The 57671-nt window shown below is 42.9% G+C and carries 54 protein-coding genes, 1 tRNA gene and 1 pseudogene (2 of these 56 cut by a window edge); 45 read left to right on the top strand and 11 right to left on the bottom strand.

What is annotated here, in order from left to right; translation table 11 throughout:
- Positions 1-868: the start of a DUF3656 domain-containing U32 family peptidase gene (locus tag MSTHT_RS11000; protein ID WP_048167821.1), read on the bottom strand. 1673 nt of this gene lie to the left of the window's left edge; the window shows 868 of its 2541 coding nt (coding positions 1-868); its start codon is at positions 866-868; the stop codon falls past the left edge of the window.
- A 3-nt stretch (positions 869-871) separates the two neighbouring features.
- On the opposite strand from MSTHT_RS11000, the gene MSTHT_RS11005 reads away from it, so the two are divergent.
- On the top strand, positions 872-1225 hold the full coding sequence (locus MSTHT_RS11005) for a hypothetical protein (RefSeq protein ID WP_048167822.1): 354 nt from the start codon (positions 872-874) through the stop codon (positions 1223-1225).
- 72 nt (positions 1226-1297) lie between these two features.
- On the opposite strand, the gene MSTHT_RS11010 is transcribed toward MSTHT_RS11005, so the two are convergent.
- The 6 genes and pseudogenes from MSTHT_RS11010 to MSTHT_RS11035 form a co-directional block, all read right to left on the bottom strand.
- Positions 1298-1699, bottom strand: a complete 402-nt coding sequence (locus MSTHT_RS11010; RefSeq protein WP_048167823.1) for a hypothetical protein — start codon at positions 1697-1699, stop codon at positions 1298-1300.
- Positions 1700-1906: 207 nt separating this feature from the next.
- A complete protein-coding gene (locus MSTHT_RS11015) occupies positions 1907-2194 on the bottom strand; it encodes a MazG nucleotide pyrophosphohydrolase domain-containing protein (RefSeq protein WP_048167824.1) in 288 nt (95 codons plus the stop codon).
- Positions 2195-2293: 99 nt separating this feature from the next.
- Positions 2294-3115, bottom strand: coding sequence for an imidazole glycerol phosphate synthase subunit HisF (gene hisF / locus MSTHT_RS11020; RefSeq protein WP_048167825.1), 822 nt, complete (start codon positions 3113-3115; stop codon positions 2294-2296).
- Positions 3116-3344: 229 nt separating this feature from the next.
- Positions 3345-3815, bottom strand: coding sequence for a bifunctional nuclease family protein (locus tag MSTHT_RS11025; protein WP_231588082.1), 471 nt, complete (start codon positions 3813-3815; stop codon positions 3345-3347).
- Between the two features lie 96 nt (positions 3816-3911).
- Positions 3912-4556 (bottom strand): annotated as a pseudogene (locus tag MSTHT_RS11030) (protein-L-isoaspartate O-methyltransferase).
- Positions 4557-4593: 37 nt separating this feature from the next.
- Entirely contained in the window at positions 4594-5229 is a 636-nt protein-coding gene (locus MSTHT_RS11035; protein WP_048167827.1) for an HVO_0476 family zinc finger protein, read from the bottom strand.
- A gap of 170 nt (positions 5230-5399) precedes the next feature.
- Here MSTHT_RS11035 and MSTHT_RS11040 point away from each other — a divergent pair, with 170 nt between their 5' ends.
- From MSTHT_RS11040 to MSTHT_RS11150, 24 genes are all read left to right on the top strand, one after another.
- The gene (locus MSTHT_RS11040; protein ID WP_048167828.1) at positions 5400-6077 is read left to right on the top strand and encodes a winged helix-turn-helix domain-containing protein/riboflavin kinase; all 678 of its coding nucleotides are present in this window, start codon (positions 5400-5402) and stop codon (positions 6075-6077) included.
- Positions 6074-6814, top strand: a complete 741-nt coding sequence (gene ribB, locus MSTHT_RS11045; protein WP_048167829.1) for a 3,4-dihydroxy-2-butanone-4-phosphate synthase — start codon at positions 6074-6076, stop codon at positions 6812-6814. Before MSTHT_RS11040 ends, ribB begins: the two co-directional genes overlap by 4 nt.
- A 197-nt stretch (positions 6815-7011) precedes the next feature.
- The gene (locus MSTHT_RS11050; protein ID WP_048167830.1) at positions 7012-7908 is read left to right on the top strand and encodes a cation diffusion facilitator family transporter; all 897 of its coding nucleotides are present in this window, start codon (positions 7012-7014) and stop codon (positions 7906-7908) included.
- 5 nt (positions 7909-7913) lie between these two features.
- Positions 7914-9011 (top strand): chorismate synthase, encoded by a 1098-nt coding sequence (gene aroC / locus MSTHT_RS11055; RefSeq protein WP_048167831.1) that lies wholly within the window; start codon positions 7914-7916, stop codon positions 9009-9011.
- Between the two features lie 276 nt (positions 9012-9287).
- Positions 9288-12308, top strand: a complete 3021-nt coding sequence (locus MSTHT_RS11060) for a PAS domain S-box protein (protein WP_052721882.1) — start codon at positions 9288-9290, stop codon at positions 12306-12308.
- 1 nt (position 12309) lies between these two features.
- Positions 12310-12663 (top strand): sensor histidine kinase, encoded by a 354-nt coding sequence (locus MSTHT_RS15220; protein ID WP_052721883.1) that lies wholly within the window; start codon positions 12310-12312, stop codon positions 12661-12663.
- Positions 12664-13036: 373 nt separating this feature from the next.
- Entirely contained in the window at positions 13037-14086 is a 1050-nt protein-coding gene (gene ahbD / locus MSTHT_RS11065) for a heme b synthase (RefSeq protein WP_048167832.1), read from the top strand.
- Between the two features lie 11 nt (positions 14087-14097).
- The gene (gene ahbA / locus MSTHT_RS11070; RefSeq protein ID WP_048168548.1) at positions 14098-14646 is read left to right on the top strand and encodes a siroheme decarboxylase subunit alpha; all 549 of its coding nucleotides are present in this window, start codon (positions 14098-14100) and stop codon (positions 14644-14646) included.
- 4 nt (positions 14647-14650) lie between these two features.
- A complete protein-coding gene (gene ahbB, locus MSTHT_RS11075; protein ID WP_048167833.1) occupies positions 14651-15109 on the top strand; it encodes a siroheme decarboxylase subunit beta in 459 nt (152 codons plus the stop codon).
- Between the two features lie 35 nt (positions 15110-15144).
- Positions 15145-15819 (top strand): precorrin-2 dehydrogenase/sirohydrochlorin ferrochelatase family protein, encoded by a 675-nt coding sequence (locus MSTHT_RS11080; RefSeq protein ID WP_048167834.1) that lies wholly within the window; start codon positions 15145-15147, stop codon positions 15817-15819.
- 233 nt (positions 15820-16052) lie between these two features.
- The gene (hemA, locus tag MSTHT_RS11085; protein ID WP_048168549.1) at positions 16053-17381 is read left to right on the top strand and encodes a glutamyl-tRNA reductase; all 1329 of its coding nucleotides are present in this window, start codon (positions 16053-16055) and stop codon (positions 17379-17381) included.
- 39 nt (positions 17382-17420) lie between these two features.
- Complete coding sequence (gene hemB / locus MSTHT_RS11090; RefSeq protein ID WP_048167835.1) at positions 17421-18395, top strand: porphobilinogen synthase; 975 nt, start codon at positions 17421-17423, stop codon at positions 18393-18395.
- Between the two features lie 361 nt (positions 18396-18756).
- Positions 18757-20031 (top strand): glutamate-1-semialdehyde 2,1-aminomutase, encoded by a 1275-nt coding sequence (hemL, locus tag MSTHT_RS11095; protein ID WP_048167836.1) that lies wholly within the window; start codon positions 18757-18759, stop codon positions 20029-20031.
- 32 nt (positions 20032-20063) lie between these two features.
- Positions 20064-21014, top strand: a complete 951-nt coding sequence (gene hemC, locus MSTHT_RS11100; RefSeq protein ID WP_048167837.1) for a hydroxymethylbilane synthase — start codon at positions 20064-20066, stop codon at positions 21012-21014.
- Between the two features lie 27 nt (positions 21015-21041).
- Complete coding sequence (locus MSTHT_RS11105) at positions 21042-21947, top strand: dihydroorotate dehydrogenase (RefSeq protein WP_048167838.1); 906 nt, start codon at positions 21042-21044, stop codon at positions 21945-21947.
- A complete protein-coding gene (locus MSTHT_RS11110) occupies positions 21947-22726 on the top strand; it encodes a dihydroorotate dehydrogenase electron transfer subunit (RefSeq protein ID WP_048167839.1) in 780 nt (259 codons plus the stop codon). The genes MSTHT_RS11105 and MSTHT_RS11110 overlap by 1 nt, the downstream gene beginning before the upstream one ends.
- A gap of 73 nt (positions 22727-22799) precedes the next feature.
- Positions 22800-23534 (top strand): fumarylacetoacetate hydrolase family protein, encoded by a 735-nt coding sequence (locus MSTHT_RS11115; protein ID WP_048167840.1) that lies wholly within the window; start codon positions 22800-22802, stop codon positions 23532-23534.
- On the top strand, positions 23534-23839 hold the full coding sequence (locus tag MSTHT_RS11120) for a hypothetical protein (protein ID WP_048167841.1): 306 nt from the start codon (positions 23534-23536) through the stop codon (positions 23837-23839). The genes MSTHT_RS11115 and MSTHT_RS11120 overlap by 1 nt, the downstream gene beginning before the upstream one ends.
- A gap of 392 nt (positions 23840-24231) precedes the next feature.
- Positions 24232-25947: a glutamate--tRNA ligase gene (locus MSTHT_RS11125; protein WP_048167842.1), complete on the top strand. Its 1716-nt coding sequence runs from the start codon at positions 24232-24234 to the stop codon at positions 25945-25947.
- A 1305-nt stretch (positions 25948-27252) separates the two neighbouring features.
- Positions 27253-28218 (top strand): right-handed parallel beta-helix repeat-containing protein, encoded by a 966-nt coding sequence (locus MSTHT_RS11130; RefSeq protein WP_082086830.1) that lies wholly within the window; start codon positions 27253-27255, stop codon positions 28216-28218.
- A gap of 534 nt (positions 28219-28752) precedes the next feature.
- Complete coding sequence (locus MSTHT_RS11135) at positions 28753-28980, top strand: hypothetical protein (protein ID WP_048167843.1); 228 nt, start codon at positions 28753-28755, stop codon at positions 28978-28980.
- A 176-nt stretch (positions 28981-29156) separates the two neighbouring features.
- Complete coding sequence (locus tag MSTHT_RS11140) at positions 29157-30290, top strand: alpha-L-rhamnosidase-related protein (RefSeq protein WP_048167844.1); 1134 nt, start codon at positions 29157-29159, stop codon at positions 30288-30290.
- Between the two features lie 159 nt (positions 30291-30449).
- Positions 30450-30785: a hypothetical protein gene (locus MSTHT_RS11145; protein ID WP_048167845.1), complete on the top strand. Its 336-nt coding sequence runs from the start codon at positions 30450-30452 to the stop codon at positions 30783-30785.
- A gap of 469 nt (positions 30786-31254) precedes the next feature.
- Positions 31255-33201, top strand: coding sequence for a PD40 domain-containing protein (locus MSTHT_RS11150; protein ID WP_181952200.1), 1947 nt, complete (start codon positions 31255-31257; stop codon positions 33199-33201).
- Between the two features lie 400 nt (positions 33202-33601).
- Here the strand turns inward: MSTHT_RS11150 and MSTHT_RS11155 are convergent, their stop codons facing one another.
- The gene (locus MSTHT_RS11155) at positions 33602-34699 is read right to left on the bottom strand and encodes a right-handed parallel beta-helix repeat-containing protein (protein WP_048167847.1); all 1098 of its coding nucleotides are present in this window, start codon (positions 34697-34699) and stop codon (positions 33602-33604) included.
- Between the two features lie 315 nt (positions 34700-35014).
- Between MSTHT_RS11155 and MSTHT_RS11160 the strand changes: the two genes are divergently transcribed.
- The 4 genes from MSTHT_RS11160 to MSTHT_RS11175 all read left to right on the top strand — a co-directional run bounded on the left by MSTHT_RS11160 (position 35015) and on the right by MSTHT_RS11175 (position 39627).
- Complete coding sequence (locus MSTHT_RS11160) at positions 35015-36379, top strand: Single-stranded DNA binding protein (RefSeq protein ID WP_048167848.1); 1365 nt, start codon at positions 35015-35017, stop codon at positions 36377-36379.
- Positions 36372-37232 carry an RPA family protein gene (locus MSTHT_RS11165; protein ID WP_048168550.1) on the top strand — a complete coding sequence of 287 codons (861 nt, stop codon included), beginning with the start codon at positions 36372-36374 and terminating at the stop codon, positions 37230-37232. The genes MSTHT_RS11160 and MSTHT_RS11165 overlap by 8 nt, the downstream gene beginning before the upstream one ends.
- A 147-nt stretch (positions 37233-37379) precedes the next feature.
- A complete protein-coding gene (gene serA / locus MSTHT_RS11170) occupies positions 37380-38951 on the top strand; it encodes a phosphoglycerate dehydrogenase (protein WP_048167849.1) in 1572 nt (523 codons plus the stop codon).
- A gap of 172 nt (positions 38952-39123) precedes the next feature.
- On the top strand, positions 39124-39627 hold the full coding sequence (locus tag MSTHT_RS11175; RefSeq protein ID WP_048167850.1) for a DUF2240 family protein: 504 nt from the start codon (positions 39124-39126) through the stop codon (positions 39625-39627).
- A 106-nt stretch (positions 39628-39733) separates the two neighbouring features.
- Here MSTHT_RS11175 and MSTHT_RS11180 read toward each other — a convergent pair whose 3' ends face one another.
- Both MSTHT_RS11180 and MSTHT_RS11185 read right to left on the bottom strand, forming a co-directional pair.
- A complete protein-coding gene (locus MSTHT_RS11180) occupies positions 39734-41362 on the bottom strand; it encodes an alpha-keto acid decarboxylase family protein (protein WP_048167851.1) in 1629 nt (542 codons plus the stop codon).
- Positions 41362-41583 (bottom strand): hypothetical protein, encoded by a 222-nt coding sequence (locus MSTHT_RS11185; protein ID WP_048167852.1) that lies wholly within the window; start codon positions 41581-41583, stop codon positions 41362-41364. Before MSTHT_RS11185 ends, MSTHT_RS11180 begins: the two co-directional genes overlap by 1 nt.
- Before the next feature lie 670 nt (positions 41584-42253).
- Between MSTHT_RS11185 and MSTHT_RS11190 the strand changes: the two genes are divergently transcribed.
- The 13 genes from MSTHT_RS11190 to MSTHT_RS11245 all read left to right on the top strand — a co-directional run bounded on the left by MSTHT_RS11190 (position 42254) and on the right by MSTHT_RS11245 (position 52416).
- The gene (locus tag MSTHT_RS11190) at positions 42254-42634 is read left to right on the top strand and encodes a 50S ribosomal protein L18e (protein ID WP_048168551.1); all 381 of its coding nucleotides are present in this window, start codon (positions 42254-42256) and stop codon (positions 42632-42634) included.
- A gap of 10 nt (positions 42635-42644) precedes the next feature.
- The gene (locus tag MSTHT_RS11195) at positions 42645-43067 is read left to right on the top strand and encodes a 50S ribosomal protein L13 (protein WP_048167853.1); all 423 of its coding nucleotides are present in this window, start codon (positions 42645-42647) and stop codon (positions 43065-43067) included.
- A 13-nt stretch (positions 43068-43080) separates the two neighbouring features.
- The gene (locus MSTHT_RS11200) at positions 43081-43485 is read left to right on the top strand and encodes a 30S ribosomal protein S9 (RefSeq protein WP_048167854.1); all 405 of its coding nucleotides are present in this window, start codon (positions 43081-43083) and stop codon (positions 43483-43485) included.
- Between the two features lie 4 nt (positions 43486-43489).
- Positions 43490-43678, top strand: coding sequence for a DNA-directed RNA polymerase subunit N (locus MSTHT_RS14125; protein WP_082086831.1), 189 nt, complete (start codon positions 43490-43492; stop codon positions 43676-43678).
- A tRNA-Pro gene (locus MSTHT_RS11205) sits at positions 43679-43753 on the top strand.
- Between the two features lie 113 nt (positions 43754-43866).
- On the top strand, positions 43867-44049 hold the full coding sequence (locus MSTHT_RS11210; protein WP_048167855.1) for a DNA-directed RNA polymerase subunit K: 183 nt from the start codon (positions 43867-43869) through the stop codon (positions 44047-44049).
- A gap of 70 nt (positions 44050-44119) precedes the next feature.
- A complete protein-coding gene (gene rpsB, locus MSTHT_RS11215) occupies positions 44120-44863 on the top strand; it encodes a 30S ribosomal protein S2 (protein ID WP_082086832.1) in 744 nt (247 codons plus the stop codon).
- 69 nt (positions 44864-44932) lie between these two features.
- On the top strand, positions 44933-45730 hold the full coding sequence (locus MSTHT_RS11220; RefSeq protein WP_048167856.1) for an MEMO1 family protein: 798 nt from the start codon (positions 44933-44935) through the stop codon (positions 45728-45730).
- Between the two features lie 361 nt (positions 45731-46091).
- On the top strand, positions 46092-46997 hold the full coding sequence (locus tag MSTHT_RS11225) for a mevalonate kinase (protein WP_048167857.1): 906 nt from the start codon (positions 46092-46094) through the stop codon (positions 46995-46997).
- 96 nt (positions 46998-47093) lie between these two features.
- Positions 47094-47882: an isopentenyl phosphate kinase gene (locus MSTHT_RS11230; protein ID WP_048167858.1), complete on the top strand. Its 789-nt coding sequence runs from the start codon at positions 47094-47096 to the stop codon at positions 47880-47882.
- Positions 47879-48976, top strand: coding sequence for a type 2 isopentenyl-diphosphate Delta-isomerase (fni, locus tag MSTHT_RS11235; RefSeq protein WP_048167859.1), 1098 nt, complete (start codon positions 47879-47881; stop codon positions 48974-48976). The genes MSTHT_RS11230 and fni overlap by 4 nt, the downstream gene beginning before the upstream one ends.
- Before the next feature lie 1095 nt (positions 48977-50071).
- Positions 50072-51415: an RNase J family beta-CASP ribonuclease gene (locus MSTHT_RS11240; RefSeq protein WP_048167860.1), complete on the top strand. Its 1344-nt coding sequence runs from the start codon at positions 50072-50074 to the stop codon at positions 51413-51415.
- Between the two features lie 35 nt (positions 51416-51450).
- The gene (locus tag MSTHT_RS11245) at positions 51451-52416 is read left to right on the top strand and encodes a polyprenyl synthetase family protein (RefSeq protein ID WP_048167861.1); all 966 of its coding nucleotides are present in this window, start codon (positions 51451-51453) and stop codon (positions 52414-52416) included.
- Between the two features lie 363 nt (positions 52417-52779).
- On the opposite strand, the gene ppdK is transcribed toward MSTHT_RS11245, so the two are convergent.
- Positions 52780-55431: a pyruvate, phosphate dikinase gene (ppdK, locus tag MSTHT_RS11250; protein WP_048167862.1), complete on the bottom strand. Its 2652-nt coding sequence runs from the start codon at positions 55429-55431 to the stop codon at positions 52780-52782.
- Positions 55432-55757: 326 nt separating this feature from the next.
- Here ppdK and MSTHT_RS11255 point away from each other — a divergent pair, with 326 nt between their 5' ends.
- The 3 genes from MSTHT_RS11255 to MSTHT_RS11265 all read left to right on the top strand — a co-directional run.
- Positions 55758-56018, top strand: a complete 261-nt coding sequence (locus MSTHT_RS11255; RefSeq protein WP_048167863.1) for a Gar1/Naf1 family protein — start codon at positions 55758-55760, stop codon at positions 56016-56018.
- A 188-nt stretch (positions 56019-56206) separates the two neighbouring features.
- The gene (locus MSTHT_RS11260; RefSeq protein WP_048167864.1) at positions 56207-57220 is read left to right on the top strand and encodes a transcription initiation factor IIB; all 1014 of its coding nucleotides are present in this window, start codon (positions 56207-56209) and stop codon (positions 57218-57220) included.
- A 167-nt stretch (positions 57221-57387) separates the two neighbouring features.
- Positions 57388-57671: the beginning of a LysE family transporter gene (locus MSTHT_RS11265; protein ID WP_048167865.1), read on the top strand. It continues 373 nt past the right edge of the window; the window shows 284 of its 657 coding nt (coding positions 1-284); it begins with the start codon at positions 57388-57390; the stop codon falls past the right edge of the window.

The raw sequence follows: 57671 nt of genomic DNA on the forward strand, positions 1-57671 counted from the left end.
TGTTAAAAAGCTGGGTGAGTGTTTCCTGTTCTTCTTCGGAAACAAAATACTTTGCAGGATTTTCAATGTACCTGTCAATCAGGCGGCGGTAAATCCTGACAACGCCTGCTACATATTCCGGTCTTTTCATGCGCCCTTCAATTTTGAAGGACTCGATCCCGGCTTCTATAAGGGCTCCCAGGCCTGAGGTCGTGTTAAGGTCTTTCGGGCTCAGGAGATAGCTGCCTGTTGTTTTGATCGGTTTTCCTTCACAGTAAAGCCTGTACTTTTTGCGGCAGGGTTGGGCACAGAATCCTCGATTTCCGCTCCTTCCCCCAATAAGGCTGCTAAGAAGACACTGGCCGGAATAGGAAATGCAGAGAGCTCCATGTATGAAAACTTCAATTTCAGCCCCGGTTTTCTCTTTTATCCGTTTTATCTCTTCAAGTGAAGACTCTCGTGAGAGTACAGTCCTTTCTATACCCAGTTTTTTCACAAACTCGATCCCTTCGCTGTTGTGAAGGGTCATTTGTGTGCTCGCATGCAGCGGAAGGTCAGGGAGATATTTTCTTGCAAGTGAGATTAGTCCGAGATCCTGGACTATGACCGCGTCTGTTCCTATTTCTCTCAAGTAAGAAAGCAGTTTAAGGGCATCTTCCACCTCTCCTTCCTTAAGCAGCGTGTTTACGGTTACGTAGACTTTCACGCCTCTGAGATGAGCATAGTCAATAGCCTCTTCAAGTTCTTTCTCTGAGAAATTCGAGGCATACCCCCGGGCACTGAAAGCCCTGGCTCCAATGTACACAGCATCCGCCCCGTTTTCTACGGCTGCAACAAAAGCTTCCATGCCACCTGCCGGGGCAAGCAGTTCCGGTTTTTTAGGCTTCATCAGATGGGATTACAGAGCCTGCCCTTAATTAAGCTTTGGCATTCCTTTCCGGGAAACCTGGAACTGAATTATAAGAAAAAACTACGGCATTCGAAAGACGGCGCAAAAAATCTTGCACTTATGACAAAAACAGTTATCGAAGGAAAAACAAAAAATGAACCGGCTAATCCGATCCGTTTTCCTACAGACTTCAAAAACTATTTGAAAAATCAAAAGCTATTTGAAAAATATTATAAAATCCGTTTTATTGACAAACAATTACAGATTACCTGGTGTAATAGACAGGCATTATTAATTAAATTAGCAGAGCTTTTTACTCGCTCTGCTATAAGTATTAAATTGCAACCAGGGTTGTAGCGTAGCCAAAATAACAAAGAAGCTATGGATTAAACATTATCGGACAAAGTCCAGTGAGCATTTCTTTCGAGTTTATGCCTTTGGTCCTATTATCCAGCTCACTATTCTTCCAGTTTTCTCGTCCTTTGTGGCTTCGCAGAGCATCTTCCCATCGGGCACGTGGCATTCACAGGAGTAACCTAGCTGGTTTGTTCTCCCCATGTACCTGAAGTGTATCTTGCAATAACCTTCCGCACATTCTAGTCCGTACTTTACCCATCCCTCAATATCTGCTCCACCTTCACAGCTTCCTTCACATGCAACAAGCTCAAAGCTTTTCTCCTCATAAGATCCGATTCTAGCAGGAGCCCGCTGACCTTTCTTGAACATCCCTTTCTCAATTTTCTGCGCCTGCAGCACAAGGTCCTCGCCAGTGTTGTTAAGTACCTTAATCTGCACACCTTCAAGAGGTTCCATGGTATCGGCTTCTGACATTTGTATTCCCCCGATAAATGAGAATCCAGATAAGAATTCCATATAAGATATTGACTTTAATAAATAAAAAAGTATCTCAAAATATATGAAAGTAAATATGTAAAAAATCTCACAGATGATGATTCCACAGATGATGATTCCCGCATGGTATAAGTTCCAAAAAAGAAGCCTGGTATTCAGATTTCTCGAATAAAATATTTACCGCTTTCAATCCGTACAAATGCAAGGTTTCTGTTTGCAGGTAGGGCATATACCAGGGTACTTTTTAAGGAAAGCTTCTTCGAGGTCCACGCCGTAGAGATTGGCAAGCGCTCCTATCCAGGCGAAGCAGTCTGCAAGTTCTTCCTCTATTTTTTCTGGCTCTTCTCTGCGGATGGCTTCGGCAAGTTCTCCAACTTCCTCAACAAGCCAGAGCATTGTAGCCTTACCTCCCCTTCTCCTGTCGTTATGTGCATAGAGCTCGTACATTATTTTCTGGAATTCTGAGATTTCCATTGTTCTTCCCTATTCCCTTATTTTATTCCGGAAAAATTTTAGCCGCCCCGATTTTAGCTGCCTGCCTTATTTTTTGCCTTTACAACCTTGCCCTGAATTTTAAAGTCTGACAAGGATTCCCCGTTCCTTAAGATATTCTTTAACTTCCCTAATTGAGTATTCCCTGAAGTGGAAAATGCTTGCTGCAAGGGCGGCATCGGCTTTTCCGATTGAGAATCCCTCATAGATGTGCTGAGGGTTTCCGACTCCTCCTGAAGCTATAATAGGGATATCCAGCTCTTCTGAGAGTTTTCTTGTAATTGGCAGGTCATAACCGGCACATGTTCCGTCCCTGTCCATACTTGTAAGCAAGATTTCCCCTGAACCCAGTTCTTCTGCCTTTCTTGCCCACTCCACGGCATCGATTCCTGTAGCTTCCCTGCCTCCGTAGATTACTACTTCATACCAGGCAGGGGTTCCGTCCTCAAGTTCCAGGATAGTTTTATCCGGATTATTTTCTACATCGAGATTTCTCCTGCAATCAATCGCAGTAACAATGCACTGGGCTCCAAATATATCCGAAGCCTCTTTGATGAAATCAGGATTTTTGACCGCAGCGGTGTTAATTGATACTTTATCTGCTCCAGCTCTGAGAATTTGACGAATTGCGTCTATGGAGTTTATTCCCCCTCCAATTGTAAGAGGAATAAAAACTTCATCTGCAGTTCTTTCAATCACATCGATCATGGTTTCTCTGCCGTGAGCAGAAGCTGTAATATCCAGAAAAACAAGTTCATCTGCGCCCTCTTCATTGTAGCGCTTGGCGAGTTCTACAGGGTCTCCTGCTTCTTTCAGATTTACGAATTCAATGCCCTTAACAACGCAGCCGCCTGCTCTGTCAAGAGTCACATCAAGGCATGGTATTATTCTTTTGGTGAGCATCTATGGTATAATAAATTTAACTGTTATTAAAAGCTTGTTAAAATTAAGCTTAAGAGCCGCAGATAGTATTCTCTAAAAGGCATTTAGATCATTATATATATTGTAAAAAGGAACATCCTGCAGGTTACTAACAACGAAAATAGCTTCTCAAAAATCGAGAACATAAAAACCAGGTTGAGGTAAACTTAAGTTCTCAGGCTCAAAAAGAACTCTGAGCACCTCAATCAACCTAACCGAAAATGTTTATCACGCGGGCGCCTTCAAACCTTGACATCTCGAATTCGGAGCCCTCAAGAACCTTTTTCCTAACCCATATCGGTGCCCCAACACGCAGAGCAAGGGCAATACAATCGCTTGGTCTAGCGTCAAATTGCATAACATTATTATCCTTCTTTAGTAAGAGTCGGGCGTAATAGATTTTATCTATCTTTTCATCAATCAATACACCCTCGATTTTTACTTCAAGCCGCTCGAAAATGTTAATCATAAGGTCATGCGCCATAGGTCTGGGCAAAGAAATATTTTTAATCACATTTCCGATTGAAAGAGCCTCTAGATGCCCTATATATATAGGGAGCATTTTCCCCTGTGCACCTTCAAGAAGCACCACAGGAGTAGGGTCCGTAAAAATGTCGACTATATAGACATCCTTGACTCTAATTTCCTCAAAGTCCTCATAGATGTCAATGCCCATGCTCATTAGATGATTTTACACTTATTAATACCTTATTTAATTTTTAAAGTTTATTAAAAGGATGCTTGAACTTTGATTTGGCTTTTTTCCTTACCAGAACCTCTAGCATTCCAGACCCTTTCTAAAACCATATTTGCCTATCAGAGGTACGAAAGCAACTCCCCCTTTTCTCTTTTTATAAATTTTCCCCTCACTGTCCTTTTTGACTTTATAAAGCTCCTGGGAATCGCTCCCAACAGGAATAACCATTATGCCTCCGGGTTTCAACTGTTCCAGTAAAGGCTTAGGAATACAGGGAGCTGCGCATGTTACAGCTATTCTGTCGTAAGGGGCACACTAAGAATACCCCATTGATCCGTCACCATGTATTACTGTAATATTTTTATATCCAGTATTTTTCAGGTTTTCTCTTGCAAAATTTACAAGATCTTCAATACGCTCAACTGTATACACATGCCCGCTTAACCCCACCAGCTCTGCCATCACTGCAGCATTATATCCTGAACCTGCTCCTATTTCTAGGACCTTATGCCCTTCCGAAAGTTCCAGAAGTTTACACATAATTACAACCATATGAGGGGCAGATATCGTCTGCCCATGACCGATGCTAAGAGGTCTGTCCGTATAAGCTGCTTTTTGCTCATATTCTGGAACAAACCTATGCCTTGGAACGCGGAGTATAGCCTCGCGAATTTTTTCTTCCATCTGCACGTAAGTCCCAAGATTGTCTACGAGGCATCTGCGCATTGCTTCGAATATCTCTTCATTTTCTTTTTTCTTTCCTTCACCACGGCCCTCTTCGGAATTCACGCTGACCCGAACCTTCCCCTATCTTTCTCGCAAAAATTCTTTTTACATATTTTGCAAGCACAACATCGCCTTTCCTTGATCGGAAGCCCCCATCCCTTATTTTAATCTTCGTTATGAGAAGGCGTTTATTTCCCGCTTTTTCTTCGGCTCCTACTACAAATTCATAATCTCCAGGCACACGTTTTTCAATTACTTCGGTTATTCCAGTCCCTGATTGAGCAGAAAACTTTACAGTTACCTCATCAATGGCTCTGCCCCAGATTGTTTCAGTATCTTCTGCTCTGGCAAGCTGTACCCGCTTTCCTCCTGCATCAAGGGCGGTAATCAGGATAGGTACTACCACCCCTGTCTCTTCGTCATCCACAACCAGCTCGTCGCCTACCTGAAGAATCGTCTCGGAATCCAGTTCAGTTTTATAAGTGTTTGAGACATCCATCTTGCTAACTACCACTTTCAGAGTAACGGATTTAGGGGTTTTGATTTCAGCTACATGCACATGCCCGCACTCCAGACAGCGGACAAGCGGACTCGGTCCCTCTTTAAGAACCTCGTGCCTCACCTCTTCTTCAGGAGAACATGAGGGGCACTCAACTTCAATTTCTTTTGTCATAGTATAATCAATAGATGGATTCAGGATACTAAATACTTAACTTCTCCGGTGATGTTTTTATTGAAGAGGCATGAGATAGAACGATGCTATCAAAAGTTTTATTATAACAGAATGCATAGTCTATCATCTCATTATTGAGATGCATCTCAAAATTAAGACGGGTGGCTACAGTGCCTGACATTGAACACCTGAAAAGACTTGCACTTATAGGAGCAGTAAACAAAACTATCAAGGTCTCATCGAGCGAGTTTCAAAAACATACCGGGGCAAGCTCCAAAACCGTAGCAAGAAAGCTAAAGCAGCTGGAAGAAGAAGGGCTGATAGAAAGGAAGATAGTCCCAGGTGGCCAGTTGATAAAAATGACAGAAAAAGGGATTGAAATTCTTAAGAGCGAGTACATCCAGTACAGCAAGATCTTTTCACCGGAACCAGAGATTCTGGAGCTGGAAGGAAAGGTACTCAAAGGTCTGGGTGAGGGCCAGTATTATGTAAATATACCCGGATACAAAAAGCAGTTTGAAGAAAAATTGCATTTTTCACCTTTTCCCGGGACTCTAAATGTACAACTTACTGAAAATAGTTCAATTCTTCAGAATATTCTGTATGAAATGCCAGCTATCCAGGTAGAAGGCTTCAGTGACGGAGAACGCACCTTCGGAGGCGGGAAGTGTTATCCGGTCGTTGTTGGAGGTATCGAGGCTGCTGTAATCGCTCCTGAGAGAACACATTACCCATCGGATTTGATCGAGATTATTGCGCCTGTTAAGCTGAGGGATGCCCTGGAACTGAATGACGGAGACAGAGTTGTAATACAGGTAAAAAGACAGGGAACGGAGAGCCAAAAATGAGCGGAGATACAGTTTACAGTTGTCTTACGTATAGAAATGAGAACATCAACAGGGCGCTGAAAGCTCTGAGAGCAGGAAAAATGATCCAGATTTACGATTCGGATTCAAGGGAGGGGGAAACAGACCTTGTAATTCCTGCAAAAGCGGTCACTTTTAAGGATGTAAAAAGGATGCGAAAAGACGCAGGCGGTCTCATCTGTGTGGCAATTGACCCTGTAGCTTCAAAACAGCTCAAGCTGCCTTTTATGGCTGAACTCATCCGGGAAGCAAGTAAAACAAGTGACGTGCTTGGGGAAATCGTGGAAAAAGAAGGCGACCTTAAATATGATTCTCATTCTTCCTTTTCCCTCTGGGTGAATCACAGGAATACCAGAACCGGCATCCCTGACAATGAAAGAGCCCTGACAATCCGGAAAATCGGAGAAATTACAGAAAGAAAGCTGTCTGGAGATCCAGTCCATTTTGGAGAGGAATTCAGAACACCTGGACACGTTGCGCTACTCAGGGCTGCAGAAGGACTTCTGGATGAACGAAAAGGACAGACCGAACTCTCAGTTGCACTTGCCCGTATGGCAGGAATTACCCCTGCAATGGTAGTCTGTGAGATGCTTGACGATTATAGCGGAGAGGCACTCTCCAAAGAAGACTCGAAAGAATACGGTAAAGAACACGGACTTGTGTTTCTAGAAGGGCAGGAAATAGTGGAAGCTTATATGACGTGGACAGGTTCGGAATAAAAAATCTCTTTTCTTCCGCTTTTTTATTTTTGCTCCTTTTTCCTGTTTTTTTATTTATTTTTAAACCGCAGAATTTTATATAGAGATAAACAAGTATATCATTGATAGCTTCTTGACAGTTCTCAACGGTGCTGATTTTTCATTTGTGCGCCGCCCATTTTCGGTTTTCTATTGTTCGATGTAAGGGAGTCAGGAATATGTTACAAAAGTTTAAGAAAGTACAGCGAGTTCTTATCTATGTACTAATTCTGAACCTTACAGTTGCGTTTGCCAAAATTATTTATGGAAATCTGACCGGCACCTTAAGCATGGTTGCAGATGGCTACCACTCCCTTTTTGATGGAGTTTCCAATATTATAGGACTGGCAGGAAGTTTCATCGGAGCCCGCCCTCCTGATGAGGGGCATCCCTACGGGCACAGGAAATATGAGACTGTAGCTTCTATTTTCATCGCTTTACTACTGATCTTCGTAGGCATTGAGATTTTCAGGGACGCTCTAAACCGTTTCCTAATCCAGAGTAACCCACAGGTCACAGCTATAAGCTTTCTTGTGATCCTCGGAACAATGGGTATTAATTATCTGGTAACACGATATGAGCATAAACAGGGTGAGTTGCTCAGAAGCCAGGTACTTATAGCTGACTCAATGCACACAAAAAGTGATATTTATGTTTCCCTGTCGGTTTTAGTAAGCCTTGCTGCTATAAAACTCGGTTTTCCTTTAATGGATCCCTTAACTGCTGTAGTAATAGCTTTTCTGATCTTCAGGGCTGGATACAGGATTATTAAGGAGGGCTCTATGGCTCTTATGGATATGTCCAGAATTGAAGAAAAAGAAATTTGTGACCTTGTTTTGAGCATTGAAGGGGTAAAGGGCTGCCATAAGATCCGAACTCGCGGGAGTATGGGGGATATCAGGGTCGATATGCATCTGCTTGTACAGCCGGATCTGAAGCTTGAGGATGCACATCTTATCGCTCACAGGGTCAGTAAAAAGCTGAAGGGAGAATACAAAGATGTTTCTGATGTCGTCGTGCATCTCGAACCATTCATTGGGCAACCCCAAGAATCAAATACCAAAAAAACAAGTTAAGATGCATGGCTGGAAACGTTTTCGGGCAGATGTTTCGGATTGCAACCTGGGGTGAATCCCACGGCAGGGCTGTAGGTGTTGTAGTAGACGGATTGCCTGCAGGGCTTCCTTTCTCCGAAGCTGACATACAGAAAGAACTGGACAGGAGACGCCCTGGGCAAAGTGAGGTTTCCACTCCCCGTCATGAGGCTGACAGGGTAGAGATCCTCTCTGGAATCTTTGAAGGAATGAGCACAGGCACTCCTGTTTCCATGCTTGTCTGGAACTCGGATGTCAGATCTTCGGCTTACGATGCAATTAAAGATACTCCCAGACCTGGACACGCCGATTTTACCTATATGGCCCGCTACGGAATGAGAGATCACCGTGGAGGGGGCAGGTCTTCAGCCCGGGAAACAATAGGCAGGGTCGCCGGCGGAGCACTTGCAAAACTCCTGCTTTCCAGATTTGGAATCCAAATTGTCGGGCACGTGCTTGAACTCGGAACAATTCGGGCAAACCCTCTTCCCTTTGAAGAGATCCTGAAAAACGTAGAAAAGACTCCTGTGCGCTGTGCCGATCTTGAAGCTGCAGGAAAAATGCTTGAGAAAGTTACGGCAATTCGACAGGAAGGAGATAGCATTGGAGGCATTGTCGAACTTATTATAAAAGGCGTGCCTGCCGGTCTCGGAGAGCCTGTTTTCGACCGGCTGGATGCTGACCTTGCAAAAGCCCTTATGAGTATTCCTGCCGTCAAAGGCTTTGAAATTGGAGCCGGATTTGAGGCTGCCCGCCTGCTTGGGAGTCAAATGAATGATCCTTTCAGGGTGGTGGGAGGAAAAGTAACTTCTCCGAGCAATAACGCCGGCGGAATCCTCGGAGGAATATCAACAGGTCTGGATATTGTATGCAGGGCAGCCGTAAAACCAACCCCATCAATAGGAAAACTTCAGCAAACCATTGACCTAAAAACCCTTGAAAATACGGAAATCACAATCAAAGGTCGGCATGATCCCACAATTCTCCCTCGCATAGTACCGGTTGCGGAAGCTATGGCTGCCCTTGTGCTTGCTGATCATATGTTAAGGAGCGGCTTTATTAATCCAAGAACTTTGCTGGAATAAGAAGGATAAGGTTCAACAAAATATAAATCGGGCAGTCACTGCAGACTCAATAAAACAACATAGATAACAAAAAATGAAAAAAATTAATATTTGTCTGTCATATTGTTGACATAGTTTTGTGAGCTATTATCTCTCGCTAAATGGGTTTTTGATTTTTTCTAATAGCGCCCGGTACATGTTTTTTAAATGAAAGTATAATTGAGCACGGAAAGGCAAGAATATATACTATAAAGACAACGAAATTTTTTATATTTCCAAGTAGGAGAAAGTTTTGGGATGAGAGAAAGCCTGAGAAAATCTGGCATCGATATAATTGGAGATGTGCCCTGGGGAACGCACTTCTGCCAGTTCTACCAGACAAAAGAAGATTTGATGGACATACTGGTTCCTTACTTCAAAGCAGGGTTGGAAAGTAATGAGCTTTGTGTGTGGATAACATCAGATCCTATGGAAGTAGAAGAGGCAAAGGAAGCCATGAGAAAGGCTGTTCCTAATATCGATGTCTATCTGGAGAAAGGGCAAATGGAAATTATCCCTTACACTCAGGGGTACATAAATGGAGGGGTTTTCGATCCGGATAGCGTGATGAATAGCTGGGTTGAAAAAATCGATCAGGCTATGGCAAGCGGCTATGACGGATTAAGGGCTTCAGGGGATAATCGTTGGCTGGAAGAAGAAGGCTGGGATGATTTTGTTAAATATGAGGAAAAAGTGGATGCTTTTGTTGACAAACACCGCGTGATAGCCTTATGCCCATATTATCTCGATATGTGCAGCTCAGCCGAGATTATTGATGTAGTTTCCAACCATCAATTTGCTTTGATCAAAAGGAAAGGAAAATGGAAGCAGATAGAAAATACTGGAAGGAAGAGAGCAGAAAAAGAAGCTATTCAGGCTGCAAAAAGCTGGAAATCTACTTTTGATACTGTGCCAGACCTTATAGCCATAATAGATAATGAGTGCCGGATTGTTCGTGCAAACAGAGCCATGGCAGCAAGGCTGGGAGTGACACCGGAGGAGTGTGTAGGGTTAACCTGCCATTGTATTATCCGTGGAACAGACCATCACTCGTCTTTTTGCCCGCATCGGCAGTTGCTTAAAGACGGGGCTGAACATGCCACAGAGGTTTGCGAGGATTGCCTTGGCGGGTATTTCGCGGTAAGTATAACGCCGCTGCATGATTCAGAAGGAAAACTTATTGGAAGTGTTTATGTCGCCCGTGATATCAACGAACTCAAACAAAGAGAGCACCGGATATGCAGATACAACAGTATTCTTGAAGGAATCAACTGGATTTTCAGCAATGTAATGCAGGCAAAATCAGAAGAAGAACTGGGAAACGCATGCCTATCTGTAGCCCTGAAAATCACCGGCAGCCAGTTTGGGTTCATAAATAAGATGGGTGACGACGGGCTGCTGCACGATATTGCAAAAAGCGAGCTTGGGTGGGAACAGTGCTTTATGTATGATAAAACAGGGCATGGTCCCCCAAGAGATTATGTTGTTCGTGGTCTGTATAATAGTGTGATTAAGAGCGGGAAAAGCTTCTTTACCAACGATCCACCGTCACACCCCGACAGCATGGGTCTTCCGAATGGACATCCGCCTATCACATCGTTTCTTGGCGTGCCTCTTATCCAGAACGGGAAAATGATTGGCTTGATTGCAGTCGCAAATCGCGAAGGAGGCTACAGCCGCGAGCAACAGGAAGATCTTGAAGCTATAGCGCCAGCAGTTACACAGGCTCTCCAGAGGAAAAAGGAAGAACTGGAACGTGAACAGGCTGAGAGAGCGCTGCTGGAAAGCGATGAACGGTTTCGCTCAGTTCTTGAGAACTCGCTTGATTCAGCGTACCGCGTAAACCTTCAGAACAGACGCTTCGATTATATAAGCCCGGTGATAGAGCGGATTACAGGCTTCTCTGTTAAGGATATAAATACGATAAGTAGCAAGGGTTTTCTTGACCGCATCCATCCTGATGACCGCCCACAGGTAATTGAGGAAACTACTCGGTCACTGGAGGAAGGTTTTGGAGCACATGAATATCGCTTTAAATGCAAGGATGGAAAATATCGCTGGTTAGCTGATCACTTCTCGATTATTAAAGATAAAACAGGCATGGCATGCTTCAGAGCAGGGATCATCCGCGACATTACCGAGCGCAAAAAGGCAGAAGAAGCTCTCAGGTTATCAAATATTTACAACCGCAGCCTTATTGAAGCCAGTCTGGATCCTCTGGTAACTATTGGGCATGATGGTAAGATTACAGATGTGAATGCTGCTACAGAGCAGGTTACCGGATACTCCAGAGATGAGTTAATCGGGACTGATTTTTCCGATTACTTTACCGAGCCTGAGAAAGCCAGAAAAGGGTATCAACAGGTCTTCACATGTGGTGAAGTTCGGGATTACGCTCTTGAAATTCAGCATAAAAACGGACATGTAACACCGGTACTATATAACGCTTCAATTTACAAAGACGAGAACGGTAAAGTCATTGGGGTATTTGCTACAGCGCGTGACATCACCGAGCGCAAAAAATCGGAAGAAGCCCTGAAAAAAGCATATGATAATCTGGAATACCTGGTTAAGAAACGAACACAAGAGCTTGAGAAGGCTTATGAGTCATTGAAAGAAAGCGAAACCGGACTTGCTGAAGCTCAGAAAATGGCTCATATTGGAAATTGGGATTGGAATCTTGCAACCAATGAAGCACACTGGTCTGAAGAGCTATACCGTATTTTTGGGCTCAGTCCTCAGAAACCAACCCCATCTTATAATGAGTTTTTAAATTACGTACATCCCGACGATCGGGACTATGTAGATAGAAACTTTAAGAAAGGGTTAAACGAAGGATCTAGAACTGGCATTGATTATCGTATTATTTTAGCTAATGGAGAAGAACGTACAGTTCGTTCAAAAACTGAAGTTATCTTTGATATGCGTAATCGCCCTGTTCGGATGAGGGGAACAATTCAGGATATTACTGAGCAGAAAAAAGCCGAAGAAGCCATGGCTAAAATTGATAAAATCCGGATAAAAGAAATCCATCACAGAATAAAGAATAACTTGCAGGTAATTTCTTCCCTGCTGGACCTCCAGGCTGAAAGATTCCAGGATGAGAAGGTACTGGAGTCTTTCAGAGAAAGTCAGAACCGTGTCATTTCAATGGCACTCATCCACGAAGAGCTCTACAAAGGAAAAGGGACAGATACTCTGAATTTTTCAGCCTATCTTCAAAAGTTAGCTGAAAATCTTTTCCAGACTTACAGCCTCAGGAGTAAGGGCATTCTTTGATATGGATTTGGAGGAAAATGCATTCTTTGATATGGATGTCGCTGTCCCGTTAGGAATAATTGTTAATGAACTTGTTTCCAATTCCCTCAAACATGCTTTTACTAAGGAAGAAGGGGAAATTCGAATCAAGCTTTGCAGGGAAGAAAAGGATGATGAGACACAGGAGTCACTCTTCAGCCTGACAATTTCAGACAATGGAAAAGGAATTCCCGAAAACATAAAGCTGGAAAATTTTGAATCTCTGGGGCTGAAGTTAGTAAATATTCTTGTTGACCAGCTCGATGGAAAAATCGAGCTTGAAAGAGCAAATGGAACGGAATTCAGAATCATTTTCAATGTAACGGAAAGGGAATAAGCTCGGATAGAATTGATAGAGAGCCAACACCCGGATATCTTTATTTACTTTCCATTCATGTTTATTATTTCAACTTTGAAAGGCTTGATTCGGGAATTAATCATCATAACCCTGAAAATATAGGAACATATAATATCTTCTTCTTTTATTTTATTATAGTTTTCTTTATCTGAAATGGCAGAATATTAATATTACTTTATTAATATGACCTCTCAGGTTTCAAATCTAGATCTTTTAAATCTCAATGGATTGAATTCCGGTGAAACTAATCTGGCGGTTATCAGGTTCTGAAGTTATGATCTCAACTCCCTGATAATTGTTAATTTGTAAATCTCATTAAACTTTGACTGCCATAAATAAAAACAGCTAATTTATGATTGCCATGACAAATCCACCGCGGCTTATTGCATGGGAACTAACTGCGGGATGCAACCTGAACTGCGTGCACTGCAGGGGAGCTTCCACCTCCTCGGTTCCCGAAGGCGAACTCACAACAGAAGAAGCGAAACACTTCATTGACGAAGTTGCAGAGCTTGGAAAACCCATCCTTATCCTTAGCGGAGGCGAGCCTCTAACCAGATCTGACGTTTTTGAAATCGCACGTTACGGCACGGATGCCGGGCTTCGAGTCGTGCTTGCAACAAACGGCACACTTCTTACGCCTGAGATTGTGGAGAAATTAAAAGAGGCAGGCGTCCAGCGGCTAAGTATCAGTATTGACGGAGCGACTGCAGAGACGCATGACAATTTCAGGGGCATGCCCAGTGCTTTTGAAAGAACGCTTGCAGGCATTGAAGTCCTTAAGAAGGCAGATTTCCCCTTCCAGATCAACGCCACGGTCTCAAAACGCAACCTTGAAGAAATTCCAAAGACCTTTGAGCTTGCAAAAGAGCTAGGAGCAGTTGCATATCATGTCTTTTTCCTTGTACCCACAGGCAGGGGGGAAGAATCCGATGAGGTTTCTCCTGCAGACTACGAGCGCATTCTGCACTGGTTCTATGATATGCAGAAAGAATCGGAAATCCAGCTAAAAGCGACCTGCGCCCCCCACTATTTCAGGATAATGCGCCAGCGGGCGAAAAAAGAAGGCATTGAAATCTCGGTTAAAACCCACGGCTACGAGGCAATGACAAAAGGCTGTCTCGGAGGCACCGGTTTCTGTTTTGTGTCGAGCGTGGGTGAGGTTTACCCTTGCGGCTACCTGCCTGTGCTTGCCGGGAATATAAGGGAACAGCCTTTCAAAGATATCTGGGAGAACTCCGAAGTCTTCAGGAAATTGAGGAATCCCGAAGAACTTAAAGGAAAGTGTGGGATATGCGAATATAAAAACGTCTGTGCAGGCTGCAGAGCAAGAGCCTATGCTGCAACAGGCGACTACCTCGAAGAAGAACCTTACTGCATATACAGGCCCGGAAAGAAGTGATCGTGATCAAGATGATTGATATTGAAAATTATAAAAATAGGCTTAAGAAAGAGGCTGCCGATTTCTCCTGTGACATGGATCCTTATGAAGAGGAAGTTCCGGTAATAGAACTTGATGAGACCGACAAAAGGATCCTCAACTTTATCCAGCAGGAAGTTCCCCTCGATGTCGAGCCTTTTGCAAGGTTAGGCGAGATCTTCGGGCTTCCGGAAACTGAGGTAATTAATAGGCTGCGTGAACTCAACAGGAAAGGGGCAGTAAGAAGGATAGGTCCCGTACTCAGCATGAGAAATATGGGAGGTGTAAGTACTCTTGTAGCTCTGAAAGTGCCCGAGTCCCGCGTAGAGGAAGTTGCTATTTTTATTAACAAGTATCCCGAAGTTTCCCATAATTATCTCAGAAGTGCTGCACAATATAATCTCTGGTTTACACTTTCGGCTCCAAATAAAAACAGGCTTGAGGAGATTCTCAACGAAATTCGGGAGAAAACAGGCTGTCCTCTTCTTGATCTTCCTACAAAGCATCTGTTTAAGATTCAGGTAAGATTTGATATCAGGTGAAATTATGGATAAAACGGATGTAAAATTGCTAAAATTGATGCAGGATGGAATTCCGATCACTCACTCTCCTTTCAAAGGGTTTGCTTCTGAGCTTGGGATCAGTGAACAGGAGGTTGTTGAGAGGCTTAAAAACCTCCAGAAAGCTGGGAAGATCCGCCGCTTTGCGGCTTCAATCGGGCACAGGGCTATAGGCATAAAAGCAAATGCAATGTGCGTCTGGAATGTTCCTGACGAGAAGATAGAAGCGGTAGGGAATATCATGGCAGAATTCCCTGAAGTGACTCACTGCTATGAGCGCCCGCGCTATCCTGACTGGCCATATAATCTGTTCACTATGATCCATTCCTATACGCCTGAGAAATGTGAAGAGATAGCTGTTAGAATCTCAGAAGCTACTGGAATTAAGGATTATACCCTCTTTTTCAGTGAGCGGGAGTTCAAAAAAACCGGAGTCAGGCTTTAAGGGTCAATCTTAAGGTCTTCTGCGAGGTTCCTGCTATGGCTGAAACAAATAATTTTCTCCCGCTTATGCTTGACCTGTCTGGCAGAAAAATCGTTATATTTGGAGGCGGTTCGGTTGGAGAACGCAAAGCCGAATTATTCTCAGGCTGCGCAGATACCCTTGTTGTCAGCCTCGAGTTCTCCAAACGGCTGTACGAGCTTGAAGCTTCAGGCAAGGTGCGGCTTATTCGGCTTGACCTGTTAACGGCATCGGATTCTGAACTCAGGGAACTTATCTCAGGAGCCTTTATTGTCACACCCGCAACAAGCAATTCCGAACTAAATAGAAAGATTACAGCCATTGCACGAGAAAACGATATTTTGATTAATCAGGTAGACGCTTTAGGTAGTGTCGTAATCCCATCAGTAATAAAGAGAGGAGACCTTACAATCGGGATTTCCACTCTGGGACATAGCCCCGCAGTCTCAAAATATACCCGCAGGCAGATTGAAGGCGTAATTACCCCTGAATATTCTGACATGATCCGACTTCAGGATGAGCTAAGGAACTATCTGAAGAAGCATGTGGGAGATCAGAGAGAGAGACAGAAGATTCTCTGGATAATTCTTGAGAACGAAGCCATCTGGAATGATCTTTCCGAATCATATGAAAAAGCGGCTGAAAGGGCATATGCGATAGTCTCAGATTACCTGGAAAATTCCAGTAGATGAAGACTAAGGGAACAAAGGAGCCTCTTATAAAGTTAAAAGCATAAGTGGTTTCAAAGAAGCTTGATAAGTCAAACATTCTCGAATCAAAATATTCTCTGAATGGAAACTTTAAATCAAAATATTCCGTAAATAAAAATCGTTTACTGAAAAAAGGTAAGTATGGACAAAGATTAATTTACAACTCCTTATATTATTATTCTATTTCCTTTATTCATTCTATCCGGAGGCTCTCTGTGACAGAAATTTCAAGTATGGTTATATCCCATAAAAAAGCAAAAATTGAGGAAATGGAGTCCGCCTGGCACGGAGATCTGGACGGTCTGCTCCACAGTCTGTACAATCACGAGTATGTTCATGAATGCGTTGTCTTAAAAACCTGCAACCGTGTTGAAATTTACGTTGTTTCCCCCAAGAGCAGCAGTGTACTATTCTCTTTTGCAAAAGAAATGGGAGCTTCCACCCATATTATCGACTTTTATGGACATGATGAGTCCCTTGAACACCTGCTAAGGCTTGCTGGCGGTCTTGAATCCATGATTGTAGGTGAAGACCAGATCCTTGGACAGATAAAAGAACTCTATGCTCATTCCAAGAAAGCAGGAACGACCGGAAAAATCCTTGACACTGCTTTTGAGAAAGCTATTCAGGTAGGAAAACGTATTCGTAATGAGACCAAAATTAATAAGGGCTCAGTTTCTATAGGTTCTGCGGCTGTAGATCTTGCAGAGGAAATTCTGAAAGGGCTTACAGGAAAATCTGTGCTCGTAATCGGAGCTGGCGAAATCGGAGTCCTTGTTGCGAAGGCTCTGGCTGAAAAAGATATTGAAGCAATATACATTGCTAACCGCACATTCAAGAAAGCTGAAGAACTTGCTTACGAACTGGGAGGGCACGCAGTAAGGTTCGATGATATACAGGGTTACCTTAAAGATGCTGATGTTGTAATCAGTGGCACAAGCGCTCCTCATTACGTTTTAACTAGGGAAATGGTTGAAAATGCTATCTGTGATCGGGATAAAGCCCGCAAACTTCTCTTGATCGATATCGCAAATCCCAGGGATATAGAGGAGTCGGTTTCTGAACTGGAAAATGTGGAACTGTGCAATATTGACAATCTCAGGGTAATCAGCGAAAGAACGCTTAAAATGAGAAAAGAGGAAGCTAAAAAAGCCGAAGCTATAATTCAGGAAGAGATCAGGCTTTTAAATCTTCAGTATAAGCGCCAAAAAGCTGACAGAATTATTTCCGAGCTTTACAAACAGATGTACGATGTAAGAATAAGGGAAAGGGAAAAAGCTGTCAACAGGCTCGGTGCCTACCATACCATAGGAAAAATCGAGACTGAAGTGCTTGATGACCTTACTCGTTCCATTGTAAATAAAATTCTTGCCGAGCCTACCAAAGTTCTCCGCCAGGCTGCAGAGCTTGGAAATGAGGAGTTCCTTGATGTGGCTTCAAGGATCTTTTGCCTCGACAAAGAAAGAGCAAAAGTAGAAAAAATAAAGCCAGGCTGCGGAAGCCAGTTAAATCAGGTTTCTGAAGAAGCAACTCATAAAGAATAATTAGAAACTACATGAATTCGCAGTTACAGAAGTGATTAAATGTTTCCAGATGTCAGGTTAAGACGATTGAGAAGAGGAAAAATCAGGAACCTTGTGCGTGAAACTACGTTATCCTTAGATGACCTGGTTCAGCCTATCTTTGTGAATGAGACTATCGAGTCCCCTATTGAGATTTCTTCCATGCCCGGAGTATATAGTTTTCCGCTTTCGGAAGTTGTATATGAGGCGAAAGAGATCGCAGAACTAGGAATTCTTGCAGTAATTCTTTTCGGAGTGCCTGCTTTCAAGGACGCGGAAGGCAGTTCCTCCTATGGGGAAACTGACGTCATCCAGGAGGCTGTCCGGAGAATCAAAGCCGAACTCGGGGATGAACTTGTAGTGATCACAGATATCTGCATGTGTGAATACACAAGCCATGGGCACTGTGGGATTGTTGATTTCGAAACAAAAGAAATTCTTAATGACCCTACCCTTGAGGTTCTCGGAAAAATCGCGGTCAGCCACGCAAAAGCAGGCGCAGATATGGTAGCTCCTTCAGGAATGATGGATGGAATGGTAGCAGCTATCAGGCAGGCGCTTGACATGGAAGGTTTTGAGAATATTCCGATTATGTCCTATGCTGCAAAATTCCACTCGGCTTTTTACGGGCCCTTCAGGGAAGCCGCCGAATCGGGCTATTCTTTTGGAGACCGTTCAACATATCAGATGGATCCCGCAAACAGCGATGAAGCTCTCAGGGAAGTAACCCTCGATGTGGCAGAAGGTGCCGATATAATAATGGTAAAGCCTGCCCTTTCTTATCTTGATATTATCTACAGGGTAAAGACAGAATACGCAATGCCGACAGCCGCATATAATGTAAGCGGGGAGTATGCAATGATCAAAGCCGCCGCAGCTAACGGCTGGCTTGATGAAAAGAAAGCCATATACGAATCTCTTATCTCCATCAAAAGGGCAGGAGCTGACATCATCATTACCTACTTTGCAAAGGATGCTGCCCGCATGTTGAAGTAAGCGCCTATTTTCCAGGCGTTCCTTCTTTTAGGAAGTTTATTTCGTTTTCTTCAATCCCCTCTCCCTTTCTTTTAAACCTATTGTTCGCTTCATGAACTTGCCCCATAATTTCATCAATAACTGCTTAATAGGGGAAGACTCTGTTATAAGATAAAAGGAACATAGCAAGGTACAAAATGCCTTTACTTCAAAATGCAGTTTAATATAAAATTAATTTAATATAAAAAACGGTTTAATTAGAAGATTCAATTATAACACATAATTAAATTGGATCCAGTATACAATTTAAACTCAGCGCAGAAATACACTTAAATTTATGAATAATTGTTAAAATTTTTCAGTTCGATCCGGTGAGATTTCCATGGTATCTGAGGCAACACTTGAGAAGTCCAGACAGATGTATGAGAAAGCAAAGACCCTTATTCCGGGTGGGGTAAGCAGCCCCGTACGTGCAATCAAGCCCTATCCTTTCTATACAGTATCAGCTGACGGCTCAAAAATAAGGGACCTTGATGGGAACGAATACATCGATTACTGCATGGCTTATGGTCCTGTAATTCTTGGGCATAACCATCCCGTGATAAAAGAGGCTATTAAAGCACAGCTTGATAAAGGCTGGCTCTACGGAACCCCTACTGAACTTGAGGTAAACCTTGCAGAGAAGATTGCAGGCTATTATCCAAGTATCGATATGCTCCGTTTCGTATCAACAGGTACTGAAGCCACAATGAGTGCCCTCCGTCTTGCCCGAGGTTTTACAGGCAGGAACAAATTCATCAAAATTGAAGGCGGGTTCCACGGTGCACATGATGCAGTGCTGGTAAAAGCAGGATCAGGAGCTACAACTCTTGGAGAACCTGATTCCCTGGGCATTCCAGCGGATTTCACGAAGTACACTCTTCAGGTTCCATACAATGATATTGAAGCAATGACCGAGCTTGTAGAGAAGAATAGAGATGAACTCGCTGCAGTGATAATAGAGCCCGTACTCGGAAATATAGGTCCCATAACTCCCCTTCCCGGCTACCTGGAGGAACTCAGGAAGCTCACTCAGGAAAATGATGTGCTTCTTATATTCGATGAGGTTATCACCGGATTCAGGCTTGCAATGGGAGGAGCACAGGAATATTTCGGAGTAGTGCCTGATATGACTACCCTCGGAAAGATTGTGGGAGGTGGGCTGCCTATAGGGGTTTTTGGCGGCAGGCGAGAAATTATGGAAATGATCTCCCCATCCGGGCCTGTCTACCAGGCAGGAACTTTCAGCGGAAGTCCCTGTTCCATGGCTGCGGGAATTGCAGTGCTTGACTATCTGGAAAAGGAGAAGATTCATGAGAAGCTCAATTCGAAAGGCGAGTATATGAGGGCTGTGCTCACTGAAATCGTTGAGGATGAAGGGCTTGATTACAGCGTATGCGGGATTGCTTCAATGTTCAAGGTCTTCTTCGGGGCTGAACCGCATAACTACCAGGAAGCTCTGAAGTGCGATAAGGAGGGTTACCTTGCCTTCTTCCACAGAATGCTCGCAAGTGGAATTTTCCTTCCTCCCTCACAGTTTGAGACCAATTTCATATCTGCAGCCCACAGCGAAGAGGATATAGAAAAAACCCTTAAAGCATATACCGAAAATCTCTGAATTGACTTGCAGCTTTAAAACGAGGATTCCATATGATAATAGGTACGCGGGGCAGCCAGCTTGCGCTTGCCCAGGCCAAGAGTGTTGCACGCCTTTTGGAAGCACAGGGCGTTGAAACCAGTTTGAAAATTATAAAAACTAGCGGAGACAGGTTTACGGACCGACCTCTGCATGCGGTATCAAGCGGAGTAGGGGCTTTCGTCAGAGAGCTGGACGATGTTATGCTTGCAGGAGAAATAGATATTGCTGTCCATTCCATGAAGGATATGCCAACTGTCCGCCCTGCAACCCTTTCAACCGCTGCCGTATTGAAGCGGGATACTCCATTCGATATTCTGCTCACTTATGACGGGACACCTCTGGATGAACTTCCCGAACAGTCCATTATAGGGACAAGTTCCCTGAGAAGGGCTGCCCAGATCAAGCGTTACAGACCTGACCTTATTACACAGGATTTAAGAGGTAATATCGATACAAGGCTCAGAAAACTCAAAGAGGGAAAATACGACGGTATCCTTCTTGCGAAAGCAGGACTTGAACGCATGGGCTGGGAGCTTGAAGGAGAGATCCTCTCTCCTGATTTCTTCTGCCCCTCCCCGAACCAGGGTACGATTGCAGTTGTCACAAGGGCAGGCACTGAAGCTGAAGCTGTGGTCTCCAGGCTTGACCATGCTGATAGCCGGATTGCCACAGAAATCGAGCGCATCCTGATTTCCGAACTCGGAGGAGGCTGCACCACTCCGGTAGGGTCATACGCCAAAATTACGCCTGACAGAAAAGAAATCCATGTTCGAGCTGAAGTCCTTTCCCTTGATGGGGACGAATCTGTAAGAATAGACGAATTTATCCCCATGCTGGGGGGTCTTGAAGAAGCCACGGAACTGGGACACAGGCTTGCAGAGATGGGCGGCAGGAAACTGGCTGAAGATGCACTACTGCAGCTTTCCGGAAGCTCATGTGACCCGTACAATCTATACGACTGATGATTACTGCCCAGAAAGGAACCAGCTATGTATACGCTTACCGGACTTAAATTGAAAAATCCTACCATTCTTGCAGCTGGAGTGCTTGGTACAACCGGAGCATCGCTGTGCAGGGTTGCACGTGAAGGAGGAGCAGGAGCGGTTGTAACCAAATCCATAGGTCCTGCACCTAAAGCCGGGCATCCCAACCCCAGCATGTTCGAGCTTGAATGCGGATTTCTAAATGCTATGGGGCTTCCGAACCCTTCCTATCTCGGATTTCTCCAGGAACTCGAAACTGCAAAAAAGGGCTCCGACGTTCCGGTAATTGCAAGTATCTTCGGTGGGAGCCCTGATGAGTTTAAAGAAGTTGCCGAGGGTCTGCTACCTGGAAAGCCCGATGCTTTCGAGCTTAATGTAAGCTGTCCGCATGCAGAAGGGTACGGGGCTGCTATCGGCTCTAACCCCTGCCTGGTAGAAGCAGTTACTGCCGCAGTAAAAGATGTGGTAAACGTACCTGTATGGGTTAAGCTTACACCGAACGTTTCTGACATTACGTGCATAGGAAATGCGGCTGAGTCAGGGGGCGCAGATGCAGTTGTCGCAATTAATACCGTAAAAGGTATGGCAATAGATATCGAGTCCGGGTATCCTATCCTGGGAAACCGCTCAGGTGGGCTTTCAGGAAAGGCTATAAAACCCATAGCTGTCAAATGCATTTATGATCTCTACACTGCCCTGGAAATCCCTGTAATAGGGGTAGGCGGGGTATCCTCCTGGCAGGATGCCGTGGAGATGATAATGGCAGGGGCAGCCGCTGTTCAGATAGGGTCTGCGGTGTATGACAGACTTGATATATTCTCCGAAATCAGTATAGGGATCGAAGCTTTCCTTAAGAGGAAAGGTTATTCGGATATAAAAGGATTAATAGGACTTTCCCATGAGATGGTCTGATGCTTCCCCTTAATGCTACAATAGTAAAGATAAATGAAGAATCTCCTTCTGTCAGGACTTTCTTTTTCGACTATCAGTTTGAGACTATGAAAGCAGGCCAGTTTGTAATGGTCTGGGTCAGAGGCGTGGACGAGATACCCATGGGTCTCTCAAGTAAGAATTCAATAACTGTCCAGAAAGTTGGGGAGGCAACCTCAAAGCTCTTTGAATTGAAAGAAGGTGATTCTTTCGGGCTCAGAGGACCTTTCGGAGTTGGCTTTACCCTGCCTTCTAAGGGAGAGAGAACTCTAGTTATCGCAGGCGGTGTAGGAGCTGCACCTCTTGCTCCTTATGCTGAAGCTGCCCGTATTGCAGGCGCTGAAGTATATACAGTCCTTGGAGCACGGAGTGCAGATGACCTGATTTTTGAGAAGCGGTTTGCAGAAGCAGGGAATGTCTATGTTTCTACGGATGATGGCTCAAAAGGGGTAAAGGGCTTTGTTACCGATGTACTTAATGATCTCGATCTCTCGGCTTATGACAGAATTGCAGTCTGCGGACCGGAAGTAATGATGGCTTCGGTTTTCAGGCTGCTTGAGGACAGAAAGCTTCTTGAGAAATCCGAGTTTAGCCTTCACCGTTATTTCAAATGTGGCATAGGAGTCTGTGGGGCGTGCTGCATAGACCGATCAGGTCTCAGGGTTTGCAAGGATGGACCTGTATTTTCAGGAGTGCAGCTCCTTGATTCCGAGCTGGGAAAATATACACGGGACGCCAGCGGGCGAAGAGTTAAAATTTAAGTTTGAATATATCCTTTTAAAAAAATAAAAGGAAGCAGGTGAATTCATCCGGAAAGCAGGAGAAGACGGAGATATGATTGGAAGGTTCAGATCAGGAGATGAGATTTTCTATGGAGAAATAGAAGATGGGCATGTGTATCCAAAGGGAGGAGCTTCCGCAGGAATCTTTGAGCTTTCGGAACTTCGCGTCCTTCCGCCTTCGTCTCCCTCCAAAATTGTGTGTGTTGGCCTGAACTACAGAGATCATGCTGAAGAGATGCACATGGAAGTCCCGGATACTCCTGTTATCTTTTTGAAACCTCCTTCAGCCGTTATAGGGCATGAGGATAAGATAATTTATCCTGCATCCAGCTCCAGAGTGGAATATGAAGCCGAACTTGCAGTCGTGATAGGCAAACGCTGTAAAAATATCTCTGCCTTAAAAGCCGAGGATGTAATTGCTGGCTATACCTGTTTTAACGATGTAACCGCGCGGGATCTTCAGCAAAAAGACGGACAGTGGACAAGAGCAAAGAGTTTTGATACTTTTGCAGCTTTTGGACCCTATCTTGCATTTCCAGATGAGCTTGATGTTAATGATGCAAAAATTACCTGCAGGGTGAATGGGGAAACTAGACAGGCTTCCAGCACTTCAAACTTTATTTTTGACATTCCTTATCTTATTGAATTTATCACCGAGATCATGACCCTGGAAGTCGGAGATGTTATTGCCACAGGAACTCCGCCTGGTGTTGGAGAACTTCAGCGTGAGGACATTGTGGAAGTTGAAATCCAGGGAATCGGAATACTAAGAAACGAGGTTGTCTGATGCTGCTTGAGCATATCGGAACGGAACTTGACCTTACCGAGCGCCATTTTCTGGTGCTCAAAAAAGTGATTGAAGAAGCTCCTATCGGAATCCTGAAACTTGCAGAAGTTACCGGAATGCAGAACCATAAAGTACGCTACTCCCTCAGGGTTCTTGAGCAAGCTAACCTTATAAAGCCTTCAGCCCAGGGTGCAGTGCCAGGGGAAGCAGTTCCTAAATTCCTCGAGGAACTCGAAGGCGAGTTTGAGAAAATCAACGAAAAATTGGCTCGTATACGGGAAATTGGGGCGTCTATTCCCAGATAAAACCCCCTGCAATCATTGAGCCTAAACCCTTGCGACGGTTTATCGCCAAGCGTTGCGCCGCTTGACCCCGCCGTTGCCTGGGTTTTCGCTCAAGCTTTTTCAAAAAAGGCTTGTGTTACATCGCTTGATTACGCCGCTATGCCGGTTTTCGTTCAAGCGTTTTCGAAAAACTTGTGAAGGTGTCTGTAGACTTATATTCTTAATCAATCATTTAATCCAAATCATTTAATCCAAATTATTTAATCAAAATCATTTAATCTCAAATCTTTTAATCCCAAATCATTTAACCAAAATCAATTATTTAATCAAAAATTTGATCAAAATCATTTAATCAAAATCAATCATTATCCAAATTAATTATTTAATCCATGTTTATTTTTGGAGAAACTTCTATGACTTTAAGTCCTGAAGACCTTAAAACAATTGAAAAATATGCTTATCAAAACGCTGTAAAATATGGAAAAGCTCCCCAACCCAAGGCTGTAATGGGTAAGGTAATGGGGGAGTGCCCTCAACTTCGATCCGACCCGAAGGCGGTATCAGAGGCTCTTGAAGCCATTGTCGCCGAAATTAGCAAAGAGAATCCTGAAACTTGGGAGGCAAAGCTTTCGGAAATTGCCCCCGAACTTATTGAAGCCCTGAACGTGAAAAAGGAACCTGAAAAAGGCTTAAAACCTCTTGAGGGGGCGGAAATGGGTAAGGTTGTGATGCGTTTTGCCCCGAATCCAAACGGGCCTGCAACCCTGGGCAGTGCAAGAGGTATGGTAGTTAATTCCGAATACGTGAAGATGTATAAGGGAAAGTTCATCTTGCGCTTTGATGATACTGATCCTGATATAAAACGCCCCATGCTTGAAGCTTATGACTGGTATCTCGATGACTTCAAATGGCTCGGGGTTGTGCCTGACCAGGTGGTTTATGCCTCTGATCGCTTCCCTCTCTATTACGATTACGCAAGAAAACTCATTGAAATGGGCAAAGCTTACGTTTGTTTCTGTAAAGGAGAAAACTTCAAGCGATTCAAGGATGCTAAAAAAGCGTGCCCGCACAGGGATACCAGCCCTGAAGAAAACCTTATGCACTGGGAGAAGATGCTTGCTGGGGAATATGAAGACCACCAGGCAGTGCTGAGGATAAAGACGGATATAGAACATAAGGATCCTGCTTTGAGGGATTGGGGTGCTTTCAGAATAAGAAAGATGTCGCATCCCCGCCCTGAAATAGGGAATAAGTACGTTGTTTGGCCCCTTCTGGATTTTGCAGGGGCTATTGAAGATCACGAGCTGGGTATGACCCATATCATTAGAGGAAAAGATCTTATAGATAGCGAAAAGCGGCAGAGCTACATTTACAAATACTTCGGCTGGAAGTACCCCATAACAACTCACTGGGGCAGGGTCAAGATCCATGAGTTTGGAAAGTTCAGTACAAGCACCCTTAGAAAAGCCATCGAAGCAGGAGAATATAGCGGCTGGGATGATCCGAGGCTTCCCACAGTTCGGGCTATCCGACGCCGTGGAATCCAGGCTGAAGCCCTCAAGAGGTTCATGATCGATATGGGAGTTGGAATGACCGATGTAAGCATAAGTATGGAGTCTCTCTATGCTGAGAACCGTAAAATCGTAGACCCCATCGCAAACCGCTACTTCTTTGTCTGGAATCCGGTAGAACTGGAAATTATAGATGCCGAACCTACTGTTGTTAAAGCTCCGCTTCATCCCACTGACCATACAAGAGGATTCCGGGAGATCGCGGTAGAAAATAAGGTGCTTATTTGCCATGATGATGTCGATAAGCTAAAAGTGGGCTCTATCATCCGCTTGAAGGATTTCTGCAATATTGAAATCACTTCTCTTTCCCCGTTACGGGCAAAAATCTCTGATATTTCTCTTGAAGCTCTTAAAAAAGCAAAAGCAAAAATTATCCACTGGGTCCCACTTGACGGCATAAATGTGAAAGTGCGTGGTCCCGAAGGCGATATTGATGGGATTGGAGAGCAGGGAATTGCAGCCGAACTTGATAAGATCGTACAGTTCGAACGCTTCGGTTTCTGCAGAATTGATTCAGTAGATGAGGGACAAACTGTGGCATATTTTGCCCACAAATGATTTTTCAGAAAGAAAAAGGGCAGAAAACAGTCCTTTTTCTTTTATCAGCTTTCCATTAATTTTTTAATTTTTCCGCAGAGAGAAAGTGTAGAATTAGTCAGTTTTTTTCTTTAGTATTTGCCCATTTGAAACTGTTAGTATTATTACTATCCAGTTAAAGAGAAGAAACTGTTAATATTATTACTATTCAGTTAAAGAAGAGAAACATCAGGGAAGAATTCGATATCGATAGACTCTCTTAGTATTATCCAATTAAAGAAAATAATCTAATCTCCAGGATGGTTATTGAAATAATTATTACTATAAATTATATAAATTAATGTGTTTGTTTTTATAATAGTTCTTAGTTAATGGATCAGGAAAACAAAAAAATATTTGCTTCTCAATTTCTAAAAATTTTTTATTATTATATTTTAAATTTTTGTCATTAGCAGCAGAAATATTCAATTATATTCGATTATTTTTTAATAACTTTTCTTCCTTATGTAAACAGTCTTCCCAAATTTCTCATCAAAAAAACAAAAATATTTTATAATATAATCTGTATAAACCCTGATAGCAACGTAATTAATAACAAATAAATGGAAACCTTTTAGAAGAGTTTCCCTGGCTAAAAACTGCCGTTATTGAAAACAGGAAGAATTGACCGGAAGGGGATTGTCCTGTATTCAGTAACAGATTTTTAGCGGTAGAAGCCAGAAATTCTAATCCGACCTCACTTCCAATGACTGATCCCTATAAGGTTATTGGAGTGTGGGACTCTGTGTGCAGCGTGTCCGCCCCACATTGGTCGCAGAGAACCGGATTGGGTAGATTCAAAAATATTACGCAGACGTAATTAGAATCTTTGAATTACTGTATAGACCCGGCATAATTAGATATTAGATACAGACTCGGTCTAATTAGATAGTTCGGAAAAACATTACGAGTAACGTAATATGGAATTTTGAGGAATATCTGGGAAAAATGTACAATAATCCTAGAGCATTTGAGTTTACTCAAATTCTATATCCAATCCAGAGGCGATACAATGGTAAAAAAGGAATTCAGGAACCCTGTTCCTGACAGCATGTTTTGCTTAAAAAACGTATCAGCTGTTGGATACACAACTACTCTATAGTTTTTTGAGTTTTCTCAGATTCTAAATCCAACCCAAGGTGATACGATGCTAAAAATGGAGCTGGAGACGCTGTTCCTGACAATGTGTCTTAGCTTAATAGTCGTATGTGCTTTGGGTAATTATACTAGGACCCCAGAGATTTCTTGAGTCCACTCAAATTCCAAACCCAACCCAAAGGTGATACGATGCTAAAAAGACAGATAGGAACCCTATTCCTAGCAGCATGCCTTATTTTAACAGCCGTACCCGCTGCGTTAGGCGCGCAGAATACAATAACTGTAAATCCTACTGGGTCAAGTGCCCAGACTGCAATTAATAATGCAATAAATTCCGTAGCATCAAAAGCAACCTCAAGTAACCCTGGAGTTGTTATCCTCAGTGCTGGCACTTATAAGATAAGTGCACCTATAGTTTTGAAATCTAATGTAGTACTGAAAGGTTCCGGCGACGGCACAATAATCTTTGCCACAGGCTCAGTCTGTAATTCCGAAGGGGCGCCAGGATATATATTCGGATCAGGTGTTTCTAACGTTGAAGTATCTCATCTTCAATTCCAAAGTACGGCAACCGGACCTAAAGATGGAGGTCATGGATCATATAGAAACTGCATAAGACTCTTATCTGTGAGTAATGCTAAAATACATGACATTTTATTCGATCGCTATCTGTATGGTGATGGTGTCAGAATAAGTAAAAGCTCTGGAATAAACGTATATAATTGCAGAATACAGTCCTCAGGGCATGATGGCGTATCATTCCTCTCCGGAACCAAGAATTCCAGAATGTATAACAATTATGTTGAGGTTCAGACCAATACAGGTGTCAGAGTAGACAACTGTGCAAATATTGAAGTTGACCACAATACTTTCACAGGCAGTGCCGGATCTGGATGGTGCTGCGTTCAGCTCCAAAATACGCTGACTAATGTGAAAGTCCATCACAACATTATGCATGATTTTAAAGGATCAAGCAGCAGTGCAGGTGTTGGAAACTGGAACGCTAAAGGGTCAATTAGCGTTTATGATAACGTTATGTGGAACGTGTCTCCTTACATTCAGGTAGGCTCAGGCTCAAATATACTGGGACCATCTGATCACAACGTTGATAATTGGGTGGCGAAAGGGTACGGATACGGCTCTCTCGGCAAGTAAGGCTCACAGGAGTTAATGAACCGCTTCAACGTTTAATGAGACTCTCGCAACAGAGAGTGTTCCTTAACAGGTAACCGAAGCCGATAATACATCATTGACAGAAGAGAACATTAAAGCCATTGTCATTGATAATTGGCTTCGGTTACCCCTCCCTGATACAGTTTATCAAGGTGAACTACCACTCAGCTAAAGACTGAGTGGTTTCTTGGCTCTTTTTTTCTCTATTGAGGGTAAGTCCTCAAGCTCTTCCCCATGTTCCATAGATGTTACAATCCAATTAGATTTTGATTTATGAGAGTGAATTTCTTGATATTGATAGCGGCGTTCATGTCTCTATCTTTAGATTTTTGCGCTGAAAAATTCTGGAAGTTCTACGTCAATTTGTTTCAATTTGCCCCTATTCCTTGAATCGTTAACCTTGAACTTGAAAAAAACTCTATTAATATGTATTGAAACTAGAAAAGCTTAAGGCTAAACACACTCTTTAATTATTAAATTGCGTATTATAAAGTAGGCGCCATTGGGAAGAAATGAATGAAAGATAAAAAGCATTTATTTTCAGTAACCATAGCATCAGCATCTCTGTTTATATATTTAGTTCTTGTATCCTCTATAGTAGTAGAGAGTCAGGATTCAGGAGATATGAGAACTTCGGAATCTGGGATCGAGCTAATTCCAGTTTATTATGCAGAGTGTTCAGACCTTGAAATTCTATCTAAAATAACTCCAGATTCAATATACTCTATAAAAATATCACGGTAAAAAATACTGGTAAAGAGATATGGAATAAAGATGTCAAAGAACCGATCTGTATATCTTATCACTGGAAGAACACAAGTGGAACTGTTATTCACGATGGACTCCGGACACATCTACCATATGATGTAAAACCTGGAGATACAATAATCTCCAGAACCCTGATAAAAACCCCTGACCAGGTGGGAAATTATACACTTGTTATAGATCTGGTTAAGGAAGGAGTTTACTGGTTTGAAACCAGGGGTATAAAACCTCTTGAAAAAGAAGTAGAGATCTCAAAAGAACCTCTGGAACAAAAAGGGAAACTCCAATACAGGACAGATTATCCGGAAATAAATAAGTTACAGACTCTTATAGTAAATACGACAAACTCTTCTGCAACTATTTTTTCAGACAACGGGACATTAATTTCCGGGTTTTATGCAGGCTCAGGTTATCCACAAATATGGGTTCGCAACAGTGCAACTCTTATTCAAACAGGAAGATACCTTTTCCCGGAAAATTTCTTCAGTTCTTGGATTGAAGCATTTTGTAGCCGACAGGAAGAAAATGGCTCGATTGCTGATTATATTTCTCCATACGGCAGTGACAAAAATACAGTTGAAACCGATCAGGAAGCCAGTCTTGTTCATTCTGCATATTTATACTATAAGATGACTGGAAATCTTTCCTGGCTTGAAAAAACGGTAGGAGAAAAAAGAATTATCGACAGACTGGATGATTCCCTGATGTGGGTGTTAATGATCCGTTATAACAATGATTATGGATTAATAACCGGGGCTTACACTGCAGATTGGGGAGATGTCCAGTTTGAGGACACTCCTGGAACCCATGTTTCAAATGAAACACACTGGACATGTGATATTTACGACAATTCATTCTTTTTCCAGGCTTGCAATGAACTTTCTTTGATATACTCTGACCTTGAAGAGGAGGAAAGGGCAATTTTCTGGTCTGATACTGCACAATCAATCAAAGAAAACACAAACAAATATCTCTGGCAGCAGGACAGGGGATATTATAAGATGCATATCCAGATCTCACCAGTTAACTTGGATTTTAACGAAGATGAGATATTTCCTATGGGTGGAAATGCAATCGCGATACAGTCTGGCCTCGCAAACCATACCCAGGCTGAGCAAATCTTTGAGACTGCCAAAGAAAGAAAAGTGCAGGCGAATGCAAGCACCATTGGCAGTGTGCTTATTCCTGCTTATCCAGAAGGATTCTTTGCAAATCCTGTTATGGACGAGGAGTACGAGTATCAAAATGGGGGTCAATGGGACTGGTTTGCAGGCAGGTTAATTCTTTAAGAATTTAAAAAGGGTCGCCATAAAGATGCAGTTACTCATCTGCGAGAAATTGCAAATCAAGACAATAATTTAGGAGGATTATACGAATGGTGCAACCTTAATGGTGAGGGTAAAGGCAGCCCAGCTTTTGTAGGGAGTGCAGGCGTATTGGGGCAATGCGTGATTGAAGGTTATTTTGGTATTGACCTTTCAAATAAAAGTTTAGTAATTACACCACGACTTGGGACAGACAATGGCTCTATATCTCTTTATGAACCGATATCAGATACCCAGCTTTCATACAATTACACATTTGATGATAATACTATAATATTCGATTATGAGACCAACTATCCTGGAGAACTCAGGTTTAATTTCCCAGTACCTGAAGATAAACAAGCTTACATAGACTCAGGTATTCCTCTACAGAGTATCTACTATGAAGACGAAACTGGGAAATATCTTACATTTAGCAGTGAGAGCAAAAAATCAATTTATAAAATTATTTACTATTAACCTGTGAGCAGAAATAGTCGCGATTACAAACATTATAATCCTGGATAAATTAAAATGAGGAAGATCCTTATTTCTTTTTTATTGAACACTTGTGGCTATTCAGCCAGTCAAAGTTCGTTTACTAGGAATATATACTCCGAAAGGGCAGTTACTTAACTTTTATTAGTCTCAATTGAGAATTTCAAAGTAACTATTTTTACTATTTTTGTATTTTAGCATTGTGTTTGTACATATCAAGTTCATTTTACTCGTATTTTTGGAAATTATACTAAGTTCTGATTCTATTATAATTCAAGACTTCTTATAAATCATCAAATAAATTTTATTTTTTATAAATATAAAAGTTAAAAGAAAAAAATTAAGTATACACACTAAATTATTATTAATTAAATTAAATTTTTTTATTTAAGAAACGAGAATGAGTATGATGAAAAAGATGAAAACATTTTGTAAGGCGAGTTTAATTTTTATGGCTTTAATTTTGTTTTTAATTGCCAGTACAGCATCAATAGTTACTGCGGAAAAAGTTTCGCCTGTAATTACTGAGACTCAGATTACTTCCAATGTATCAGATCAAATGCTGCCTGATATATATGGTGATAAAATAGTATGGCATGATACGCGCAATGGTAATCTTGATATTTACATGTACGACCTGTCTACTTCCAAAGAAACTCAGATTACTTCTAATGAATCATGGCAAGGTTGGCCTGATATTTACGAGGACAGGATTGTGTGGGAAGATGAGCGCAACGGTGTTTCCAATCCTGATATCTATATGTATAACCTTTCTACATCCGAGGAAACCCAAATAACTACTAACGAATCATTTCAATTTAATCCTGCCATCTATGGTGACAAAATAATATGGCAGGATTTCCGTGAGAATCGTGATGGAGATGCAGAAACGGATATTTATGTGTATGATCTATCCGCCCATAACGAGACCTCGATTGCTACCACTGCACTGGGATGCTGGGGCAACCCTCATCCAATGATCTGTGGTGATAAAGTAGTATGGTATGACTGTCTCGATGAAAGCAGGCGAGGCATCTACATTTATGATCTCTCCAGTAATAAGAAAACTCTGATTTCCGCCGATGGATCAAAACCTGCTATTTATGGCGATAAAATAGTTTATGTGAAAGATAGTGTCAACTTATACCTGTATAATATATCCACATCCACAGAAACTAAGATTTCCACTATTGGATCATACAAAAAAAGCATCTCTATCTATGGGAACAGGATAGTGTGGGAGGACTATCGAAGTGACCATCCGGATATTTACATGTATGATATCTCAAATTCTACAGAGACCCGGATCACAACCAGCGAATCAGTAGATGATCCTGTAGCTGGAACATATAACCCTGTAATATATAGTGACAGGATAGTATGGCAGGACTACCGCAATGGAAACAACGACATTTACATGGCTACTCTTACCTGGGATGAAGAACCGTCTCAGGATGACAATAATTCTAATGACAGCAATACATCTGATAATGAAATTCAGATCACTACCAGTGGGTCAGCAGATGGTCCTTCTACCTACGGTGATAAGATAGTATACGCCAGTACTCGCAATGGAAACACGGATGTCTACATGTACGATCGCACCACTAAAAAGGAAACTCGGATAACCAGCAGTCCAGATGCTCAGAGATGTCCTGCAATCTATGGTAACAGGATAGTGTGGCAGGATGATGGTGGTGAGGATGATGGATACACAAATCATGGTATCTTCATGTACGATATTTCCACCAATAAGAAGATGAGAATCAGTCCTACTGGGTTAGCATATGACCCTGCTATTTATGGTAACAGGATAGTATATTCAAGTACTCGCAATGGGAATACTGATGTCTATATGTATGACCTTTCCACTAAAAAGGAAACTCAGATTACCTCCAGTCCAGATGCTCAGACACATCCTGTTATCTATGAAAATAGGATAGTGTGGCAGGATGATGGTGGTAAGGATGATGGATACACAAATCATGGCATATTCATGTACGATATTTTCACGAATAAAAAAATGAGAATTAGCCCTACTGAATTGGCATACGAGCCTGCAATTTACGGTAACAGGATAGTATATTCAAATACTCGCAATGGGAATACTGATGTCTATATGTATGATCTCTCAACTAAAAAAGAAACTCAGATAACCAACAGTCCGGATGCCCAAAGATCTCCTGCAATCTATGGTAACAGGATAGTGTGGCAGGATGATGGTGGAGAGGATGATGGGTTCACAAATCATGGCATCTTCATGTACGACATCTCCACCAATAAGAAAATGAGAATTAGTTCCAGTGGATTAGCATACCAGCCTGTTATTTATGATAACAGGATAGTATGGCTATATGATGATGGGTATAACTCCAATATATACATGCGCGAGATTTGAAACACAAAACTAAAAGCTATGTGTTGCTGCATCTCAGCTTTTCCACTATCTGTAAAAGCTCCATTGAAAATTCAATTTACTGACAAAAGGGCAACACTGTCAGCTTGACAGTGAGAAACGTAAAAGGCAGCAACACTAAAACAATGTCAGGATAGTAGTGGCAAAAAAATGAAATTTTAAGATAAAAAATAATAAGAAAATCAGGTTAAGGATAGTGAGAATTCTCACTATCCTTTTCGGATATCTCAAGTTTCTTTTCAACTATATTTGAATTTCTTTTAACTTTCCTTGATTTCATTCAAATTTCTTTGAATTTTTTCAACTTTATCTCAACATTCTCGCTAAATTCCTACCCCTGCTTCTCTCATCTTTCCGGTTTTATGTCTTTATTTTCCTTTCTTTACTTGTTCCGCCTCAGGAGGTAAGCCGCGCCTATAGCTACCGCCAGAATTCCAGCCCCCGGACCAGGGGATTCAGCTTCCTCCTGAACTCCTTCATTGGTAGTGTTTTCGGTTTCAGGTTCTGCTGATCCTTCGGTTTCATTTACTGGTGTTTCCGGACTGGCTGCGTTCTCCCTGTCGGCGAGTCCCTGCTCATAAGCACTGACATTCAGTTTGCTTTCAAGGGTTTTAACGGCGTTCGGGACTTTAGGATAAAGTGGGGACTTATCGATTCCTCCACCTGTAATGTTATACGAAGTGTCGCAAATTCCGTTATTGTTTTCATCCACGCAGGTCTCGCTGAAACCTTTGCCTTCAGGGTCAGACCAGAAGTTTCCGGCAATGTAAGGACCTTTGACTATGTTCTGTCTTGTTACGAGAGGGCTCTGCCAGATATTTTCCGCATTTATATTTTTTTCTTCGACGTTTTCAGCGTTTTTGAAATAATTATTATAGATAAGGTTCCTGCTGCTTGCTTCAAGGGAGATTCCAGGACCATAATTGTAGGCAATTACATTATTCAGGATATCATTTGAGTTTGAGTTTTCAAGTCTTATTCCTATTTCATTGAGGGTAACGAGATTACTTCTTATGGTATTCCTTTCTGAACCGTTAAGAAGAATGCCGTATTCAGTTCCCAGGACTCTGTTGTTATTGATATAGCAGTTTTTGACCCCTGTGAGCAGGATTCCTGCTTTTTCCGAGCCTTCAATGCCAAATCCGCTAAAAAATACCCGATCAGCACTGATTTCAACCGTACTTTCCTCAGTATCGGCTGCCCTTATGACTGTATTTTCTGGTCTTCTAGAGTCCGACCAGATTCGTACTTCTTTATTTATTTTAAGATTTTCAACATAGGTTCCCGGGCTTACAAAAATTGTATCTCCTGCTTCTGCGGCATCTATTGCAGCCTGTATGGAGGTATAATCCCCTTCAATAGCCGAACTTACTCTCAAATTGGAGGCTGAAACAGCCGAGCAGGTGCATAGAACTATCAGAATAACCGCAAACAATATCAGCTTAATAGCTCTAAAATTCTTTCCTTTTGTTCCTCTCATATTCGGTTCTCACTTTCCCCTTTTCAAACTTCCATATCCTCTAACCAGACTTTAACTCCCAATAGAAAGAAGGTGTCCCTTTTTCAGATTTTTATCACTTTTTAGTGAAAATTCTCTCAAGACTTAGCCAGAAAAGAAATTTTCTCTGAAATTAATATACTTTTGGAAACCAAAAATTCTAAACAACTATCCTTAAATAGTTCATTATCCTCTACGATAAAGGAAATTAATTTCAATTAAAGTTTAAATACTGTAGAATCCGATATTGTTATAGAATTTTATCGTGTTAATAATGTCTCTAATGGAGGCCTAAAAATGGATGAGAAAATTGCGCCCCATCTTGAAGAATTAACCAGGGCGCTTGGAGACCTTGAAAAGACTGGCATCCGGGCAGAATTTGAGAAACTCATTGCTTTTCGCGTGCCGCCTGATGTTGCAAAAGAGACTATTCTCCGCAAGTTCGGAGGAAAAAGGAAAGTTCTGAAAATAAAGGACCTGTCTGCCAACCTTAAAAATTTCGAGCTCACAGGCAGAATTCTTGACCTTGGGGAAAAGCCAATCCGCCCGCAGGAAGGGACTAATAAAGGCTCCTCAAGGCTTTACACTGGGGTTCTTGCGGACGAAACCGGCTCAGTTCTGTTTTCTTCCTGGAAAGAGCTGCCTGGCTCGGTTGGGGATGTAATTAACATTAAGAACGCGTATACACGCGTTTGGCAAAATAGGATCAGGCTTTCTATAGGAGAACAATCTCTTGTGTCAAAAGAACCTGATTCTACACTTCCTTCTCTATCCGAACTCTCAGGAAGCCAGACAAAGAAGTTAATTGACATCGGAGCCATGGATTTTTCCGTAAATACCGTAGCCTGTGTGATTCAGTTCTCTCATAGGGAAGTGCTTGTAAAAGGACGCCAGTCCAGAGTGATTTCAGGCGTACTTGCTGATGAGACTGGAAGGCTGCCCTTTACAGCCTGGGTTGAACTGCCAGGCATTGATATTGGGAGCATTATCCGAATCGAAGGAGCCCAGATTCGGATGTTCAAGGGTATGCCGTCAGTCAATATCCTCAACAGCACAAAAGTCTCCCAGGTTGGTCCAGAAGAAGCAAAAAACCTTGCGTTTACCTTTGAATCCGCAGTAAAAGATCCTGCTCCCATCAAAATAGAAGATATCAATTCAAGAGAAAGTATGTTTGATGTAGCCGCAGCAGGCAATGTGGTCTCAGTCCGTCCAGGTTCAGGCATTATCTCCCGCTGCCCTGAGTGCGGTCGTGTAATCCAGAAAGGAAATTGCAGGGTGCACGGCAAGGTCGAAGGCATAAGGGATATGCGGATCAAAGCCATACTGGATGATGGAACAGGCTCAATGTCAGTTATGTTTCCAAGAGAACTTGCAGAAATCGTCTATGGAAAAACCCTTGAAGAAGCCGAGCAGCTGATGTTTTCTGACGTCTCTAAGGATGCGGTCTATGAAGATTTAAGGCGCTTTCTTACAGGTCGCTATCTCGCAGTACGAGGCAACGCTTCAAAAAGTGAATATGGAATTTCTTTTGTAGCTGAAAAAGCCTGGATACCCGAAGATGATCTTGCAGTCAGGGTAGTGGAACTGCTTCGCAGGCTCGGACCGGATGAAGAGAATAAACAGGGTGAATGCTCTTCCACTGGAGGAATTTATCTTGCTTAAGCGAGAAGTTGCAAAACGGATTTTTGCAAAGGAATTCGAAGCCTGTAGAGAACTTGAGAAAGCTGCAAGATCTGACTCTGAAGCCCTGGATTCAAAAGTTCCAAACTTTCTAATTAGCCCGCTTGGGCTGATTCTTAACCGTGTCTTTGTGGTTGGTGTGGTCACGGAGCTTGACAATATCGGGACACAGGGGGAGATGTGGAAAGCTAGGATTGTTGATCCTACCGGAGCTTTTACAGTATACGCAGGGCAGTACCAGCCTGAAGCATCTATCTTCTTTTCGACGGTAAAGGTTCCTGCTTTCATTGCCCTTACAGGAAAAGCCAGGATTTACGAACCCGAGCCAGGCTCAGTTTTCGTCTCTATTCGGGCTGAAGAGGCAAATGTTGTGGATGAGGAAATCCGCAACAGATGGGTTGTGGATACCGCAGAACAGACCGTTGATAGGCTTGCAGCCTTTTCTGATGCTCTTGCCAGCGGATATCATGGAGAAGAACTTCGGGAATACCTTATAGAGAGAGGTGTTTCCTCTGAGCTTGCTCAGGGAATATCCATTGCGCTTGAAAAGGATGTTTCTCAGGAATTTATAAAACTGCTTCGGACTTCCATCAGGGAAGGGCTCAAAGCTCTTGATTTCGATGGAGGCACAGGCGCCAAAGCTGACCAGAAGGAATTTGTGCTCGAACTGCTCAAGGAAATGGGTGGGAGCAAAGGAGTGGATTATGCAACTTTTATGGAAGAAGCGGTCGCCAGAGGCATTCCTGAGCAGGTTGTAGAAGAGGTCACCCGTATACTGCTTGCAGGCGGACAATGTTACGAACCGAAGATCGGAATAATAAGACTTGTAGGATAATTGTGCAGAAAGAAAATCCATAATAGAAACAGAAAGAACAGAATTTTCCTAAGTATGTGTGATAACGCTTAAGTGTAATCAAGTTGATTGGTATTTTCTGTTACAATTTAATATCTCATGCTTATCGTACTATTTGGAGAAATTGAAATGAAAGTATTGGTCAGCGACTCACTCTCCAATGAAGGGTTGGAGATTCTAAGAGAACACTTTACGGTTGATGTTATCACCGGGCTTTCAGAAGAAGAGCTGGTGAAAAAAATCAAAGATTACGATGCTCTTGTTATACGCAGCGGTACCCAGGTTACTCAAAAGATTATCGAGGCTGCCGACAAACTGAAAGTTATCGGGAGAGCTGGGGTCGGCGTTGACAATGTTGATGTGGACGCAGCTACTAAAAAAGGCATTATTGTGGCAAACGCTCCCGAAGGCAATATGATCTCGGCAGCTGAGCACACCATTGCTATGATGATGGCAATGTCCAGGAATATTCCCCAGGCAAATGCTTCCCTGAAATCAAGGGAATGGAAACGCAATAAATTCATGGGCGTTGAGGTCAAAGGCAAGACCCTGGGAATTATAGGTCTCGGAAGAATCGGTTCTGAAGTCGCAAAGAGAGCTTTAGGGCTTGAAATGAACCTTATGGGGTACGATCCTTTTATTTCCGAGAAACGGGCAATAGAACTTGGAGTCAAGCTGGCTACAATTGACGAAATCGCAAAGGAAGCCGACTACATTACAGTGCACACCCCTCTCACCAAAGAAACCAGGAACATTATTGATGAAGAACAATTCGCCCTAATGAAACCCGGTGTTAGAATTATCAACTGCGCTCGCGGCGGAATCATTAACGAAGACGCCCTGGCAAGAGCTCTTGAAAGCGGAAAAGTGGCCGGTGCTGCAATAGATGTTTTCGTTGAGGAGCCTCCGTTTAACAGCCCTCTCCTGAACTTTGACAATGTGATAGTTACTCCTCACCTTGGAGCTTCTACACAGGAAGCTCAGGTCAATGTGGCAATCGACATCGCAAAAGAAGTAGTATCCGTCCTCACAGGCGGGCTTGCAAAGAACGCAATCAATATCCCATCAGTAAAACCAGAAGCTATGGCGGTACTTGCCCCTTACATCAGGCTTTCGGAGATTATGGGCAAGATTGCAGGGCAGCTTGTAGATGGAAATTACGAAAAGGTAGAAATCGGATACAATGGAGAGATCTCTGGAAAGGACACTAGACCTCTTACAGTTTCTGCACTTAAAGGGCTGCTTGAGATGGCACTTGGCTCCGGAGTAAATTATGTCAATGCTCCTGCCCTTGCAAAGTCCAGAAAGATTGCAGTTGTGGAGAGCAAGTCCGAATCCTCTGAGGAGTATTCATCCACCATCAGTATCAAGCTTAGCAACAATGGACAGGCTAAACTGGTTGCAGGCACCGTTGTTGGGGATGAACCGAAGATCGTTGCCGTCGATGAAGACAGAGTTGATATCTTCCCTGCAGGTCGTATGATCTTTGCCAAACATATTAACAGACCCAATGTTATCGGACCATGCTGCCTCGTACTAGGGAAAAATAATATCAACATCTCAGGTATGCAGGTCGGCAGGTCAGAAATCGGAGGCGTTACCATGATGGTTCTTAACGTAGACTCTGAGGTTCCTGATTCGATCCTTAATGAAGTCAGAAAAGTGGATGGAATACTCGATGCTAAACTTGTAACTCTCTAAATTCCAATTTCAGGAAGGCTTTACTCCGGCGAAAGTTTAAGGTGAGTATTCCGCGCCGGAGCCCTTAGATTTTTTGAATTTCTATCCTGAAAATGTTTAATTTTAATTGTTATGCTTCTTTAGGTTAGGCTGTCATGCTCTACTTGATAGTATCAATTTAAGGGGTTAGTTAATGGAAGAACTTAAACGAGTAGTTTCCGTTCCGTTTAAAAAAACACTTGCATCTTCTCTTTCAGAAAAAGATTTTGAGTATTCCCTGGCTTTTGACCTGAAATGGTTCTCCCCGAAAATTGCCTCAAAGGTAAAAGAAAAAGCTCTTGAAGCAGGCATTCTCTCCCTTAAAGCCGGAACTCTTGTGCCATGCTTCGATGTGGAAAGTATCCGGCTTCCACATGCATTTAAGCCATCGGAGAATTTCCTTGAAATCCAGAAAAATTCCAATGCAGAAAAGCCGGAAAAGGAAGAAATTTCTCTCGAACAGGTTCTGGAATTTATCTCAACAGATACCGGAGTAAACCGGCAGAAACTTGTTTCGGAAATTAACTCCATGCAGGATCGACTTTCCTACCTTGTGGATGTCCGAATAGTAGCACTTATTGTCGGAAAAAAGTTTGGATGCAGTATAGAAGCAATCTTCGAAAGAGTTGCTAGGTCTGTACTCGGCATCTCTTTTTAATAAGTCTCCGCAATTAATCAAATAGGCAATTAATCAAATAGATTTGATGGAAGCCCCCCTCTAAGCCGATGTTCTTATAATCTCCTCAAGGTTTAATCTACAAAGTTTATAAATTTTTATGAATTGCTCTCATAAGTGGGGGAGCTGAGAGTTCTGGCGTAACTATTTCTATATATGCGCCGACCTTAGCAGTATCCAGCTCTCTCATGATCTTATCAAGCTCACCACAGGTGGTGGCTTTTCTTGTTATCCAGTTATTACGACCAAGTACCTCTGGCAACTTATGGTATTGCCACTCTGGAATGTCATTGTAGCAGTAATCTAATTTTTTAGATAGCATTCTTTCTATCAGATATCCTTGATTATTCAGCACGAAAATAATAGGCTTTAGACCATAACGGTAAAACTGGCTGATCTCCTGGACTGTCATCTGGTGTGACCCTTCTCCTGTCATAAGAATTACTCGTCTATCAGGTGCAGCCAGTGCAGTGCCAAAGGCAGCAGGAGTAGCCCAGCCTATCGCCCCCCAGAGCATCTGGCTCAGGAATTTAACTCCTTTTGGTAAAGGGAAAGGTAGTAACCCATAAAAGGATGAGGTCGAGTCAACTACAACTATGTCATCGGGCTTAAAAAATTCGGCGTATTTGGCGTATAAATAGTCAGCTGTTATCGTGTCTTCGGCATTTACCTCTGGAACTGCGGGGTGTTTTGCCACAGGTCCCCTTACATCAGTACGCTTATTAAGCCTTCTGGAAAGTCCCTCCAGAACATCAAGCATTTTCACATTGATATAATCAGTGTTTCCTATATGGACACTGAAAGGCATGATATTGATAATTCGGGATTTATCCAGCTTTGCCGTGAACATGCCCATATTAATATCAGACATGACAACGCCTATGGCAAGTATGCAGTCACAGGATTCCACAAATTCCTGAATTTCAGGATTGATAAGCTGTCCCATATATATTCCCATGTAGGAGGGATTTGTCTCATCAAGTACGGCTTTGTCCAGCGCCATAGAAGCATAAGGCAAGCCTGAAGCATTAATAACAGCCATAGCGAGGTCTTTAAGACCAAATCGGTCAACAAGGAAGCCCGGCATAATACAGGCTTGTTTTGCTTTTGATAACTTAGCTGTAATAATCGAGACCACTTCTTCAAGAGTGGCAGGATCGCTTTTTACAAACACACTCTTTGGTGCCGTAAGGGATGAAATCTCTGCATTCACATAGTCGTGAGGTATTGCAATGTAGACAGGCTGGCGATTTTCCAGGGCTGCCTCGATAACACGCTCGACTTCATCAACGCAGTTTTCCGGAGTAAGCATTGTACTGGCACATACTACTGGCGTAGCCATATCCATAAATGTGCCGTACTCTCCGTCACCCAGCGAATGATGTACTATGGCATGCCTCTTCTGTATCTGCATTTTCGGAATTCCTACAATATGAAATACCAGATTGTTCTCCGCATAAGAGCCTGCTATACCGCATAATGCCGAGAGCTCACCTACCCCAAAGGTAGTAGACAGTGCTGACATACGATTAATACGAGCGTAGCCGTCAGCAGCATATGCAGCATTCAGCTCGTTGCAACAACCTATCCAGCGAAGTTCATTATCATCGCATATCGCATTGTTGATAGGAAACGCAAAGTCTCCTGGCACACCGAAAATATCCCTTATTCCCAGTTGTTTTAATCTACCCAGAAGATATTGAATAACAGTCGGCATTAATAGTACCCCCTGGTTGAGTTACTTATTTCATCACATAGATCAAGTACAGCTTTCATAAGTTTTGAGAAGTCCAGTCCATTAATTTTGAGAAGTATAGATATAGACTTGAAAAAGGGACTGACGTGGGCTTCCCGGCAGTTATCGGGAGCAGACAGAGCAAGCATGGCAGGACTAATTATAGAGTCTTTTTTGTTTTGCGGCTCCTGGCTAATATGCATTCTACTTTAGTTGCATCTATATGAAGGAATCCTGTACTCTCAATGCCCACTCACACATAAAATCCTGGCAAGATATTTGCTCAACAGGTTATTGCCAGTTCTCCCTTAACTGATCAGCCCCATGGGAGTATATTCATTTAATAATATAAAATAGGGCTTCTTTCTCATTATGTCCTGCCCAAACTTATTACCTGCCTGGTTGGATTTTTAATTAATAAATGATATACCGGTATTCAGTGAACGAATTGCCCGAATTACCCGAATTATCCGAATTACACCAGTATGTCATCAAAATACCAGGAATTCCAGATGGGAACCAGAATCTAAAATGATCGGATTACCAGAAATTACACAGCAATATATCAGTTGTTTTTAATGGGGTGTATTCGCAGAGATTTAATTGTGAAACATTAAGAGGGCAACAGGTAGATGAAAAAGAAATAAACACTTTTAATTATCCGAGATTATAGCAAATTGAGATTAAGGGTGCACATAATCTTTATGTACTAGAAATGTTATTCACATCATACCAATTCCGATTAATCGCTTGTTCTTTAATTTGCCATTCCTGGGATTATGTCCCGCACAGGCAGTTATAGCGATGTTCGAACGCGATAGGAATTTTTTCCGCGTGAGTGAGATTTATACAAATCTTGCGGAGGAACATGCATTGGGTAAAAAATCACTAGTAAAACTGACAAGAAAAACAAATCCAAGAATCGTTTCCTTGATTCTTACCCTGAAAGAGAGGGCAAATGCTAACGCTGCCCCCATCTGGAAGGATATCGCGAGACGTCTTGAGATGCCGTCCAGAAACTATGCGGCTGTAAATATAAGTAAGATCAACAGGCACACTGCAAAGGATGATGTGCTGCTTATTCCGGGAAAAGTTCTGGGCGCAGGTCTTCTTGACCACCCTGTAACGGTTGCAGCTCTAAACTTCAGCGAATCAGCAGCTAAAAAGATTACTGAAGCCGGTGGCAAGTGCCTGAGTCTCGAGGAGATAATGGAAGCAAATCCGAAAGGATCCGGTATCCGGATTTTCCGCTGAGGTGTCGAAGATGACGGTTATCGATGCAAATGGACTTATTATGGGGCGTCTTGCAAGTACGGTTGCAAAACAGTTGCTTTCAGGAGACGATGAGATTTACATTGTAAATGCTGAAAAAACTGTAATTTCTGGCTCAAGGGCTACTACCCTCAAAGATTACCGGGAAGCCCGGGAGAGAGGATCCAAGGAATTCGGGCCTTACTTCCCGAAGCGTCCGGACCGCATCCTTAAGAGGACTGTCCGAGGCATGCTGCCTTATAAGAGAGCAAGAGGCAGGGACGCAATGTCCAGACTCAAAGTTTATGTAGGCGTTCCCCCTGAACTCAAGGACGCTGAAAAAATCACTATTCCTGATGCAGATATGAGACGTTTGAGCTCCAGCAAATATATCGAACTTGGTGAAGTGAGCCGGAAAATGGGTTCAAAGTTCTAAAGGGTGAGTCCCTATGGTCAAAGTAATTAATTCATCTGGAAAGCACAAGACTGCAACTGCACGTGCAACAGTCACGAAAGGAACCGGTAAGGTCAGGATCAACAAAATTCCGCTCGAACTATATACTCCAGAGCTTGCAAGGATAAAGATCTCAGAACCTTTGCTGATCGCAGGAGACGAAGTGGTCTCCGGGCTTGATATTGATGTAGATGTCCGGGGCGGCGGGATTATCGGGCAGGCTAATGCGGTAAGAACCGCAGTTGCCAGAGGTATTGTGGAATGGACAAATGACACAGTAATCAGAGACAACTTTGCAAGCTATGACCGCAATCTACTGGTAAACGATTCCAGGCAGAAAGAGTCAAAGAACTTTGGTGGTCCTGGAGCAAGGGCTAAATATCAGAAATCTTACAGGTAAAAATATGATCCCAGTCCGATGTTTCTCATGTGGAAAAGTAATCTCAAACTATTGGGATGAGTACAAAAGACGTGTCAATGATGGCGAACCCGCTGCTGTAGTGCTGGATGATCTCGGGATCACCCGCTACTGTTGCCGCAGAATGTTGCTGAGCCATGTTGAACTCGTTGATGTGTTTTCGCCGTACCAGTAAGGGACCGTAGGGTAGCCTGGTCCATCCTTCGGCGTTCGGGACGCCGGAACCTGAGTTCGAATCTCAGCGGTCCCATTTCCCTATTTTCAGGGTGCTGGTTTTAAGGCATGTACTGTAAAATATCAAACTTTTCATTATTCTCAATTATCGGAATTCATCGGAGCGTTTTTAAGTTTAAGGGTGATCAGTTGGTCAAGGAAAAATATACCCGGTTTGAGCGGACGCGAATTGTAGGTGCAAGATCATTGCAGATTGCAATGGGGGCTCCTGTCCTTGTGGAAGATGACGGGCGGCTGGATCCTCTCAGTATCGCTATTGAAGAGTTGAAAGCCGGAGTTATTCCTATCACGGTCAAACGTAAAATCAGTTGAAAACGCAGTGGGATACATTTTCAGATATCGAATGTGTTTTATTGTTGATTCTATATTATGAGGTGACTTTATGGAGGAAATTGAGAAAACAGGGCAGGAGGAAAATGAAGCACAGCCTGTGCCTGAAGAAAATATTGAGGCTGAAACAGAACCTGCACCTGAAAAGGAAGCCGAAGCAGAATCCGAATCTGTGCCTGAAACCGAGGGTGAAGCAGCTTCTGTTAAAGAAGAGGGTTCCACATCCCTTGTGTCCATTGACGAATACCTGGCAGCAGGTGTTCACATAGGTACTCAGCAAAAGACCCAGGATATGATGCGTTTCGTATACAGGGTCAGAACTGATGGATTATATGTTCTTGACATCCAGTCAACAGATGAAAGAATCAAAGCTGCAGCGAAATTATTGTCTCATTACGATCCCTCAAGAATTCTTGTGGTTTCTTCAAGGCAGTACGGGCAGCATCCTGCAAGGATGTTTTCCAGAGCACTCGGTACCAAAGCAATGCTTGGAAGGTTCATTCCTGGCTCGCTTACAAACCCGCAGATTCACGGTTTCTTTGAACCTGATATTGTAGTCGTTACCGACCCTGCAGGCGATGCCCAGGTTGTGAAGGAAGCTTCAAGCATCGGAGTACCAATTGTAGCACTCTGTGATACCAACAACCTGACTTCAAATGTGGATCTTGTAATCCCCACAAACAACAAAGGTAGAAAAGCACTTTCTCTTGTCTACTGGTTGCTTGCGAGGGAAGTCGCACGGCTTAATAATATTCCTTTCAATTACTCATTGGACGACTTCGAAACACCTCTGTGATTCTGAAAGGCAGTCCTGCATACTGCAAGGCTATATAAAAATGATTCATATCTTATATGGGTGATATAGATGAGACAACCAGCAGTTGCAGGGCAATTCTATCCCCTGCGTCCTGAGAATCTAGAGAAAGAACTCAAGCAATGTTTTGAAGGTCTGGAGATCCGGGAACGAAATGTCCTCGGGGCTATCTGCCCGCATGCCGGATATGTTTATTCAGGTAAGGTAGCTGCACACGTCTATGCAGTTCTCCCTAAAGCCGATACATATGTCATTTTCGGTCCCAACCATACGGGATACGGCTCACCTGTATCAGTGTCCACGGATACTTGGAAAACTCCCTTGGGATCTCTCGAGGTTGATCGTGAACTTGCAGACGGGCTATCAGGAAGTATTGTTGACTTGGATGAGCTCGGACACCGATACGAGCATTCTATCGAAGTTCAGCTTCCTTTCCTTCAATATCGCTTTGATCAGGATTTCATGATCCTTCCTATCTGCCTTGGTATGCAGGATGAAGAAACCGCAGTTGAGGTTGGAAACCTTGTTGCGGAGCTTGCTTCCAAAAGTGGGAAAAAATTGGCTTTCATTGCATCCAGCGATTTTACTCACTACGAGCCTGCAAATGTTGCAAGGGAAATAGACAATGAAGTTATAGGGACTATCCTTAACCTGGACATTCCGGGAATGTATGAGAAACTTTACAGGAAAAACGCTTCTGTGTGCGGATACGGGCCAATTGCTGCAATGTTAACAGCATCAAAAAAGCTTGGTGCAAATCGGGCTGAACTGCTTAAATATTCAAATAGTGGAGATGTTTCCGGAGACACCAGTGCAGTAGTAGGATATGCCGCGATTATTGTCGAGTAAGGAAATTGTGGAGTAAGGAATTCTGCAGAGAGATGGAGCATACTCATTTTTAATTAAACAGCGGCAGGATAGTTACATATTCAAATAAATTTTTTATAAATTTTTACCGTTATCTACTTATTATAGGTTTGTAAAACAGGACAAACATCAAAAAGAAGTATTTTAGCATCTGGAAACAAATTAACGGTAAATTCATAAATAAATTCGCTGTCACGTTTCAAAATACTGTCACGCTTCAAAATAAATTCACTCCTGCATTCAAAAACGAATCATTATTAAACTCAAAAAGTTGCCTTCAAATTCAAGTATAAATTTATTACTTATCTGCTTCAATCAAATTTGCAATTTTCAGAGGAGTAATATGGTTTCATGTTCTGCCCCCGGGAAAATCTATCTATTCGGAGAACATGCGGTTGTTTATGGTGAAACCGCAATAGGATGTGCAGTTGAATTAAGAACTCGTGTGCGAGCGGAACTGCACAACTCTATAATAATTCAATCGGAGATTGGCCAAACAGGGATTGATTTTGAGAAGCATCCTTATATCTCCGCAGCTATTGAAAAAATTAGGGAAATCCGACCAATAGATGGGGTTTTTTTGGAAGTCGATTCTGATATTCCTGTGGGTTCAGGACTCAGTTCATCTGCTGCTGTTACAATTGCAAGTCTAGGTGCTCTCAATGAACTGTTTGGCTGCGGTCTCTCTCTCGAAGAAATTGCTAAAATGGGGCATGAAATCGAAGTCCAGGTACAAGGAGCTGCAAGTCCTACAGATACCTATGTCTCTACATTTGGAGGAGTTGTGAGCATTAACGACAGGAGGAAGTTGAGGACTCCTGATTGCGGGATTGTTGTAGGGAATACAGGTGTTTTCGCTTCCACAAAAGAGCTTGTAGCGAATGTTAGAAAGCTCCGTGAAAGTTATCCTAACGTTGTAGAGCCTCTCATGGCTGTTATTGGAAGAACTTCCAGGATCGCAGAACCCTTTTTTCAGACAGGAGATTACCCTTCAATTGGCAAGCTTATGAATGTGAACCAGGGTCTTCTGGATGCTCTTGGAGTAAATACTTATGAACTCTCTAACCTAATTTACGCCGCCCGGAAAGCTGGAGCTTTCGGAGCAAAGCTTACAGGAGGTGGAGGTGGGGGATGTATGGTTGCCCTTACAGCACCTGACAAATGTAGACAGGTTGCTGAAGCCATTGAAAACGCAGGGGGTAAAGCAATAATAACAAAACCCACGGAGCAGGGCTTAAAGTTAGAATGAGCAACTCAAACCTTGAGCTTGCTAGAGTTTTATCTCATAATTTCACATTATTAATAACGAAGCTGGAAGTCTTAAAAGGGTATTAAGTGATATGGCATGAAGGTTTCAACAGAACCTGTTATCCTGAAACTTGGGGGCAGCGTCATCACAGACAAAGCTGCAGATCAAGGGATTGTAAGAGAAGCTGACCTCCTTAGGATTGCAAAGGAAGTTTCAGAATACCGGGGAAAAATGATTATTGTGCATGGTGCAGGTTCCTTTGGGCATACTTACGCCAAGAAATATGGACTTGATATGGGGTTTGATCCTGAAGGAGTTATTATAACACATGAGTCTGTCAAAAAACTTGCATCCAGAGTGGTAGATGCTCTGAACGAGTATGGAGTCCGTGCTATAGCTGTACACCCTATGGGCTGTACGGTTTGCAGGAATGGGAGGATCGAGAGCATGTACCTTGACAATATAAAACTCATGCTTGAGAAAGGTTTTGTCCCGGTGCTGCATGGGGATATGGTTATGGATCTCGAACTCGGGGCGTGCGTGCTCTCAGGAGACCAAATAGTTGCCTATCTTGCAAAAGAACTCAGGATTACCCGGCTCGGGCTTGGCTCTGCCGAGGATGGGGTGCTTGATAATAATGGAAAACCCATACTTGAGATCACCCCTGAGACCTTTGAGACTTTCAAGCATCACATAAGAGGTTCGGGAAGTACTGATGTTACAGGCGGAATGCTTGGGAAGGTACAGGAACTCCTGGAACTTAGCAAAACGTCTTGTATTACATCATATATATTTAATGCCGGAAAAGGAAATAACACATATAGGTTCTTGAATGGGGAATCCATAGGAACCAAAATCAGTCCGGATAAAAGGGTAGAAGTATGATCAACACGACCTCAAAGCGAAAGATCGAACACCTGAAATTATGTGCTGAAAGCCCGGTTGAATCCCGAAAAGTCAGTGCGGGCTTTGAGGATGTGACCCTGATCCACAGGGCGCTTCCGGAACTCGATATGGATAAACTTGACCTGTCTACAAACCTTCTGGGGAAGCGCCTGCAAGCTCCCTTTCTAATTGCTTCGATCACTGGAGGACATCCAGATACTATTCCTGTAAACGCCGCCCTTGCCGCTGCAGCCGAAGAGCTGGGAGTAGGAATAGGAGTTGGCAGCCAGAGGGCTGCAATTGATGACCCTGCGCAGGAAGAATCTTTCAGGATTGTCAGGGAAAAAGCTCCCAATACCTTCGTGTATGGGAATGTGGGCGCTGCCCAGATTCGCGAGTATGGAGTTGAAGGAGTTGAAAAACTCGTAGAGATGGTTGATGCCGATGCCCTTGCCATCCACTTGAACTTCTTACAGGAAGCCATCCAGCCAGAGGGGGACAGAGATGCAACTGGCTGTCTCGATATGATAAAAGAGATCTGCTCTGTACTTAGCAAGCCAGTAATCATTAAGGAAACAGGAGCAGGAATCTCAAGGGAGGATGCCATTCTCCTTCAAAAGGCAGGCGTATCCGCAATTGATGTAGGAGGCGCAGGAGGTACGAGCTGGGCGGGCGTTGAGGTCTACAGGGCAAGGGAAAGTGGAGATTCAGCTTCGGAACATCTTGGGGAACTTTTCTGGGACTTCGGGATTCCTACAGTTGCCAGCATTATAGAATCCAGGGTCTCCTTGCCAATTATTGCAACAGGCGGGATCAGAACGGGATTAGATATCGCTAAGTCTATTGCTCTCGGAGCCAGTGCGGCAAGTGCTGCCCTGCCTTTTGTGGGACCTGCCCTTGAAGGAAAAAATTCAGTTGTCAGGGTTCTTTCCCGCATGCTGGATGAATTCAGGGTTGCAATGTTTCTCTGCGGTTGTGCAAGCATAGAGGATCTGCGTAAGGCACCTGTGGTTATTACCGGCTGGACCCTTGAGTATTTGAGTCAACGCGGCTTTAATGTAAAAGACTATGCTGTGGCAGGAGATGCATTTTAAAGTGTGGCACAGATGTCCGGCTACTTTTACCTGTAATCTGGTATCAAAAATTGCATTGCACCGGTAAAGTCAAATAGCTGATATGCCCATTAAAAAGCCTGTTCCATAACAATCTTTATACATGATACGAAAGTAATGTTCGGAATAAATCGTTAAGATATGAATAAGGGTTTGTACTCTCAAAACAGTGGAAATTTACTCAGGATTATCACGGATAATTAAATCCAACTGAGCTTCTGGAAATTATTCACAGTTACATAGAATTACCTGAGATCGGTATAACTAAGGAATTATTCTCATAAATATAATTAAGGAATTATTCTCATAAATTACTGTAAAACTAATTAACTGAAGATCTGTTTTACAGTTATCTAGGCTGAAATACTCATTATCAAGTGACATTCCATTATTGTAATTGGAATAATCTATGATAACTGTCATCCCAGGAATCGACTGTAGAGAATTGTCATAATATTAAGAATTCACTGATCAATATAAGAATGGGTTAGTTAGAATCAGCAGGAAAGAAGCTACAAATAAAAGTAGGAGCAGAAAAACCAGTAAGTAAAGACCCAATTGTAACAAGACAGGTTATTGAATAAGCTCTCGAAGAATAGGCTGAAATAGAGGACTGTACGTTTTCAAAATACTTTAAAGTTGGAACCTGCATGATTGGTTGAAGATGAGGTTCTGAGAAGTACTTGCCAGTAAGGGAAGAGTGCGTAAAGGCTTCTGTTAATTAGATTAATAGTCAGAATTCGTTCTATCTGGCAATAAAATCTATTCAATGGACGTGCCTAAGGAATTCTGGAGCATTTAACAGGCATTTGAGTATTGTATACAAAACAAATGTATGAAGTACATATCTGAAGTAAGATTCTTCTGTAAGGGATATAACCTGAATTGTCTCATCCGGGGGTTGAGTTCTTCCTGCGAGCAAGTCTGAGAAGTGACTGCTCTAAGCTGATTCTTTCTTATTGATATTATGTACTCTGTTCAAGTCATGGTTATAACTTTAAGGTCATCACCTGATCCGTTTTCTGAGGATTGGGTTCACAAGGATAAAAAACAAATCAAGAGGTAAAAGGTAAAAATATGACTGAAATAGGAATTGTTGCAGTCGGCGGTTACAATGAAATGGGCCGTAATATGACTGCAGTTATTATAGGTGAAGACATTGTCATTCTGGACATGGGGCTCAGGCTCGATAGGGTTCAGATCCATGAAGATGTCGAAATTGACAAAATGCATTCTCTTGAACTTATCGAGATGGGGGCAATCCCTGATGATACCATTATGAAAGAAATTAGTGGAACTGTCCGGGCAATTGTCTGTACTCACGGGCACCTTGATCACATAGGGGCAATCCCGAAACTTGCCCATAGGTATAACGCTCCAATTATCTCCACACCATATACAGCAGCCCTTATCAAACAACAGATCGAGGCTGAGCGCAAGTTTGAGGTTTGCAACAGGGTTATTCCTTTGAATGCAGGCGGGACTTACCAGGTTACGGAAGATATTGCTGTCGAATTCATTAACATTCAGCACAGCATCATTGACTGTGTACTTGCAGTGGTTCATACTCCAGTTGGAGCAATCCTGTACGCTTGCGACTTTAAGCTGGATAGGACTCCTACAATGGGCGCAGCTCCGGATTTCGGGCGCCTCAAAGCCCTCGGAAAGGAAGGGGTTATCGCAATGATTGTTGAGAGCACGAACGCCGGGCGCTCAGGAAAGACTCCTTCCGAACAGATTGCAAAAGATATGGTAAGGGATGTGTTGCTCGGAACTGAAGAGTCCGAAGTCGGGATGATCATTACAACCTTTGCCTCCCACATACCCAGGCTAAAAGCAATTATTGAGGCAGCCGGAGAAATGGGCAGGACTCCTGTACTTATGGGCCGCTCAATGGAACGCTATGTGGGAGCTGCGAGAGATCTAGGTTATCTGGAATTGCCTTCCAATGTCGAGATGTATGGTCAGCGTAAAGATATCGATCGGGCTTTCAAACGTATTATCCAGGAAGGAAAGAACAAGTATCTCCCAATCGTCACCGGACACCAAGGCGAACCAGGTTCCATACTTGTACGTGTCGCGAATGGAGAAACCCCTTATACAATTGAACCGGGAGACAGGGTTATTTTCTCTGCAAATGTAATCCCGAGTCCCATGACTCAGGCTAACCGCTATGCTCTTGAAACCAAGCTCAAGATGAGGGGCGCCAGGATCTATGACAATGTGCACGTCTCAGGACATGCATATAAAGAAGACCACTGGGAACTTCTGCGCATGATAAATCCTGAACATGTAATCCCTGCTCATGGGGATATGGAAATGCACGGGCATTACATCGAGATGGCGGAAGACGCCGGGTATATACTCGGAGATACAGTACACCTTCTCAGAAACGGCGAAGTGTTATATATAGAAGAATAATTGAATAGGAATAGATTCCGTATCTCGTGATGTTTATGACGCTGATTGATGAGATTAAAAAAAGAAGTGTCCATGTTGATGACGCGATTAATGAACTGTTGCCGGTAGCCCCCCCCGAGGAGTTGTATAAAGCTTCTCGCTACCTGGTAGATGCGGGAGGAAAACGCCTCCGTCCCGCAGTTCTTATTCTGGCAGCCGAAGCTGTAGGCTCAGATCTAAAATCGGTGCTGCCTGCAGCAGTAGCCGTGGAGCTTGTACATAATTTCACTCTGATCCATGATGATATAATGGATAGAGATGATATTCGCAGAGGGAGACCCGCAGTCCATAAAATATGGGGCGAAGCCGGGGCAATTCTTGCGGGCGACACGCTTTATTCCAAAGCTTTTGAGATCCTCTCAAAAGTCGAGAATGAACCTGTAAGGATTTTAAAATGCATGGATATCCTCTCAAAGACCTGTACTGAAATCTGCGAAGGGCAGTGGCTTGATATGGACTTTGAGAGAAGAGAGAAGGTTTCTAAAGCCGAATACATTGAGATGGTGGAAAAGAAAACCTCGGTTCTCTATGCCGCTGCAGCCAAGATCGGAGCCCTTCTTGGAGGAGCCTCTGATGAAGTCGCTGAGGCTTTATCCGAATATGGACGCCTTATAGGAATTGGCTTCCAGATGTATGACGATGTTCTGGATATGGTCGCCCCCGAGGAAGTTCTTGGGAAAGTAAGAGGTAGCGACCTTATGGAAGGAAAGCACACTCTTATCATAATCGACGCTTTCGAGAAAGGTGTGAAACTGGACATTTTCGGGAAAGGGGAAGCAACTCAGGAAGAAACCGACGAGGCTGTCCGTATCTTAACAGAGTGTGGATCAATTGATTATGTGAAGAATCTTGCAATTTCATATATCAACGAAGGCAAAGCAAAGCTGGACGTTCTGCAGGACTGCCCAGAAAAAGATCTGCTCCTTCAGATCGCCGATTATATGATCACAAGAAAATATTGAATGAAATAAGGAATAATTGAATAAGTAATAGCTAAGACGTCAGATCTAATGAAGACTCCAGGGAAAGTTGCGGCTAATGAAAGCCGCAATAACCTGGTTCATTGTTTTGCTGGGTCTAAAAAATATTATAGTAAGTTCAGGAGATGCACTTTGTATTATTATATATTATAATGTATATTATTAATCAAAAATTTATAATGTATATTATTAATCAAAAACTAATTTTTAAAAATCAAGATTCTAAAACAAAATTTTAAAACAAAATTACAACCCTGCATCATGCAGTTAAGTTTTCCAAAAAAAATAATAAGAACAGGATGGGAACCCTGCCTTTTTTTAAATTAATATTTAAAATTTCATAAATTATTTTTTATTTTTCATTCTAATTGTGCTCTGGGCAGCTACGAGTCTTGCAATAGGAACTCTGTAAGGGGAGCAGCTTACATAGTCGAGACCTATCTCATGAGCGAAACAGATGGATCTCGGCTCTCCGCCGTGTTCTCCGCAAATTCCCATTTTGAGATCGGGTTTGACGGAGCGGGCTTTTTCTATACCGATTTTCATTATCTCGCCAACGCCTTCCTGGTCAAGGACTGCAAATGGGTCGTGCTCGAGAATTCCTGCCTTCTGATAGATTGGTACAAATTTGGAAACATCGTCGCGGCTGAACCCGAAGGTTGTTTGGGTCAGGTCGTTTGTTCCGAAGGAGAAGAAATCTGCTTCCTTTGCAATCTGATCTGCAGTAATTGCAGCCCTGGGCAGCTCAATCATTGTTCCAACTTTGTAATCGATCTTTACGCCTTTCTCGGCCATGACCGTTTCTGCCATCTTGCGGACATCTTCCCGGGTGACGGAAAGCTCTTTTACCAGGCCTACGAGCGGTATCATAATCTCAGGAATCACCTTGACTCCCTCGTTTGCAAGTTCACATGCTGCTTCCATAATTGCACGCACCTGCATATTATAGATTTCCGGATAGGTTATTCCGAGTCTGCATCCCCTGTGGCCAAGCATAGGATTGAGTTCTTTGAGGGAAGTCACACGCTGGATGAGCTTTTTTACCTCTTCGATCTTTCCGCAGTCACCTGAGGCTTCAAGCTCCCTTAGCTTTGCATCCAGCTCTTCCTTGTCAGGAAGGAACTCATGGAGGGGCGGGTCAAGCAGCCTGATGGTTACAGGCAGACCTTCCATGGAGCGGAAAATGCCAAGGAAGTCTTCCTTCTGCATAGGAAGTAATTTTTTGAGAGCTTTCTTCCTGGTTTTCTCATCTTCTGCCATTATCATTTCCCTTACTACGGGAATCCTGTCTTCTCCGAAGAACATGTGCTCAGTCCTGCAAAGCCCTATACCTTCAGCCCCTAACTCACGTGCAAGACTTGCATCTGCAGGAGTGTCTGCGTTTGTTCTCACTCCGAGAGTCCTGATTTCATCAGCCCATAGAAGAATCTGCTTCAGATCTTCATTTATTTCAGCGTCAATCAGGTCCACTTTCCCAATAATTACATTGCCCGTACTTCCGTCAATGGTGATATAATCGTGCTTTTTGACAATCTGACCATTTACCATGAAGAGATTATTCTTTGTATCGATTGTGATTTCTCCGCACCCCACAACGCAGGGCTTGCCCATACCTCTTCCGACTACTGCCGCGTGAGAGGTCATACCTCCGCGCACGGTAAGTACGCCCTGAGCAGCTGCCATTCCCCCGATATCTTCAGGAGAGGTTTCAGTTCGGACGAGAATTGTCTTTTCTCCAATCTCAGCCATTTCTTCAGCTTCTTCTGCAGTAAACACAACTTTTCCTACGGCAGCTCCGGGAGATGCAGGAAGTCCCCTTGCAACTACTTCAAGTTTTGCATTAGGATCAATTCTCGGGTGCAGGAGAAGGTCAATATGCTCGGCTTTAACCCTGGTGATTGCAGTTTCCTTATCAATTAGCCCTTCTTCTACCATATCCTTTGCTATCTTAACGGCTGCGGCAGCTGTGCGTTTCCCTGTTCTGGTCTGCAGCATATAGAGTTTTCCTTCCTGGATGGTAAATTCTATATCCTGCATATCCTTGAAGTGGGCTTCAAGCTTCTGGCAGATATCAACAAGCTGATTATATGCTTCAGGGATTTTATCTCCAAGAGTGTCAATGAAGTCGGGCGTCCGGATGCCTGCAACAACATCTTCACCCTGTGCGTTGATAAGGTACTCTCCGAAGAACTTCTTTTCTCCTGTCGACGGGTTTCTTGTAAAAGCAACTCCTGTACCTGAGGTGTTTCCTCTGTTCCCGTAAACCATAGTCTGTACATTAACAGCTGTACCCCAGCTGTCATCAATCCCATTAAGCTTTCTGTAAGTGATGGCTCTCGGATTATTCCAAGACTCAAAAACAGCGTTAATTGCCATCTGAAGCTGAACTCTTGGGTCCTGGGGGAATTCGAATCCTTTTTCGAGTCTGATTACCTCCTTGAATCTCTCAGCCAGTTCTTTCAGGGCTTTTGCATCGAGATCGGTATCTGACTCAACTTTAAGTTCTTTTTTCTTGTCCTCAATAAGGGACTCGAACTTGCTGAAGTCAACTCCCAGAACCACATCTCCAAACATGGAGATAAATCTGCGGTAGCAATCGTAAGCAAATCTTTCGTCATTGACCTTATTTGCGAGCCCGATAACAGATTTGTCCGTAAGCCCAAGGTTAAGGACGGTATCCATCATCCCCGGCATGGATACCCTGGCTCCGGACCTTACAGAAACAAGAAGCGGGTCTTCTGGGTCCCCCAATTTTTTGTTATTTAAGGTCTCTAGCTTATCAATTGCTTCATCGATCTGTTTGAGTACTTCGTCAGGATATTTCTTTTCCTTTAAATAAAGTACGCAAACTTCGGTTGTTATTGTAAAACCTGGCGGTACTGGCACTCCAAGATTTGCCATCTCGGCAAGGCCTGCGCCCTTACCTCCAAGTAAGTCTTTCATACTACCGTTGCCATCAGTTACATCCTTTCCAAAAAAATATACGAATTTGGACAATGAGTCTCCTCCCTGGAACGAGATGATTAATCGGAGTTAATGACTGTATATGACCAAATTTATGGTCTGATTGCTGCCAACAATGTCTATTTAATATATAAGGTTGTGCATTCCGGCTCCTATATTTTATATTTTACTATCTCAATTCAGTTAATATTAACGTATAATATAGGTCTTGCGATATCTTTATATAGGATGAGCATAGACTACATATGCTTTTCAGTCTATAATATATAACTTTATTTATGACTGACTGAATAATATGCTCAAAGCCAGGAAATTTTGCCCTGAGCTGGAGAAATAGCTATTAATTGCTCGTGGCTAATATGAAACGACTCGGTAAAGTGCTGCACAGGTCAGGTGTTAAAAACCTGATAGTTAGAGGGGATGAGATAAAACCCGAGAATGTATCAGGCAGTCTTCCTAAATTAAATTCAATCGTTGTAGATAAATCCCTGAATCGGATTGGTACAATTGTCAATGTTTTCGGACCTGTACACCATCCATATTTTTTAGTGAAGGGCTTTAAACGAACTCCTGATTCAGAAATTCGGGCTCTCGTTAATGAAAGAGTCTATATTCGGTGAGATCTCTGACATTGAATGCGCGTATTAATTCTTTATTATGGTTTAACATTAACTGGGTTATATATTTTTTGCTGGTTATAGCCGTGATTTTTCTTCTCCTTCCTTTTATGTATCTGTAATTTAAGTGGTGCAGCCAAGTATCGGGAAACGTAAACATATGGTCATTTTAACTTATAAGGTGATATGATATGGTAGAAATCGAAAGGGTTCGCTATTCGGACACTCTTGAAAGGGAAAAAATACGTGCCATGATCAAAGCTCGCAAAGAGAAGCAAAAAGAGCAAAGTTTTGAGACGGAAAAGGCAGTGTGTCCAGAATGCGGTAGCAGAAACCTCGTTCACGACTACGAGCGTGCCGAGCTTGTGTGTGGGGACTGCGGACTTGTCATTGATGCCGATTTTGTAGATGAGGGCCCAGAATGGCGAGCTTTCGATCATGATCAGCGTATGAAGCGTTCCCGTGTGGGTGCGCCAATGACATACACAATCCACGACAAAGGGCTTTCCACAATGATTGACTGGAGAAACCGTGATTCCTACGGGAAGTCAATTTCTTCCAAAAACCGTGCTCAGCTCTATCGTTTAAGAAAATGGCAGCGTAGAATCCGCGTAAGTAACGCAACTGAAAGAAACCTCGCATTTGCACTATCCGAACTGGACAGAATGGCTTCTGCCCTTGGTCTCCCTAGAACGGTCAGGGAAACTGCAGCAGTCGTCTACAGAAAAGCTGTGGATAAAAATCTTATCCGTGGAAGAAGCATTGAGGGTGTCGCCGCAGCTGCCCTTTATGCTGCCTGCCGTCAGTGCAGCGTTCCAAGAACCCTTGATGAGATCGAAGAGGTATCCAGGGTCAGCCGGAAAGAGATCGGAAGAACTTACCGCTTTATTTCCAGAGAATTGGCACTGAAACTTATGCCTACCTCACCAATTGATTATGTCCCAAGGTTCTGTTCTGGCCTTAACCTTAAAGGAGAAGTCCAGTCCAAGAGCGTTGAGATCCTGAGGCAGGCTTCCGAGAAGGAACTCACAAGTGGAAGGGGTCCCACAGGAGTTGCTGCAGCTGCAATCTATATTGCATCCATTCTCTGCGGTGAACGCAGAACCCAGCGTGAAGTTGCAGATGTAGCCGGCGTAACAGAAGTTACCATCCGAAACAGGTACAAAGAACTTGCAGAAGAACTGGATATTGAAATTATCCTCTAAGTTCTTTCTATTATTCTTTCACTGGCAGATTTTCTCTATTATTACATAGAGAAATATCCTATTTTTGCATTATTTGTCTAGTTGCTAACTGAGCGGAGATTATTTTCAAACAAGATTTTAGAAATTTTAGAGTTTTAAATTTTAGAATTTTAAGTTTTTGATCTATAATGATAAATATTGAAATTTTGAAAGCTTTGCTTTTAGGATTCTCTGTAGGACTTACAGGCGCACTCGTTCCAGGCCCTATGCTTTTTGCAACTATAGAAACCTCTTTGAAAAAAGGCTGGTTTACAGGTCCTAAAGTCGTATTCGGGCATATAATTGTAGAAGCAGTGATATATCTCATGATTCTCTCTGGGGCTGCTTCACTCGTAGACAGCGGCGTAATTTCTTCAATTTTTCTTATAGGAGGGCTTTCACTTCTGGTCTTCGGGTTTCTCACCATAAAGGA

Source organism: Methanosarcina thermophila TM-1, assembly GCF_000969885.1.
Classification (GTDB): Archaea; Halobacteriota; Methanosarcinia; order Methanosarcinales; family Methanosarcinaceae; genus Methanosarcina; species Methanosarcina thermophila.

Coding starts and splice junctions, on each gene's coding strand:
- MSTHT_RS11005 (WP_048167822.1), top strand. CDS start 872: ATGGGATTACAGAGCCTGCCCTTAATTAAGCTTTGGCATTCCTTTCCG.
- MSTHT_RS11010 (WP_048167823.1), bottom strand. CDS start 1,699: ATGTCAGAAGCCGATACCATGGAACCTCTTGAAGGTGTGCAGATTAAG.
- MSTHT_RS11015 (WP_048167824.1), bottom strand. CDS start 2,194: ATGGAAATCTCAGAATTCCAGAAAATAATGTACGAGCTCTATGCACAT.
- hisF (WP_048167825.1), bottom strand. CDS start 3,115: ATGCTCACCAAAAGAATAATACCATGCCTTGATGTGACTCTTGACAGA.
- MSTHT_RS11025 (WP_231588082.1), bottom strand. CDS start 3,815: ATGAGCATGGGCATTGACATCTATGAGGACTTTGAGGAAATTAGAGTC.
- MSTHT_RS11035 (WP_048167827.1), bottom strand. CDS start 5,229: ATGACAAAAGAAATTGAAGTTGAGTGCCCCTCATGTTCTCCTGAAGAA.
- ribB (WP_048167829.1), top strand. CDS start 6,074: ATGAGCGGAGATACAGTTTACAGTTGTCTTACGTATAGAAATGAGAAC.
- MSTHT_RS11050 (WP_048167830.1), top strand. CDS start 7,012: ATGTTACAAAAGTTTAAGAAAGTACAGCGAGTTCTTATCTATGTACTA.
- aroC (WP_048167831.1), top strand. CDS start 7,914: ATGGCTGGAAACGTTTTCGGGCAGATGTTTCGGATTGCAACCTGGGGT.
- MSTHT_RS11060 (WP_052721882.1), top strand. CDS start 9,288: ATGAGAGAAAGCCTGAGAAAATCTGGCATCGATATAATTGGAGATGTG.
- MSTHT_RS15220 (WP_052721883.1), top strand. CDS start 12,310: ATGGATTTGGAGGAAAATGCATTCTTTGATATGGATGTCGCTGTCCCG.
- ahbD (WP_048167832.1), top strand. CDS start 13,037: ATGATTGCCATGACAAATCCACCGCGGCTTATTGCATGGGAACTAACT.
- ahbA (WP_048168548.1), top strand. CDS start 14,098: ATGATTGATATTGAAAATTATAAAAATAGGCTTAAGAAAGAGGCTGCC.
- ahbB (WP_048167833.1), top strand. CDS start 14,651: ATGGATAAAACGGATGTAAAATTGCTAAAATTGATGCAGGATGGAATT.
- MSTHT_RS11080 (WP_048167834.1), top strand. CDS start 15,145: ATGGCTGAAACAAATAATTTTCTCCCGCTTATGCTTGACCTGTCTGGC.
- hemB (WP_048167835.1), top strand. CDS start 17,421: ATGTTTCCAGATGTCAGGTTAAGACGATTGAGAAGAGGAAAAATCAGG.
- hemL (WP_048167836.1), top strand. CDS start 18,757: ATGGTATCTGAGGCAACACTTGAGAAGTCCAGACAGATGTATGAGAAA.
- hemC (WP_048167837.1), top strand. CDS start 20,064: ATGATAATAGGTACGCGGGGCAGCCAGCTTGCGCTTGCCCAGGCCAAG.
- MSTHT_RS11105 (WP_048167838.1), top strand. CDS start 21,042: ATGTATACGCTTACCGGACTTAAATTGAAAAATCCTACCATTCTTGCA.
- MSTHT_RS11110 (WP_048167839.1), top strand. CDS start 21,947: ATGCTTCCCCTTAATGCTACAATAGTAAAGATAAATGAAGAATCTCCT.
- MSTHT_RS11115 (WP_048167840.1), top strand. CDS start 22,800: ATGATTGGAAGGTTCAGATCAGGAGATGAGATTTTCTATGGAGAAATA.
- MSTHT_RS11120 (WP_048167841.1), top strand. CDS start 23,534: ATGCTGCTTGAGCATATCGGAACGGAACTTGACCTTACCGAGCGCCAT.
- MSTHT_RS11125 (WP_048167842.1), top strand. CDS start 24,232: ATGACTTTAAGTCCTGAAGACCTTAAAACAATTGAAAAATATGCTTAT.
- MSTHT_RS11130 (WP_082086830.1), top strand. CDS start 27,253: ATGCTAAAAAGACAGATAGGAACCCTATTCCTAGCAGCATGCCTTATT.
- MSTHT_RS11135 (WP_048167843.1), top strand. CDS start 28,753: ATGAAAGATAAAAAGCATTTATTTTCAGTAACCATAGCATCAGCATCT.
- MSTHT_RS11150 (WP_181952200.1), top strand. CDS start 31,255: ATGGCTTTAATTTTGTTTTTAATTGCCAGTACAGCATCAATAGTTACT.
- MSTHT_RS11155 (WP_048167847.1), bottom strand. CDS start 34,699: ATGAGAGGAACAAAAGGAAAGAATTTTAGAGCTATTAAGCTGATATTG.
- MSTHT_RS11160 (WP_048167848.1), top strand. CDS start 35,015: ATGGATGAGAAAATTGCGCCCCATCTTGAAGAATTAACCAGGGCGCTT.
- serA (WP_048167849.1), top strand. CDS start 37,380: ATGAAAGTATTGGTCAGCGACTCACTCTCCAATGAAGGGTTGGAGATT.
- MSTHT_RS11175 (WP_048167850.1), top strand. CDS start 39,124: ATGGAAGAACTTAAACGAGTAGTTTCCGTTCCGTTTAAAAAAACACTT.
- MSTHT_RS11180 (WP_048167851.1), bottom strand. CDS start 41,362: ATGCCGACTGTTATTCAATATCTTCTGGGTAGATTAAAACAACTGGGA.
- MSTHT_RS11185 (WP_048167852.1), bottom strand. CDS start 41,583: ATGCATATTAGCCAGGAGCCGCAAAACAAAAAAGACTCTATAATTAGT.
- MSTHT_RS11195 (WP_048167853.1), top strand. CDS start 42,645: ATGACGGTTATCGATGCAAATGGACTTATTATGGGGCGTCTTGCAAGT.
- MSTHT_RS11200 (WP_048167854.1), top strand. CDS start 43,081: ATGGTCAAAGTAATTAATTCATCTGGAAAGCACAAGACTGCAACTGCA.
- MSTHT_RS14125 (WP_082086831.1), top strand. CDS start 43,490: ATGATCCCAGTCCGATGTTTCTCATGTGGAAAAGTAATCTCAAACTAT.
- rpsB (WP_082086832.1), top strand. CDS start 44,120: ATGGAGGAAATTGAGAAAACAGGGCAGGAGGAAAATGAAGCACAGCCT.
- MSTHT_RS11220 (WP_048167856.1), top strand. CDS start 44,933: ATGAGACAACCAGCAGTTGCAGGGCAATTCTATCCCCTGCGTCCTGAG.
- MSTHT_RS11225 (WP_048167857.1), top strand. CDS start 46,092: ATGGTTTCATGTTCTGCCCCCGGGAAAATCTATCTATTCGGAGAACAT.
- MSTHT_RS11230 (WP_048167858.1), top strand. CDS start 47,094: ATGAAGGTTTCAACAGAACCTGTTATCCTGAAACTTGGGGGCAGCGTC.
- fni (WP_048167859.1), top strand. CDS start 47,879: ATGATCAACACGACCTCAAAGCGAAAGATCGAACACCTGAAATTATGT.
- MSTHT_RS11240 (WP_048167860.1), top strand. CDS start 50,072: ATGACTGAAATAGGAATTGTTGCAGTCGGCGGTTACAATGAAATGGGC.
- MSTHT_RS11245 (WP_048167861.1), top strand. CDS start 51,451: ATGACGCTGATTGATGAGATTAAAAAAAGAAGTGTCCATGTTGATGAC.
- MSTHT_RS11255 (WP_048167863.1), top strand. CDS start 55,758: ATGAAACGACTCGGTAAAGTGCTGCACAGGTCAGGTGTTAAAAACCTG.
- MSTHT_RS11260 (WP_048167864.1), top strand. CDS start 56,207: ATGGTAGAAATCGAAAGGGTTCGCTATTCGGACACTCTTGAAAGGGAA.